This is a genomic window from Xylanibacter muris, assembly GCF_013166605.1.
Lineage (GTDB): Bacteria > Bacteroidota > Bacteroidia > Bacteroidales > Bacteroidaceae > Prevotella > Prevotella muris.
In genome coordinates, this window is the sequence record NZ_JABKKF010000009.1 from 57,672 (window position 1) to 115,342 (window position 57,671).

Sequence of the window (57,671 nt, forward strand, 5' to 3'; positions counted from 1 at the left end):
CTTTCCTCTGCCGCTTGGCGTGCCTTGGCAGGTTTGTTTCCTGCCCCTAATCCTTCGCTTCCGAGTTGCAGGTGTACAGGCACCGGCGAATCGTTGAGCGCCTGGTTGTCGGTATTGCACAGCACGAAAGTAACGTCATGGATGCCTTCGCGGTACATGTGGTTTACTGCGTTTCCGCCTCCTCCGCCTACACCGATCACTTTTATAATGCTATTCTCTTTGTCCGGAGTTCCGAAGTCGACGATGTCCGGTATATTATTGTTTGCCATATCTTATCTTTTTATTATTGTTTTATTCCTCTTCAACGATTTTCTTTCCCATGTTCTTTATCCATCTCAGTCCTTTGTTTATGATGCTGTTTTCTTTGCGTTCCCTTTCTCTCTGGGCTTCGAGTTCAGCTTCTCTTTCACGGGCAATCCTTTCTTCCTCCTCGCGTTTCCTGCGGATTTCTTCCTCAGCCTGTCGTTTCTGTTCCTCTGTGGGGACTGAACCCGGACGCATTCCGGAAACAGAAGATATCGTACGCCCTGAATCTGCCGGATGTTGTGTGGAGAACAAGTCACGCTGTCCGTCGGCTTCGTCACTGGCGCAGTTTATCTCGCCTTTGGCGAGAAGTCCGAGAATAGTGTTCATCATACCGTTCTTTGCGTTTATGTCCTCATTGTTGGAATTTATGGTATGATTGACGAATTTGGCTATTCTTATCTTATCGATATGTGTATGGTTGATGAAAGCCTTGTCTATATTCTTCATGTTTGCCCCGCCACCGGTAAGGATAATACCTCCGAGCAGTTTGTCACAATAGGCCTGCGGTATCTGATGCCACGCGTTTTCTATAATCTCGTCCATGCGTCCTTCCACAATCTCAATGAACTTCCTGCTTTCAACCTGACGCTCTTCGTCTATTGACAGCATAAGGGTATTGTCGATATCGTCATTGTTCGTGTAGGCGCTGCCATACTTTATTTTCATTTTCTCCGCATCCTCTTCTTCCATCTGTAATGATGCGATGTCTTTTGTGATATTGCTGCTTCCCAACGGGATTACTGCAAGTTGCCGCAGTATGTTCTTGCTGTATACGGATACGGTAGTGGTATCGGCTCCTATGTCGATGAGAGCACATCCTGAACGTTTCTCCGTTTCGGTAAGGACACTGTCGGCAAGGGCAAGCGGGGCGAGATACATCTCGGCCACATTTATACCTGCTGTCTCGAAACATTTATTCAGATTCTTATAGAAAGTCTGGCGTTCAAGTATGTTCAGGAAATTGCCCTCCAAACGTGAGCATTGTATGCCGACAGGATCTAACTGCAACTGAGTGTCGACCCGATATTCCTGAGGCGCTACGTCAAGGATTTCCTGATTGGGATATTTCGTACTTCGATTGGAATCCATCAGTTCTATTACCATGTCTTGTGTGACTTTGGTGTCTACCGGTAATTCTTTGGTTATTGTATTCCTGATACTTCTTATTGACTGTCCGCCCACGCCTACATATACTTGTGCTATTTCTGTTTTAAGCTGGGCTGTAAGTTTGTTTATTATCGTAGTCAGACACTGTGCGGTTTTGTCGATATTGTAAACCACACCCTTTCTTATTATTGATGTTGCGGCATTGTCTTTGACCGACTCCTTTACTACAGCCAAGACGTTGATGCTTCCATCAGAATTCTTCTTTCCTGCTATTCCGGTTATTTTTGACGAACCGAGTTCTATCGCTACTATAAAATCCTTTCCTGCCATGTGCTTATTCTATTTATTTTTCTTACATATTATTTGGTTGTCAAACTCTACGCTGATGTATGAATACTTATTCCACCCGACCTTATTCAGTCCATATTTGTAGAATTTTTCCATCCGTGTGAGTTTTTTCTTTAAATCAGTGGGTTGGCCTATATATATGATATGGTTTCCGACCCTCGGTATTATTTCCATAGATCCGTCCGAAAGTATGTTGACCTGTTCTGTCTGGTTTTGCCAAAATTTATCGCTCACAAGATATTTGCCTACCTTTGTGAGTACTTTCTGAGCGTATGCCTTACTGATGTGTCCGGTGGCTACAATCATGTTTGCGGTGTATTTGTCGTTTGCCATTATGCCTCCGTGATTGTCAACATAATAGTTGTCTCCGTTATTGGCGATTACTCTCATTACCGGCATCCTCTGTGTGAGGTTTATGTGTATATGTCCGCTTGAAGTCTTATAGCATACGGCATGGTCTACAAATGGACTCTTTCTTAGAAAAGTTTCAATCTCACGGGTATTTATGGCTGTCATCTTCTTGCCGAGAGGATACATCTTGTTTTGTTTTAATATCTTCTTTATCTCTTCGGCATTGAGAAAACCGTCAACCAGTTCGTCTGTGATGTTTATTCTTACTTGTGAGCATACAGCTTTTTTGTCGTCAGGCTTATTGAAAGCCGTGACGGCAAAGACCAGATACACTGCAATTGCAATGTTTGTGATTGTGAGCAGTATTCTTTTCCAGTTAAATATCAGTCGCATTCCGCTATTATTGAACTTTATGGTTGTATGCTGTATGTCTGTCCGTTAATGTGCTTATGCCTCTTCCGGTGACAGACCGTATTTTTTTAGAAGTATGTCCTTGATCTGCGGAACATAGTTGTCTATATCTCCTGCTCCAAGAACTATGAGCACTTCGAAATCGTTTTCAGTGATGAAGTCCGGTATCTGTTCTTTGCTTATCATCCTTTTTTCCACTCCTTCTCTCAGGTTGTCGAAGATAAGTGCGGATGTTACTCCCGGTATCGGTTTTTCCCGTGCGGGATATATGTCACATAGAACAATCTCGTCCAGAATGCTCAGGCTATTTGCAAAATCCTTGTAGAAGTCTCTTGTACGTGTATATAGATGAGGTTGGAAGATAGCGGTTATCTTTTTGTCCTTATATAACTCACGCATACTTTTGGCGCTTTGATATATCTCTTTGGGATGATGTGCATAGTCGCTTAGTAAGACAATCCTGTCGTTCTTGATTTTGAAATCAAACCGGCGTTCTACACCTTTGTATGTTTTTATTCCGTTCTTAAGCTCATTCGCAGAGCATCCGCTTAGCTGTGCCATTGCCATTGCTGCAATACTGTTTTCAATATTGATTGGTATAGGCTGTCCAAGTTCGATGTCCCTGACATTTTCTATTGGAGAAATGAAATCAAATGTTATTCTCCCGTTATCGATGCGGATGTTTTCCGCATGGAAATCACCGTCATCCCGGCTGTATTCATATTGTCTTACACTGTCATTGATATCTTCCTTCATTTTCAGTCCCTTGTGAATGATGAGGGCACCTCCCGGTTGTATTAATGAAGTATATTTTTTGAAGCTTTCAAGATAGGCCTCTTCTGTTCCATAGATGTCAAGGTGGTCAGGGTCTGTTGATGTTATGACACTCATCCACGGGGACAGCTGGTGGAACGAACGGTCGAATTCGTCTGCCTCAATCACGACATAGTCGCTTTCGCTGAGAATATAGTTTGTGCCATAGTTCTTTGATATTCCTCCAAGAAAGGCATTGCAATCCTGTCTGCTTTGATGCATTATATGTGCGCATATTGTGGATGTTGTGGTCTTACCGTGTGTTCCTGCCACACATAGTCCTTTGTGTGAACGTGTGAGAGTTCCCAAAACCTGTGCACGTTTTTCTACCTCAAAGCCGTTATCGCGGAAATAAGACAACTCCCTGTGGTTGCCTGGAATCGCCGGTGTGTATACCACAAGACATGAGTCTTTCTCTTTGCATTCCTGTGGAATCTTGTCTATATCTTCTTCATAATGAATGAGCATTCCTTCACGTTCCAATTGTAGTGTAAGCTGTGAAGGTGTCTTGTCATATCCTGCAACGAGGAGCTTCTTGTTCATGAAATAACGTGCTATTGCACTCATGCCGATGCCTCCTGCACCGATAAAATATACGGCTTTTATATGTTCGAGTTCCATTATTTTAAGTTTCTGTTAGTGTTTACCTGCAAGTTTTATTACCTCATTTGCAATAATATTGGCAGAGTCAGGCATGCCTAACTTTAATATGTTCGCGCTCAGGCTTTTCAGTTTGGCACCGTCGTTGACGGTATTGACTGCCAGTTCCAGAAGTCTCTTTGGGGCATCAGAGTCTTTTACATATAAAGCTGCTTCTTTGTTGACAAGTGCCATTGCGTTTTTTGTCTGATGATCTTCCGCCACATTGGGAGAAGGAACAAGTATTACAGGCTTGCCGATGAGGCAAAACTCGGAAATGCTGCTTGCCCCGGCGCGGCTTACGACCAGGTCTGCCGCACGGTATGCCGCTCCCATGTCGCTGATAAAGTCTTTGACGACCATGTTCTGCAAGGGATTATGTTTATTCAGCTCATCCATGATAGCTGCATTGTAGTACTTGCCGGTCTGCCAGATGATTTGCACACCGGATGTTTCTACAATGTCAAGATGCTGTAAGATGCTTTCGTTAACGGTGCGTGCACCCAGACTGCCTCCGACAAACAGTATGGTCTTTTTATCAGGATTGAGCCCGAAGCTCTTCACGGCGTCTTCATGAGACAGTTGCGTGTCAAGAAGAGCCTGCCGCACCGGATTGCCTGTCTTTATGATTTTATCGGCAGGAAAAAAGCGTTCCATGCCATCGTATGCCACGCATATTTTTCTGACTTTCCCGGCCAGATGCTTGTTTGTCATTCCTGCGTATGAGTTCTGCTCCTGTATTATACAAGGTATTCCCATTGAGCTTGCCGCATCAAGAGTGGCACCGCTGGCATAGCCGCCTACACCTACAGCTACATCGGGACGGAACTCTTTGATGGTTTTCCTTACCATCCTTTTGCTTTTTATGAAGTCGAGAAGTATTCCGATGTTCTTCGGCGACCATAACGGTCTTATCAGGCCTTTTACCGGAAGGCCTATGATTTCATATCCAGAATCAGGAACGCGCTGCATTTCCATCCGTCCCAAAGCTCCGACAAATAGAATTTTTGCCTCAGGATACAGGGCTTTTATTGCATTTGCGATGGATATGGCCGGAAAGATATGTCCGCCGGTACCTCCGCCACTTATCATTATTCTTAATTCCTTATCCATTTCTTTATATTTTATACCGTAGGTCAAGCTGTTACGCAGTTTTGCAAAATTAATAATTTTATCTTGTTTCAACTAATTTTCATTCACTTTTTTAGGCGTGCTTTTCTTCTATGCTGCATATACGGCAGGATTGTCTGTCTCTGTTTCCGTTTTATTGGCGCGTTTTGCTGACCTGCTTATGCTTAGTATTGCCCCGATATATGCACAATTGATGATCGTTGACGTTCCTCCTTTGCTTATAAGGGGCAGGGGCTGTCCTGTTACCGGTGCCAATCCTACTGCCACAAGCATGTTGAATGTCGCCTGCACAACAAGCAGCAAAGCAAGTCCCATTGCGAGAAATGCCGGGAAGTTGTTTTCGCAACGGTTCGCTATCCGTGCTGTTCTAAAAAGCAGGATTACGTAGAGAAAGACGACAAATGTTGCTCCGAAAATACCCATCTCTTCAATGATTATGGCATAGATGAAGTCAGAAAAAGCCTGTGCGAGGAAATCCCGTTCGACGGAGTTTCCCGGGCCTTTGCCAATCACATTGCTTGATACGATGGCTATATTGGCATGTGCGACCTGTGCGTCCTTGTCGAGGTCATATTCTTTGGGAGGCACCTCCTCCTTGTTCATGTGTTTATAGATGCGTCCTTTCCAGGTGTCGGCACGGTGGAAAACTTTTTCCATGAACCCTTTGTCTTTCTTTGTCTGTGTTTCAATGGTCTCGGTCTTGGAAAGATTCCGGTTTGTATTGTCTTCCGTGTGTCCTAATAGCATGATGAAGCTTATCCCCAGGACGGCGATAATTGTCACGACTCCCATCAGTTTTCCTATTTGTCTCATAGGAACGCGTCCTATAATCATCATAAGAAAAACTACAAAGCTTAGTAATACGGCGGTTGACAGATTCTCAACCATGATAAGAAAAACTATAGGTAAAGATATCCACAATATGTATTTGAAGGCATTCCTGTCTGCCCCATTCTCGCCTTGCAGTGCACTTAGAATCTGTGCCTCAGCGAGTATGAGAGAACCTTTGGCTATTTCTGATGGTTGGAAAGTAAGGCTTCCGACTCCTATTACGCGCTGTGCACCGTTTATATCCTCCCCTGCAAACAGGACCCAAATCAGTGTGGCAAAGGATATTGCAAGAAGGAAAGGTGTCGTTAGCTTGAAATAGCGGCACGGGATGTTCAATATTAATACGGCGACAAAGACTCCGAAGATGATCATTCCGGAGTGCTTTATTATGGGCATGATGAAATTGTTGCTCTTGTACGTCAGTCCGCTTGATGCGCTGAAGACTTCAATTATACTGATTATGCAAAGGAAGAAGAACACCATCCATATTACTTTGTCCCCTTTGAATATATTGCCGAGTTTTTTCTCCATTTATGTCGTCACTGTTTTTATCCTCTGTTTTGTTTAATTTGGTGATAAGGACATCTGCTTTCCCTATTCTCAGGCCATGCTTTTCACGATGGTTTTAAACTGTTCGCCTCTGTCTTCCATATTCTTGAACAGATCAAAACTTGCGCAGCATGGACTCAGAAGTACCGTTTCTCCGGGCTTTGCCATTTCATGGCATGCCATTACACAGTCCTTCATGGAATGGGTGTCGCGTACAGGCAGTCCGAAACTGTCGAAGAAATCATGGAGTTTTGTATTGTCTGCTCCAAGATAAACCAGTCCGGAGCATTTTTCTTTTACAAGCTCCTTTATTTCATTATAGTCATTGCCTTTATCCTTGCCTCCTATTATAAGTATGGCTTTTGTCTTTACGCTTTCAAGTGCGTACCAGCATGCATCTACATTTGTTGCCTTGGAGTCGTTGATGTAAGTCACACCGTTTACTTCCGCCACATGCTCGAGACGGTGTTCTACACCGGGAAAGGTGCTGAGACCCCTTTTTATGTCTTCTTTTCCAATACCCGAAATGTTGGCTGCCATGCCGGCAGCAAGACTGTTGTATATATTGTGTTTGCCTGTCAGGCTGAGGGCATCTTGCCGCATTTCGAAAAGAGCTGGCTCTTTTATCGTATACATACCGTTGTCTGTGTATCCGATGCTGCCTGTTTCCTTCTGTTCTGTGAAAGGATACCTTTTTGCTTTTATGTCATATTTGTCAAGCTCTTTCCTTATTAATGGGTCTCCGCTCCAATATATAAACGCGTCCTCCGGTGTCTGGTTTTGTGTGATGCGCATTTTTGCATCCGCATAGTTTTGCATGCAGTTGTCATATCTGTCCAGGTGGTCGGGAGTGATGTTCAGCAATATTGCGATGTTTGCCCTGAAATCATACATATTGTCAAGTTGGAATGAACTCAATTCAATTATGTAATATTCGTGTGGATTCTTGGCAACTTGGAGGGCAAGGGAATTTCCGATGTTTCCTGCAAGTCCGACATCATATCCTGCATTCTTGAATATATGGTATATCAGTGATGTAGTGGTCGTTTTTCCGTTGCTGCCTGTAATGCATATCATCTTTGAGTCCGTATATCGTCCCGCAAACTCAATTTCACTGATTATACCTATTCCTTTGGCCGTTATTTTCTGTATTATCGGGGCCTCTTTAGGTATTCCGGGGCTTTTGATAATCTCATCTGCGTTGAGGATTTTGTCTTCTGTATGGTGTCCCTCTTCCCATTCTATGTTGTGGCTGTCAAGTATCTTCTTGTATTTGTCTGCAATTTCAGACATGTCAGACACAAATACGCTGAAACCTTCTTTCTGTGCAAGCACGGCTGCGCCTGCTCCGCTTTCGCCTGCTCCAAGGATTGCAATTCTTTTCATATTGTTATACAGTCTTGTTTTTATATAAAGGTCATCTCATTTTTAATGTTATTATGGTCAATGCCGCCAGAATAATTGTTACAATCCAGAATCTTACGGTTATCTTGGACTCGTGGAACGGGTATCTTGGTGTCTTTATCAGATATTTGCAGTCAGGATCAAGCTGGCAGTTCTGAGTCCTGAATGTATCGTGGATCGGAGTCCGTTTGAATATGCGTTGTTTGATACCGCGGCGTTTGCCTGCCTTGTAAAACCATACCTGCATGATCACACTGAGACTTTCAACAAAGAAAATGCCGCATAATATGGGCAGCATGAGTTCTTTATGTATGATAATGGCGCAAACGCCTATTATGCCTCCGATGGTCAGAGAGCCTGTGTCGCCCATAAATATTTGTGCAGGGTAGGCGTTGTACCACAGGAATCCTATCATTGCACCGACAAATGCAAAGATAAATACAACAAGTTCCTGGCTTCCGGGAATATACATTATGTTGAGGTATGAGGCAAACTCAATGTGGCTTGAAACGTATGCGAAAATACCTAATGCCACGCCTATTATTGCCGAATTTCCTGCACACATTCCGTCCATTCCGTCATTTAGGTTGGCTCCGTTTGATACTGCCGTGACAACAATGACGGTCATTATGACAAATAGTATCCATCCTGCCGCATCCTTGTATTTGCCGCAGAACGACATTATACTGCTATAGTCAAGATTGTGGCTTTTAACAAACGGTATTGTTGTCTTAAGGGATTTTACTTGCTCGCTGTTATGCTTTATTACCAGTTCCGATGACTGCTGTTTTTTCATCACGATATTTTCTCTGATCACAGCATCGGGACTGAGATATAGGACGATGCCCACAATAAGTCCGAGACCGACCTGTCCGATGATTTTAAATCTGCCAGGAAGTCCTTCCTTGTTGCGGCGGAATATCTTGATATAGTCATCGAGTCCTCCGATTAGTCCGAGCCAGAGTGTTGTGACGATCATCAGTATAAGATAGATGTTGCGCATCCTTCCAAGAAGAATGACAGGCACAAGTATTGCGACGATGATTATAACGCCTCCCATTGACGGTACTCCTATTTTTTTGACGCCAAACGGGTCAATGCTTTTATCGCGCTGTGTTTCTGTGATTTGCTTGCGTTTGAGGAATTTTATGAATTTCTCGCCGAACCATGCGGATATTACAAGCGACAGAATAAGGGCAAGTAGTGACCTGAAAGAAATATAAGCCCACATGTGAGAGCCCGGAATACCGAACTGGTCGAGCACACGGAACAGATAGTACAACATATTTCTAAATTTTAAATATACTTATAAATGATAATACGGTTCTCTTTTGTCGGATGATATGCCTTGCAGGCATAAGTTTCTATATGCCAAGGATATCTCTTACAATCTCTTTATCGTCAAAATGGTGCTTGACGCCTTTTATCTCCTGATAGTTCTCATGGCCTTTCCCCGCAATCAGAATCACATCGCCTTTTTGGGCAATCATGCAGGCCGTGCGTATTGCCTCTTTACGGTCGATGATGCTTGCCGTTTTTCTCATTTGCTGTGGGGTAAGTCCTGCAATCATGTCATTTATGATGTCCTGTGGCTCTTCGAATCTCGGATTGTCACTTGTTATTATTACTTTGTCGCTCTGTTTCACGGCCTCCTGTGCCATTAGCGGACGTTTACCTTTGTCGCGGTTGCCTCCGGCTCCGCATACTGTGATGACATTCCCTTTGCCGTCAAGAACCTCATGTATTGCATTCAGTACGTTTTCAAGCGCGTCGGGAGTATGGGCATAGTCCACAATAACGGTGAATCCTTCATTTGCGCGTAATGGCTCCAGACGTCCGCTTACACTTTTCAGTGTGCTTAACACCAAAAGCACGTCTTCAGGCTTCTTTCCAAGCATGACGGCTGTACCGTATACTGCCAGCAGATTGCTTACATTGAACTTGCCAATAAACTGGACTCCCACTTCCATGCCGTTTATCTCGATATACATGCCTTCGAAGTGGCATTCGATTATTTTTGCACGGAAGTCTGCCAGTGTACGTGTGGAATAGGTCTTTACAGTGGCCTTTGTGTTCTGTACCATCACGGCTCCGTTCTTGTCGTCGGCGTTTGTTATTACGAATGCCTCCTTTGGCATAGAGTCGAAAAACGCCTTTTTTGCATCGCGATAGTTTTCAAAGGTTTTATGGTAGTCTAAATGATCGCGTGTCAGATTGGTGAAAATTCCGCCGGCAAACTTTAATCCTCCAATGCGTTTCTGGGCTATTGCATGACTTGAACATTCCATGAAGACATATTCGCATCCTTCATCCGCCATGCATTTCAGAAGCCTGTTAAGCTCGATCGGGTCAGGTGTGGTGTGGTCTGCCGGAACAGGCTTGCCCTCGATATAGTTGCATACTGTTGAGAGCAGTCCGCATCTATGTCCGAATTTACGGAACATGTTATATAATAATGTGGCTATTGTTGTCTTGCCGTTTGTGCCTGTGACCCCGATCAGTTTGAGTTTTTCCGATGGGAATCCGTAGAATGCCGTTGCTGCTTTTCCTGCAGCGTCTTCTGTAGATTCAACTTTTATATAAGTGACACCGTTTGCCGTTTTTTCAGGAAGAGTTTCGCAAAGTACGGCGGAGGCACCGAGCTCTATTGCCTTTGATATATATTGGTGTCCGTCGGTTACAGTTCCTTTTATCGCTACAAACAAATGCCCTTTGCAGATTTTTCTGGAATCGATGTTGATTCCTGTTATTTCTATATCTGTATTGCCTTCTATGGCTAAGGCCTTGATATTTACAAGCAGTTCACACAGTTTCATAATGATATTTCAATTTTTTATGTTCTTACCTTAGAAATGATGCTATTCAAGTATTATTGTGCATAGTTGTCCTTTTATTGCCGTTTTGCCGGCCGCACAGCTTTGCTCCTTTACTTTTCCCCGGCCTTTCAGGCACACTTTCAGTCCTCTGCTCTCAAGCATATATACGGCGTCGCGTGCTCCCATGCCCGTTACGTCAGGTATGGTGTTGCCATGGTTTCTTGTGCGTGTGAGAGTCACATTCCCTGTATTCAGTGCGGCTTTTCCCCATATAGGATTTCCGTATGCATAATTGCCCTTCCATTCCGTATCGGTCTTTATTCCGAGGTTTGTGAGGACATAGTCTGCGGACATGATGTTCCCGTTTTTGACATCCGGAATCAATATGGATGATGTGTCGTGTGCTTCCTCTGCGCTTAGCTTCAGGTTTTGGGCCATGACACCTTCTGCTATATTATGGAACACTACACCACTCATTCCTCCTCCGGATGCAGGCAGGCCTGATTTCTGTATACATACTATGCAGCTGTATCTTGGAGCATCGGCAGGGAAGTATCCTGCAAAGCTGAGAAGATAGTTCGTGACACCGCTTTTATATCCTCCGGCCCCTTTGGAAATCTGTGCGGTTCCGGTTTTTCCCGCCACTTTGAATGACTTTGAGCCTGCCTTTGACCCGAGTCCCTGGCTTACAACATGTTCAAGTATTGTCTGAATGTAATCCAATGTCTTTTTTTTGCAGATGCTTTCTTTTATCACCTCCGTAGGAAATTCCATAACAGTCTCTCCGTCCTTGACAATCTTTTTCACGAATCGTGGGCGTACCATTTTCCCGTTGTTTGCTATTGCATTGTAGAATGTCAGTGTCGATATGGGAGGTATCTGTGTTTCGTATCCTATGCTCATCCACGGCAACGCGGTTTTGCTCCAGTTTGTATACTGTCCGTGTTTGTTTTTTTTAGGCATGCGTATGCGTGGTTTTGCAGCACCGACAAAAGGAAGGTTCAAGTCACTGGCAAGACCTGTGCGATATATTCCTTCAATGAATTTCTCAGGATTATTTCCATAGTTTTCATCTATTATCCGGCTTACTCCTATATTTGAGCTTACTTCCAATATTCGCGGCACGGAAATGACTTGGTAGCCGCCGCGCCTCCAGTTGTGGTCTTTCATGTCACGGCCGTGCATCTTCCATATTCCGCAGCCTGTGTCTACCTTGTAGGTGGTGTCTACGATACCGTCGTCCAAAGCGACCATCAGCGATGCTGTCTTGAACACGGAACCCGGTTCCAACAGGTCGCTTACGGCATTGTTTCTTATTTCCCGGTATTCACCGTTGCTGCATCTGGTAATATTTACGATGGCCTTTATGTCTCCTGTATGTACTTCCATCAGAATGGCTACGCCTACATTGCCGTCTATAAGTTTAAGTTCGTCTATGACGGCACGTTCGGCGATATCCTGCATGTTCATGTCTATACTTGTCACTATGTCCGCACCGTCAACGGGCGGTGTGACAGGTATGTCCATATATTTGTTTAGTACTTTGCGCCTGTGCTTTATTCCCGTAGAACCTCTGAGGATGGAGTCATACGACAGTTCCAGGCCGCATCTTGCCGTATCCTTGGAATTGAACATGTCGCCGATGGTGCGTTGTGCCAATGAGCCGAATGGCCTGCGCCTTGCGTTTTTCTTTTCCTCGCAATGGAATCCGCCTTTGTAAGGTGAGAGACAAAAGACAGGCAGTTGCTTTACTTTTGTATAGGTATTGTAGTCTATCAGATATGGCCATACAGGCCAGTTCTGTGACATCTTCTTGCGTCCTTTCTCAAGGTGGCGCTTAAAGTCTCCGGCAGACTTTTCCGGGAAGATCTTATGCAATCCGTCGCAAATCAGGTCGATATTGGCACACCACATAGAATCTTTTTCTTTGCCTCCGACTTTGAAATCCATGAATATTTTAAATTCAGGTATACTGCTTGCCATCAGTTTTCCGTTACAGCTGAGAATATTGCCGCGGTTTGGATATGTGTTCACGCTGTCTCGTTTAAGTCTTGAGGCAACTTCAGTCCAGTAGTCTTTTTTAGCTGTCATGATATACAGAGCCTTGCCTATCACAGCCATACCGATGAAAGTCAGTATTACTGCAATCACCAAAAAACGCGGCATTACTTTATTGTTGTTGAATTTGCTCATTTCTCCGGTATGTTAATAATATAAGGTGGCTGGTCTGATATATGTATCGTGCTGTCTTTGTTTGCTTTTAATTTTTCAAGAATCTTGCTTTCCCTGCACTTTTCTGTCAGTGAGCTTGAACATGACAAGGCCTTGTATTTGGCGTCTTTCAGTTCTTTTTCCATTTTATCCATTATGATTATGTCCTGTTGGCACTGGTATCTGAAAGCCACGTATGTCAGTGTAAAGGCGGCAATCAGCAGTATAAGCCACAGCTGACTTCTTATAAACTTTGCATTTAGGATTTCACCTCCGATAATCTCCTTCAGTGAAAGCGATGTGGACGGTCTTGTATCTTCCTCGCGTGCATTCTCGTTTATACGTTGTATGGCAAGATCTAATTGTTTTTCCTCTTCGGTATATTCTCTCCCTTCATTGCTTTCCCTTGTAACGCCATTTGCCGTATTTGTTTTTGATATACAGCTGTCGTTGTCCGCTGTGTCATTCGGTGCCGTATGGTAAGTTTGCTTTTCTTTAGGCATGTTTCTTCCTCCTGTCCGTTCTTATTTCATATTTTTTCTGCAATCCTTAGTTTCGCGCTTCTGCTTCTTGGGTTTTTCAGCTGTTCGTTTTCGTCAGGTATTATGACTTTATTGTTTATCAGCCTGTATGGTGTTTCCGCCCTTCCGAAAAAGTCTTTTGTCAATACCCCCTCTGTATTCCCCGTTTTCATTATGTTCTTTACAATTCTGTCCTCGATGGAATGGTATGTTATGACAGAAAGTCTTCCTCCAGGAGCAAGCAACTGTGTGGCTCCGTACAGCATCTCTTTCAGAGCGTCCATTTCATGGTTCACTTCCATTCTCAGTGCCTGAAAAAGCTTTGCCATGTCTTTTTTTTGTCTTTCACGTGGAAACAGGCTCTCGACGGCCTTTATGAAATCCCCTGTGGTTGAAATGGTCCTGACATTTCTGGCTTTTATTATCGCGGCTGATATCTTTCTGGAATTTTTCAGTTCACCGAACAGAAAGAACATGTTTGCAAGTCTGTCCTCGTCGTATGTGTTCAGTATTTCAGCGGCGGTTGTCCCGGAACGTGTGTTCATCCTCATGTCTATGGGTGAGTCGAACCTGAAGGAGAATCCTCTTGTCTGATCGTCAAAATGATGGCTCGACACGCCTAAATCGGCCAATAACCCGTCTATATGTTCGACATTATAATACTGCATCCAGTTCTTTATATATCTGAAGTTGCTTCTTACAAAAGTAAAACGGCCGGAATACTCGTCCTTTATGTTTTTCTCCGCATCGGCATCCTGGTCGAAACTATACAGATGGGATGTCTTGTCTGTCCTTCTGAGTATCTCGTAGGTATGTCCGCCGCCTCCGAATGTCACGTCTACGTATATGCCTCCCTGTTTTATATTTAGTCCGTCGATACTTTCATTTAAAAGCACGGGAACGTGGTATGTTTCTGTTGTTGTCATTTTATATCTTCATCTGTGTTCATCAATCTTTCAATGGCTTTCCCGAAGTCCTCCAGGTCCATAAACGGTTCTTCCGTCTTTGCCGCGTCCCATATTTCTATGGTCTCATCCATGCCGATGAACCTTATCTCTTGTGTCATTCCGATCACCTTCATGTATCTTTTGGGTATAAGAAAGCGTCCGTTTCCGTCGATGGACAAAGGTTCTACGTCAGATATGAATTGCCTGAATACCTGTTGATGGGGCTTGTTCCATGGACTGAGTCTTTTACGTAAAGTGTCGAGCTGCATGTTCCATACCGATTCAGGATACAGGACAAGACATGGTTGGAAAACATCTTTTCTCAATACCAGACGTTCTTCACCGTTGCATTGCAGTATCTTCCGGAATTGTGCCGGCAGGAAAGCCCTTCCTTTATTGTCTGTTCTGGCTTCGATGTTTCCCAAAAAACGCATACGTACATATTTAAAAGGATTCAGGCGTCAAAGATACATATTTTCCACCATAATCCTCCACTTTTCCCCACTTTTTTTATGGGCCGGTGTCTTTTTTTGATATTTGTCGTTTGTGTGAGCCGCATATTTTTGTCCTGCGGTCTTCTTTCTATTGGTCATTCTGATTATGCGGTATTGAAGTTTAAGAACAAAAAGCAAAGGATTTAATGCGTTTTTACTCTTTTTGACTATTTTCTTTATAAAACAGAATCATTTTTAAAAGTTTTCCACTACTTTTGCAAGTCGTTAGTATAATGTGGAGTAAATGAACCAGATAACAGAGAAAACCATTGATATAGATAAGATACTTGAGGGCAAAATGGGCAGTAAGGCTTCATTCTTGCCTGGTTTTCTTGTTTCATGGCTTAAGCGCATAATCCATCAGGATGAGGTGAACCGTTTTTTATGGGACAGCCGTGACAAGACAGGAACGGAATGGCTTGAGGAGTGTGTACGTTATCTTGACATGACTTTGGATGTTGAGGGAATGGACAATTTGCCTGATAAAAATGACGGGCGGTTATATACGTTTGTAAGTAATCATCCTTTGGGCGGTGAAGACGGAGTTGCCTTAGGGGCAATCATCGGGCGCCATTATGACAGCCGTTTCAGATATCTTGTGAATGACCTTCTTATGAACCTGCCGGGGTTGGCTCCGCTGTGCATACCTATCAATAAGACCGGAAGCCAGAGCCGTAGCTTTCCTGCAATGGTCGAGGCTGGTTTTCGCAGCGATAATCACATGCTGATGTTTCCTGCTGGGATATGTTCCCGGAGGAATGGAGGTGTCATAAAGGATGTCGCGTGGAAGAAGACATTTATAACTAAAAGTGTGGAATATCAAAGAGATGTGGTTCCGATTCATTTTAGCGGAAGGAATTCGGATTTCTTCTATCGTCTTGCCGGCTTTTCAGACAAGTATGTGAAGAAAGTGAATATAGCCATGCTGTTTCTTGTGGATGAGATGTATAAGAATGCTCATGAGTCTTTTCGTGTGGCGATTGGTAAGCCGATACCTTGGCAGACCTTTGACAAAAGCCGTACTCCTGCACAGTGGGCACAATATGTTCAGGATATTGTGTATAAGCTCTGATAATGATTGTATCTCCGTAATATTTATTAAAAACCAAGCAACAAAAAATATTTAAACAAGAGAAATGGAACAAGAGATAATCCAGCCTGTTGACAAAGAGTTGTTGAAAAGCGAACTTACTCAGGAGCGGCAGTTGCGCATGACAAACAGAAGTCACAATGAGATATATGTTGTTGATGTTCATAATGCACCTAATGTGCTTAGGGAGATTGGACGTCTGCGTGAAATCGTTTTCCGTGAGGCGGGTGGCGGTACAGGTAAGCCGCTGGATCTGGATGAGTTCGACACAATGGACAACTGCTACAAGCAACTTGTGGTGTGGAATCCGGAACAAGAGGAGATAATCGGCGGATACAGGTATATTCTTGGCACAGACGTTGATGTTGATGCCAATGGCCAGCCGGTTTTGGCTACGAGCCACATGTTTCACTTCTCGGAAAAGTTCATGCGTGATTACATGCCCAAGACAATAGAGCTTGGAAGGAGTTTTGTAGCCTTGGAATATCAGAATACGCAGAAAAATCCGTCAAAAAGCTTGTTCGCCCTCGATAATCTGTGGGACGGGTTGGGTGCTCTTACGGTGATACAGCCTGATGTCAAGTATTTCTTTGGGAAAATGACAATGTATCCGTCGTATATCCGTAAGGGGCGTGATATGATTCTGTATTTCCTTAATAAGCATTTTGCGGATAAGGAAAATCTTGTGATTCCGATGAATCCTTTGAAAATCGAGACCGACATGCATGAACTTGAATGCCTTTTCTGCGAGGAATCTTTTAAGGAGGACTATAGAATTCTCAACCGTGAGATACGTGCTCTCGGATATAATATACCTCCGCTTGTGAATGCATATATGGGGTTGAGTCCTACAATGAAACTGTTTGGCACGGCAATAAACGACGGTTTTGGAGATGTTGAGGAGACAGGAATACTTATAGCTGTGGACGAGATTCTTGAGGATAAGCGTATGAGGCATATAGATTCTTTTATAAAAGAGCATCCTGAGGCAATGAATATTACAAGCGGTGCGAATGCCGTTATATATAAAGAGAGGAACTGATTCGAGATATCCCCGAAAGTTAACACCCAAAACTTTCGGGGTTTATTATGCCAAGAAAGAACCATGGTTTCCGGCAGACCGTTTATCTGTCAGGGAAATCTGCCCGTACGAAGCAAACGGTTAATTTGTTTTTAAAATCCCGTTCATCGAAGAATTTTGAAATCTATTTACATTTCTGGCGGATGTAAAATTCTCCTCCGATGAACATGCTATTCATGCTCCATGAATGGCATGTTCATCAACCGTGAATGGCCTATTCATCAAGCATGAACAGGCCATTCATTTTTGGTGTATCTTTTGCTGACTGTTAATATGTTGTGTGTCAACGGGTTACATATTTTATGAAAATTCGGAAAATGAGATAAAAACGCTTTGTGAATTTTTATTACATACAGGGCGCGTACATGCCTTTGTTTGCCATTTGATCACAGTCAATTCTTCCGCATTCATATTATACTATAGGCAGGCTTATTCCGTTTATCTTTTGGTAGATGTCAAGTGCGTATATGTCTGTCATGCCGCTTATATAGTCGAGCACGGCTATGATTCTGGTTTCAAGATTGTCGGAGTCGATGTCGTATTGGCTGCTTACCCGTCCGATGAGTTGACGTGAATAATACCGTTCGGGATATACCGCGGCTTCAATCATCTGTTCCATGAGTGTTTCCATGATTTTATAACCTGAAAGCTCTACATCAAGCACAGGCTTGCTGCGATAGATTTTTGTTTTTGAAATACTTTCGCAGTTTTTATATGCAGTCCTGGGAAGTTCGGATATGCTGTCAATAAGGCATCTGTCGAATTCTCCGTTCAGTATTTCATCTTCGTGTTTTACAAAAGCGTCCGCACATTCTTTCTCAAGCAGTCCTATAACCCGTGCTCTCATATATACCACTTTTTCGTTGTCATCGGTTAACTGTTCTTCGGAAATGCGTTTTTTTATTTTGTTTTGTGCGATTTCATCGAAGAATCCGAGCAGCAATCTCTCTGTTTCTTCGAATGACAGGATTTTCAGTTTGTGGGAATCCTCTATGTCCATAATCTCGTAGCATATATCATCGGCCGCCTCCACAAGGTATACTAACGGATGCCGTGCGTATTTTATTGGCTCTCCATCTTTGGATATACGTTTTATTCCCATTTCATCGGCTATTTTTTCGTAGTTTTTTCTTTCGGATGTGAAAAAACCGAATTTTCCGTGTTTTCCGCATGCTTCCGATGAAAAGGGATATTTTACTATTGATGCAAGTGTGGAATATGTAAGGACGAATCCTCCCTGTCTGCGTCCCTTGAATTTATGTGTCAGTAGCCTGAAGGCATTCGCATTTCCTTCGAAATGGGTTATGTCGCTCCAAAACTCCCTGCTTACTTTTTCTTTCAGGCAAGCTCCGTTGCCTTCGGTGAAAAATGTCTGAATGGCTTTTTCCCCAGAATGTCCGAAGGGGGGGTTGCCCATGTCATGCGCGAGGCAGGCTGTAGAGACGATTTGACCGATTTCCTGAAAGAGAGAATCCTTCAGTTCGGGATGTTTTTTTGTAAGTTCCTTGGCCACGTCGTTGCCTAATGACATTCCTACGCATGCAACTTCCAGACTGTGGGTCATTCTGTTGTGTACGAAGATACTTCCGGGAAGAGGAAATACTTGTGTCTTGTTCTGGAGTCTGCGGAAAGGAGCCGAGAAAATAAGCCGGTCATAATCACGTTTAAACTCTGTGCGGTCGTCATTCCTTTCAGGATGCCTGCTTTCCTGTCCGAGGCGCTTGTTTGTTATAAGTTGCTTCCAGTTCATAATACTTATGTCTTTTGATATTCCTAATCTTTATGATCTTGATGCCTTTTAAGGTTAAAGAGTCGGTTTGTCTGATAAAATGTGGTTATGTTGAAGAGCTGTCCTGTTGATTCAAAATGGAACAGTCTTTACAGTTAAAAATCATAGAATGTGCATTTGGTTCGCAAAAATCGTCAAAATTATTGAAATATGCAAGCAATTCCCTTAAAATATTATCATTGTTGTCAAAACATGGATTCCCAGTATTTCAAACGGTTCATGTCGTACACAGTGTGAATACCTCCTGAATCACGTCTGTTTATAGTTTATATAAAATATCACAATATTATATGTAAATTCATTGAGATTAGAAGATAATTAAGTACTTTTGCATTTATGATATCAATAAAGGTAATAAACAAAGGACATCAGAGGCTTCCTGCTTATGCCACGGAGCAAAGTGCAGGAATGGATCTCCGTGCCAATATAGATGCTCCGGTGACATTGCGTCCGATGGAAAGGAGACTTATAGGTACGGGCCTCCATATCGCACTTCCTCCTGGATACGAGGCTCAGATACGGCCGCGAAGCGGACTTGCGTTGAAACATGGCATAACGGTGCTTAACTCTCCCGGAACCATAGACGCTGACTATCGCGGTGAGATAATGGTGTTGTTGGTAAATCTTTCTTCTGAGGATTTTATAGTCAATGACGGTGAACGTATTGCACAGATGGTGATAGCGGAATATGGTAAGGCCGGTTTTGTTGAGGTGGATGAGCTTGACGACACTGCAAGAGGCGAGGGCGGATACGGTCATACGGGAGTGAAATGATGTCGTTTGGATAAATACAGATATGCTATGTGCAGACTTTTCATGTTATTGGTGTTTTCGCTGTCTGTCCTGATGTTGAAGGCCGGGGAGACCGATGGCGCTTGTCTGCGTCCGGAAACATTGCCAAAGGAAAAGCTTTTCGACTATTTTTTTCTTGAAGCTGTCATACAGCGTGAAAAGGGTAATGCGGATGCGGCGTTTGAACTGTTCCGCTATTGTTCCGAACTAAACCCTCAGGCCGCGGAGACGTATTTTTATCTTGCTCCGTATTATGCCTCGTTAAAGGATAAGGAGCGTTCCCTTGACTGTTACCGTAAGGCGGTGACGCTTAATCCGGACAATACTTTTTATATGGAGACATTGGCCGGAGCATATATAGAAAATGAGAAGTATGACGAGGCTATAGCCGTGTTTGAGGATTTGGCCGGGAAAGATGCAGGGAGGGCGGATATCCTGGAGATGCTTGTCAGGCTTTATTCTACTCAGAAGCAGGACGCCAAGGCCATAAGCGCATTGGAGCGTATTGAGAATCTGGAGGGGAAGAGCGAGCGTATATCATACGCCAAGAGCGAAATGTATGTGAACATGGGTGACAGGCAGTCGGCCGTAGATGAGATGAAACGTCTTTCTGACCAGTATCCGTATGACATGAACTATAAGGGTATGTATGGCGATATGCTGTTGATGAACGGACAGGAGTCTGAAGCTCTTGGCGTGTTTGACAGCATACTTAAGGAAGAACCGGATAACAGCCGTGCACAGATGTCGTTGCGCACATATTATATACAGCAGGAAGATACTGCGGCCGCCGATTCAATGACTATGGCTATATTGCTTAATCCGGGCAGTACGACACAGGTAAAGGCGTATGTGCTTCGTCAGGTTATAAGTGAGGCGGAAGACAGGGGTGACAGTGTATCCGTATTGGACTGTTTTTCAAAAATACTCTCACAACCCCAGCAGACAGATGATATAGCTATGATGTGTGCCTCTTATATGGAATTGAAAAAAATGCCGGAAGACAGCATCAGCAAGATTCTTTTGAAGGTTCTTGCCATTTCTCCTGATAATTCCATGGCGAGGCTGAAGCTGCTTGCCTATGCCTACAACCGCAGGGATTGGGATAAGGTAATTGAGATATGCGGGGCTGCCCGTCAGTACAATCCCGGTGAAATGGTGTTTTATTATTATCAGGGTAATGCATATTACATAAAGGAAGATGAGGCCAAGGCATTGGAGACGTTGAAGGCCGGAACATCCACCATTACCGGGGAATGTGACGTGCAGCTTGCTTCAGACTACTATTTTATGATGGGTGAGATTTATCATCATCTGAATATGTATGCCGATGCTTTTGCAGCATACGACTCCTGTCTTCAATGGAAAGAAGACCATGCCGGATGTCTGAATAATTATGCGTATTTTCTTTGTCTTCAGAAACAGGATCTTGACAAGGCGGAGCGTATGGCGTATAAGGCAATAAAGATAGAGCCGGAAAATGCAAACAGTCTTGATACATACGCATGGATTCTGTTCCAGCAGGAACGTTATGCCGAGGCGAAAGTATATATTCTTCAGGCGTTGCAGAATGACAGCGCTTCGAGTGCGGTGGTCATGGAGCATGCAGGTGATATCTTGTTTAAAAACGGTGATACGGAAGCAGCTTTGGAATATTGGAGGAAGGCGTTGGAGAAAGATTCAGGTAATAAGACTCTGGCAAGAAAAATAAAACGTAAAGCTTATATAAGGAAATGAAATGCTCAAGGATATTTGTCGTTGCGGCAATAGCACTGTTGCTGCTTGGCTCGTGCGGAACAAAAAAAGTTGTAGAGAACGTGAATGTTCCGGATGAATCTGTACAGACAAAGGACATGCGTATGCTGCGCAAAGTTCATGGTAATGCAGTGAATGAAATGTTTGTGACCTCTAAAGTGAAAGTGAATGTCGGTATGGGGTCAAAGGATATATCCCTTACAGGCAGCCTGAAAATGAAGAGAGATGACGTGATAAGGATTCAGCTTGTGGCTTTTGGGCTTGTAGAGGTCGGACAGTTGGAGATAACCAAGGATTATATCCTTGTTGTCGACAGGATGCACAAGCGTTATATGAAGGCGGATTACAGCAAGCTCTCGTTTTTGAAGAACAGCGGACTTGGTTTCTATTCTCTCCAGTCTCTGTTTTGGAACGAACTGTTTCTTCCCGGACACAATAAAGTGACAGACGGAGAGCTTGGAAGTTTTGACACTTCTGGACAAGGAAATGATATTGTCATTTCATATAGGCGCGGTGGAATGGCCTGCAGATGGACGGCCGGACAGACCGACGGCCTTATAAGAAAAACGTCTGTTGAGTATGGCGCACAGGCAGGAAAGAAGTCGGAACTTGTGTGGGGATATTCGGACTTCAAGCCGTTTGGCGGTGGAAAATATCCTACAGGCAACAAGGTGACGCTCGTTATTCCGGGAAAGAAAGAACTGAGGCTTGAGATAAATCTCAGAAATGTGGACAATGACAGGAAATGGGATACCCGTATGAAGATTCCCGCAAAATATAAGGAGGTTAATACAGACGAGATATTGCCGCTTCTAATGAAATTTTAGTATGTCTTAACAATAGGTTTCGGTGTTTATACGTGGATTTTAAAGATGAATAGACTTGCATATATAGTGATGGTTTTGTTGGCTTTTTCTTTGGGGATATCCGCACAGAAACGTAAGACGACCGCAAAGAAGAAAACGACATCGCGTGTCATATCGAAGAAAACATCCCGTAAGGCAGGTGCGAATGTTTCTACTGCATCGATAAAGGGACTGCAGCGGCAGAGGGATGATATAAAACGAAACATAAAGAATCATGAGCAGAAACTACGCAATAATGAACGTGATGTAAAGAAAAGACTTCAAAATCTTCTTGTTATCAATTCCGAAATAGAGGGTAAGAGGAAAACTATTGATACAATACGCCGCGATATATCCGTGCTTGACGGAGATATATCCAGATTAAATGAAGACTTGAAGAAACTCAATGCCGAACTTGATGTAAGGAAAGGGAACTATGTGAAGTCGATGAGATATATGCATAGGAACAGTTCCATACAGAGTCGTCTGATGTTTGTGTTCAGTGCCAGGAACTTTTCACAGATGTACAGACGCATGAGGTTTATGCGTGAGTATGCCTCTTATCAGAAAGCTCAGGGGGAAATGGTGAAGACCAAGCAGGCACAGATAACGGAAAGGCGGAAGGAACTGTCAGAAGCTAAAGTCATGAAAAATACGCTGTTGAGCAAGGGAGAGCAGGAACAGCGTAGTCTTGAGGGAAAGCAGACGGAGCAGAGGAATGTCGTTAAGACTCTGCAGAAACAGCAGAAAACAATACAGAATATCATTGTGCAGCAGCGTAAGAAAGACGCTGAGCTGAATAAACAGATAGACCGCCTTATAGCAATAGAGGTGGAAAAAGCGCGCGCGCGCGCCGCAGCGGAGGCGAAGCGACAGGAAGAGGCACGAAGGAAAGCAGCGGAGGAAGCGGAGCGCAAGCGTAAGGAAGAGATCGCCAGGAAGAAAGCGGAGGCAGAAGCAGCCGCACGTGAGAATGCCCGGCGTGTAGCTGAGGCAAAAACCCGTGAGGAGCAGGCAAAAGCCGCTGCTGCCGCAAGTCGTAATGCGAAGGAAAAGGCTGAAAAGGAAGCTCTTGCCAAAAGGGCAGAGAAGGAACGCCGTGATGCTGAGCGTAATGCCGCGGATGAAGCGCGCGAGCATGCAAAAGAGGTGGAGAAACTTAAGAGCCGGAAGTCTGCAACACTATACACTCTGGATTCTGACGACCGTCGTATAAGCGGCAGCTTTGAGAGCAACAGAGGTCATCTGCCGATGCCGGTGGCAGGTTCGTGCAGGATCGTGAGCCATTACGGACAATACAATGTGGAGGGACTTTCGAATGTCAGACTTGACAATAAGGGAATAAATATATTGGGAAATCCGGGTTCAAAGGTTTGCAGTATATTTGACGGAGAGGTCAGCGCGGTGTTTAATCTTGGCGGAGTGGCAGGTGTGATGGTGCGTCATGGAAGCTATATTTCCGTATATTGCAACCTCGGTTCCATAAGCGTGCATAAGGGGCAGAAGGTGAAATCGCGTCAGGTGCTTGGTACTGTAGGTGCGGATAATATACTTCAGTTTCAGCTGCGCCGTGAGAAAGCAAAATTGAACCCTGAGGCGTGGCTTCGGAGATAGTGTGTCATATCTCAAGTTTGTCGAGAAGCAGCACGTATGTACTTATTGCATCCTCTATTTCTTTCAGAAGTATGTATTCATCGGCAGAGTGGGAACGTGACGACTCTCCCGGTCCTAACTTCAGCGACACCCACGGCATAAGAGCCTGGTCGGAAAGCGTTGGTGAGCCGAATGGTTTCATGCCCATTCTTATACATTGCCTTACAATAGGGTGGGATATGTCTATATGTGAAGAGTTCAGACGGAAAGAACGCGCCTTGACCTCGCTTGTAATATTTTTCTTTATGATTTCAAAAACTTCCTCATTCGTGTAAAGCTCGTTGGTGCGCACGTCTATTGTGAATGTACATCTGTCTGGCACAACGTTGTGCTGGCTTCCGGCACCGATTATAGTGACACTCATCTTTGTCGGTCCGAGCAATGCGCTCGTTTTCTCAAATTGGTAGTCTTTAAGCCATATAATGTCGGCTAAAGCCTTATATATTGCGTTTTCACCTTCGTTCCTTGCGGCATGTCCGGCAATGCCATAAGCAGTCCCGTCTATTACCATCAGGCCTTTTTCGGCAATTGCCGGCTGCATTCCGGTCGGTTCTCCTACTATGGCCGCGTCTATATGTGGGAGGCAGGGTCTTACAAGACTGAAGCCTCCTTGTCCGGATATCTCTTCCTCGCATGAGGCAAGGTATACGAGATTATATTTTCTTGGCTTGCCGTTGCCGTTGCGGTTCTTCCCTTGTTCTGTCATTATTCGGAAAGACTGTAATAAAGCCACAAGTCCTCCGCCGCAGTCGTTGCTTCCAAGACCGTATAGTTTCCCGTCTTCAATACTCGGACAGAAAGGGTCGTGTGTCCATGCGCTTGAAGGTTTCACGGTGTCGATATGGGCATTGAGCAGGACTGTTTTCTGTGATGGGTCGTACTCTGGGTCTGTTATCCATATATTGTTTCCTGTTCTATGGTAATCCAGACCACATTTATCTATAAAATTCCCCATTTCATCGGCTGCGTTCTTTTCGTTGCGGCTTGTTGAGGGGATGGCTATAAGTGTTTTCAGGAGCTCTGTGGCCTCTTCGTTTTTTGATGTATATTTCATGATTGCGGTGTTTTTATTATGGTAATAATGCTTTGGGGAAATTCTTTCTTGTAGGTTTTCGGGTAGAAACACATTCCTATAACAGTTCCTTTTTCTGCAAAATTACTCAAAATATTTTATTAAGATGATGTTTCTTCCATAGTTTTTAAGCAGATGTGATTCTAATGATATATTGTATGTCCAATTCTTTTTCAGAGGATTTCTTTTTGTATTATACAAACAGTTTTTTTTCATTTTATTTTGTACTTTGGTTTGCTTGGTGTATCTTTGCATAAACTATAAAGAAGAAATATTATGCAGACAATCAGCCATCTTTCTGTTTTAGTGCATGATCAGGCGAGGAAATACGGAGACCGTGAAGCTCTTGTTTATAAAGACTTCGGAGGAGAAGAATGGAAGTCTTGTTCATGGAACCTGTTTTCACAGACAGTTAAGACAGTGAGCAATGCGATGCTCAATTTAGGCGTCAGGGTTCAGGAAAACATCGGAATATTCTCACAGAATTCTGTGCAGTATCTGTATTGCGACTTTGGAGCATGGGGCGTACGTGCGGTAACGATACCTTTTTATGCCACATGCAGCGAACAGCAGATAGAGTTTATGGTTAATGATGCCAGGGTGCGTTTTCTGTTTGTCGGTGAACAGGAACAATATGACAAGGCTCACCGTGTGTTCTCGTTATGTGACACATTGGAGCGTATAATCATTTTCGACCGTAACGTACGCAAAAGTCCGCATGATCCCAATTCTCTTTATTTTGACGACTTTCTGAAACTTGGAGAGAATCTGCCGCGTCAGACCGAGGTGGAGGCTCTTTATGGACAGGCAAATCCGGTTGATTTGGCCAATATACTTTATACGAGCGGCACTACGGGCAACAGTAAGGGTGTTATGCTTAGCCACGGGCAGTATAATGCTGCTTTGATTGCCAATGGGAAATCAGTTGATGTATCTGATAGAGACCGTGTGCTTGATTTTCTTCCTTTCGCACATATCTTTGAGAAAGGATGGGCTTTGCTCAGTATTTCTGTAGGGGCGACGCTGATTGTAAATACATATCCCCAGGAGGTTCAGAAATCCATGCGGGAGACACATCCTACAAGTATGAGTGCCGTGCCCCGTTTCTGGGAAAAGGTTTATGCCGGAGTCCAGGAACAGATTGAAAGTTCGCATCCTGTGCAGCGTAAGATATTCAGGAATGCTCTTGCCGTAGGCCGTAAACATAATGTGGAATATGTGATGCGTGGTAAGCGTCCTCCATTGGCCCTGCATCTTGAATATAAGATAATAAACAAAACGATATTCAGTCTTGTAAGAAAAGAGCTCGGACTTGAGAATCCGAATATATTCCCTACGGCAGGTGCTACGGTGTCGTCGCATGTGGAGGAATTTGTCCATTCCATCGGTATTAATATGGTTGTAGGGTATGGTTTGACCGAGAGTCTTGCCACTGTTTCTTGCGACCGTTCCGACGAGCCTGTTACAATAGGTTCGGTTGGCAGGCCTTTGGATGGAGTGGAGGTTAAGATAAGTGAGGATGGTGAGGTCTTGCTTAAAGGTCCCACGATTACGCGTGGGTATTATAACCGTGATGACCTTAATGAACAGGTGTTTGACAGTGAAGGATATTTCCGCACCGGTGATGCGGGATATATGAAAGACGGTGAACTGTTCCTTACAGAGCGAATAAAGGATCTCTTCAAGACGTCAAACGGAAAGTATATTGCTCCGCAGATGATAGAGGCAAAGCTTCTTGTGGACCGGTATATAGATCAGATAGCAATCGTGGCAGACCGGAGAAAGTTTGTTTCTGCGCTTATCATACCGGAGTATAGGCTGCTCGAAGAATATGCACGGGAGCATGGCATATCTTTCAAGTGTCGTGAGGAACTGTGTGCAAGTCCTGAAATATATGAGATGATGAAAGACCGTATAGACACGCTGCAGCAGCAGCTGGCGCATTATGAGCAGATAAAACGCTTTACATTATTGCCGAATCATTTCAATATGGAGCGTGGTGAGCTTACGAATACGTTGAAGATGAAGCGGCGTGTTATAAATGAGAATTATTCTGCCGAGATAGACAAGATGTATGAGGAATGACTTTCATATCAAGGCTTGCCGTTAAAAAAGGATTAACAATAAAACAACAGACTAAATGATAACCGCAGACCAGTTGAAGGATGTTTTGGAGCGTGCCGGTGCGCTCCACCGTTATCTTGAGATAGATAAGAAGAAGATTGAATTTGAGGAGGAAGACCTTCGCACACAGGCTCCCGACTTCTGGGAAGACCCGAAGCGTGCAGAAGAGCAGATGAGAAAGGTGAAGGCGATAAAAAGCTGGATAGACGGCTATGAAGAGGTGCGTACTCTTGCTGATGAACTTCAGCTTGCCTTTGATTTCTATAAAGATGAGATGGTAACAGAGGAAGAGGTTGACGATGATTATGCAAAAGCCGTTGAGGCTATAGAGAGGCTCGAGCTGAAAAACATGCTCAGGCAAAAAGAAGACCCCATGGACTGCGTTCTTAAAATAAACAGCGGTGCCGGAGGAACAGAAAGCCAGGACTGGGCATCTATGCTTATGCGTATGTATCAACGTTGGGCTGAGGCACAGGGGCACAGGGTCACCATAAGCAACCTTCAGGATGGTGATGAGGCTGGTATAAAGAGTGTCACAATGCAGATAGAAGGAGGTGAATATGCCTATGGTTATCTGAAAAGTGAGAATGGCGTACATCGTCTTGTGCGTGTTTCACCGTTTAATGCCCAAGGTAAGCGTATGACAAGTTTTGCCAGTGTATTCGTTTCTCCACTTGTGGATGACACTATAGAGGTTTATGTGGACCCATCGAAAATAAGTTGGGATCTGTTCCGAAGCGGAGGCGCAGGAGGACAGAATGTGAATAAGGTTGAGACTGGTGTACGCCTGCGTTATCAGTATACGGATCCGGATACCGGTGAAGAGGAAGAAATCCTTATTGAGAATACCGAGAGCCGTAAACAGTTGGAAAACCGTAATAATGCCATGCGTTTGTTGAAGTCGCAGCTTTATGACAGGGCCATGAAAAAACGTCTTGAGGCACAGGCAAAGATAGAGGCAGGGAAAAAGAAGATTGAGTGGGGTAGCCAGATACGGAGCTATGTGTTTGACGACCGGCGTGTGAAAGACCATCGGACAGGCTTCCAGACATCCGATGTAGATGGTGTTATGGACGGAAAGATAGACGGATTTATAAAAGCTTACCTGATGGAATTCCCTGTGAATGATGAAGAATAAGCAGTCTTTCAGACAGATACGCATTATACTATATAACTAAAACAATAAACATTATGAAGAACAGGAAAAAAGATGCAAGGCGTGTTGCATACGAGGCCAAGCAGGCCAGAAAGGGAAAGAATGTCGCAGCCACGATATTTGTTGTGTGTTTGATATTGTCGTTGCTTTTGATAATATTCAATACTGCAATGTTATAAGTCTTTCCGGCCGTTATGGAGAAATAGACATTTTTTATGAGTGGATTGGAGATTGAAAGGAAATTTCTGGTGTCGGACGACAGCTATAGGCAAAAGGCTTATAGCTGTAGCCGCATCAGACAAGGGTATATCTGCAGCGGGCATGGACGTACTGTCAGGGTGCGAATCCGTGGCAACCGCGGTTTTCTGACAATCAAAGGTCCTGCAGGCAGCAACGGAATGACACGTTATGAATTTGAGAAAGAGATAACGCTTGATGAGGCGGAGCATTTGTTTGATTTGTGTGAGCCGGGCGCGATAGACAAGGTTCGCTATCTCGTCAGAAGCGGAAAGCATGTATTTGAAGTGGATGAGTTCTTGGGAGATAATGAAGGACTTGTCATTGCAGAGGTTGAGTTGCAGACAGAGCAGGAATTTTATGAAAAACCCGATTTTATCGGTGATGAAGTTACAGGAGACAGACGGTTTTACAATTCATTTCTTGCAAAGATGCCATTCTGTAAGTGGAAATCAGGAATTGTATGAACAGGTCAGCCTGTCGGAATGGATATATTAAAAAAGTATTTGTCTTTTCCTGTATGAGGCACGATTTTTATCGTGCCTTGAATTTCTGGCGACTGTCTTGTTTTTTATACCGGAGAGAAAACGGTATAAAGTTTTTTTATTTTTCAGGGAAATGTTTTGATAAAAGAGGTTTTTTTTATACTTTTGCATGAAATAGTGGTAAAGTATAAAAGTCATGGCATAATGTTGATTGTCTTTTTGTCTGTGACGGAAAAATAGTGTATGTGTGCTTCATTTAAATCACTTGTCTGCATATTTGTCATAATAATATTGTCTGCTTGCGGAGGTCATGAGTATCCTGCGTCCCTGTTGACTGTTGACAGCCTTTCCATGGTCCGTCCTGACAGTGCCATTATGGTATTGCGTGGTTTGGAGGAACGTCAGTCTTCCTTTTCTGTAGCAGACAGCATGTATTTCCGTCTTTTGAAGATAAAAGTTTCCGACAAGCTTTATGTCAAGCAAAAATCAGACCATGAGATTCTTGAGATAGTGAAATACTATGAGAATGGTGGTGATCCTCGTCTTCTTCCTCTTGCATACTGTTATGCCGGGCGTGTTTCTTTTGACATGAATAAGTTTTCCGAGGCTTTTGATTATTACAACTTGTGTCTGGGGACAGCGGAAATGGACAGGGATATAGACCTTGTCTCTCTCGTATGCTCGCAGATGGGGCGGATTCTACAGAGATGCAAATTGCCTATGGCTGGGGTAGAGGCATATCAGTGTGCATATAGATGCGATGTCGTGCGTGGTAATGTTCAAGACTTGATGTTTGATTTACGTGATATTGCAATATGCTATTATAATGCAGATAAGTATGATAGTGCTTATCATTATTTTTCAATGGGAACGCGGCTTGCTGAAATTAATAAAGACACAATGTTGTTGTCATGTATAAGATTGAAGCAGGGATCGATGTGTATAAATTTGGGAAGATATGATGAGGCTGAAAGATATTTTGATTTCGTAAAGAGTGTAGGTGACAGTCTTGACCATAATGCATTGTTAGAACTTTATGCCAAACTTTATAGCCGTACGGGGCGTATTGAAGATGCTTTTGCATGTTATGAAGAATTGCAAGATAAAGGTAGTATCTTTGGTAAGCATGTGGCTCATGAAGGTCTTTATAGATATTATACATATATGGGAGACAAAAGTAAGGCTGATTATCATTTAATGTGCTCAGATAGTCTAAGGCGTGAAATAAGAGAAATTGAATCTACGGAGAATATTGCAGGAAAGGATATGGCCTTTAAGAAGTTATTTGTAAAGGGGCGTAATGATAGTTGTGCTATTCTGATCTCTGCTGTTTTTTTATTAGCTGTGTTATGTATTACTGTGATTTATTTGAGGAAGAGAAAGTTTTCGGAAGATGTGACTTGTAATGAAAATGCTGTTTCAGGCATAATGAAAAAGAAGACTCGTCATGTTGTCGATGAGGATTATCTGTTCGAGTCTTCCATATACCAAAAACTTCATTCTTTGATTCATTGTGGCAATACGTCAGAGGTAAGGATGACGGAAAATGACTGGCAGGCCCTTGATGATGTTATAAACCGTACATACGTTGGCTTTAAGCGAAAGATATTCTTGAAGTATGATATAAGTCAGGTGGAATACCGTATATGTATGCTTATTAAGATCAATGTTTCTGTGAAATATATCGGAATGTTGACAAATATGTCAGTGTCCTCTGTTACGAATGTTAGAACCCGCCTGTATAAAAAGTTTTTCGGAATTGACGGGAAAGCCGGTGATACGGATAAGTTTATCCGTTCATTATGAGCGACTTACGTTATGTTGTGAATTAATTGTGAACACATTGTATGACGTGTTCATAAAGTTGTGAATTAATTGTGAACATATATTTGGTGTGTTTGCTCTTACTTTTTGTATATTTGCGAGAAATAAAAGTAAGGGTTTATTATGAATAGTAGATTATTTATTGTTTTTGTATTTTTACTGATATTTCCGTGCCCGTTTGTCATTGCAGGAATAGTCGTTCTTGATAATGATGAAAACGAATTGTCACGTGACAGACATGTTGAAATACCCGTCGTCTCTTTCAACGACAGTATTTTGACCGTGTCTTCCGACAGTATTATAAATAATGTGGAGGTTGTGATAAAGGACCGCTCCGGCAATGCCGTTTATTCAGTAACAGTAGATGCGGTTCCCGATGGCAGCTCAGTTTCTTTGCCCGGAAGTTTTGAGAACAGAGGATATACTCTGGAGCTGTGTTATGACGGTAATTACCTTTATGGTCATATCGAATGACTCTATACGGATAAATTTTGAGACTTTTTCGGAAATTTTCTTTGACTTAAAAGCTTTTTGTGTATATTTGCAATTGATAAACGTGACAATATGTTAGCGCAAAGGATGGTTTTATGACTTGTTATGCTGTTATAGGCTGATGATGTTGCTTTTTGGTATTTTGGAACAAATGACCGTATAATAAATTATTAACAATTAAAATTAACTTGATTATGAGGAAACTGTTTCTTTTTCTTGGCATACTTGCAGCCTTTTATGCCTTGTCATCCTGTTCTGACGATGAAGTTTCCGACAGTTTTGAATCCCCTCCGTCAGTCCTTGGCGTTTCCCGTGCTATGACCGTTGATGAGCTCACGGATCAGCTCCGCCTCTACGACCGCGACATCGGCCTCGCGTACAGTGACGCTCCTTTCAAGAGCCTGAAACCGGTTACTTTCACCACAAAGGACAAGATAAAGATAGCCTTGGCCGATGTAAAGGGCGGTCTGCGCGGTGCCGGCGGCGGTGTTCCCGGTGTTATTGTTGGTGCGGCGGTGCAGTCTTTGATAAAGGCCGCCGAGATTTATGCCTGGAAGAATTTAAAGGCATTGGTGGGCGATGCCGTCCGCAACAATCTTGTTTTGGGTAACGGCAGCTTTTCTTTTGCCGACAGCGTGGGCTATTATCACAATGCGGTTGAGGCCTGCATGTATGAAATAAACAGCAGCAGCCACCTCATGACGTCATATTCCCTTATAGGGCGTGCCGACCTTCTTATGCGTCATTTTTCTTCCGGATATGCGGAAGAGGGCGGTCTTGGCACTGCGGAAAAGAAAGCCATTGCCGAGAGAATAGAAAATGTACGTAATATAGCTGATGACAATCTTTCTTTCGATGCCTATCTGGGCCGGCTTAAGGCAGAGACCCCCGAGGATGCCGGCTACCTTGACTTTGCCGCGGAATATCTTTATACTGTATTTTATGCCAATGTAGATCTTGAAGAATATACCGGTGAGGTTGTCCTTATGATAAAGAACTCCAACATAGACATTGATGATTCCTCTCTTCTTTATAAATGTATACAGATAGCCCACGCCAGCGTGGTTTATGCCCGTAATACGACCTTAACCGAAAACTAAACAGATTTTCTTATGAGAAAGATAATATATTTTATAATGTTTCTGACAGGTGTGAATGTTAATGCACAATCAGTCATAGGTGGCGGTGGTCCGGTTATAGATGTAAAGGAAATAACTGTGACGGACTCAATGGCAGTCTCCTTTGCAATGGAAAAAACCGATCGTAGGAAATGTGAATATTATATTGGAGACGCGACAATGCCAATAAAGGATGTTGGTAGTGGTGATGCATGTTGGCTTGTTTTTGTTGATGAGTGTCCGTATGCAGGCTGGGAACATCCGTGTAAGTATTTCTATATAAAAAAAAGTATAGAGTCTGGCAGAATAGAAAAATCCGTTTTTATTTTAGATTCTGTCCGTCCTCCAGGCGATGTGGATTTAAGGCGTGTCAAGGTGATGCCACGGTTTAGAACGGATAGAAAGCCTGTTGTTGGTAAGTTGCAGCCTTACACTGATATGAATGCATCGTCCGGCCATACATACGCCGTGATACTCAGCGGCGGAATGAACAGGAACGCTAATTCCGAGAGATATTGGAACGACTGTTCTTTTATATATCAGACCCTCAGGAACACCTATCATGTGCCGAAGGAAAACATCAGCGTCCTGATTTCCGACGGTACCGACCCTGCTGACGACATGACCCTTTACAGCGGAGGCACAGGCTCGTCTCCCCTCGACTTGGACGGTGACGGTGTTCCCGATACTGAATACTCGGCCACCAAGGCAAACCTTTCCGGTGTTATATCCTCATTGTCGGGCCGGCTTACCGACAGCGACCATCTTCTCGTCTTTGTCACCTCTCACGGTGGATATGACAGGAATACGGGGCGTTCATACCTTTACATGTGGAACAATGAGAAGCTTTACGACACAGAGCTTGACGCCTGTCTTGACCGTGTGGATGCGGGCTTTATCACGGTGGTGTTGGGCCAGTGCAACTCCGGTGGTTTTGTCGGTGTGCTTAAGCGTCCGAACCGCATAATCGCCGCTGCCTGCAAGGCTGACGAGCTTTCTTATGAATGTCCCGAGCTTCCTTTCAACGAGTTTATGTATCATTGGACTTGTGCCCTTAACGGCAGTGATGCCTACGGCAACGACATCACCGGTTGGAATTGCCGTAAGGGTCTTCCTATAGTGAAGGCCTGGAACTACGCCTCCTTCAATGACCATTATGCCAACAGCAACTATGTCTTTGCGCATGAGACCCCGATGCAGAACAGCTTTACCCATTCCGTGGCCAACGACCTGTCGCTTGATTCCATCCCTCCCACAGTAGACCTCTGTTTCGACTATTACGGAAAAGACAACGATATGGTGTCTGAGATGAATACAAAGACGTATGTTACTCCATCGCCATTTTTGCCTGTAAAATGGCCAAAATATTATGCAGAGCAGATTGACGAGGAAGATATGGATTTACGTCAATTCAATTTTTGGAAAAGTCCTTATATATGGATAAGGAACCAGGAGGATGGAGTGGAAAATCAGGAGACGGAACGTCCGATAATAGAAAGAAGAAAGCCTATATTTGTTTATGTAAAGGTTCGTAATAGAGGTGTTAAGTCTTATAATGGTAATGGTATGAGTGTATATACCTGTTGGGCAAAAAGTTCTATGGCAATACCTGAAGATCAATGGTTGGGAGTTGCACAAAGTTTAAAGCTTGGGTTGTTTGGTGGAACTTTTGGTCCTGTTGATATATCACAGGAAATACAAGCAGGAAATAATTCTATAATTATGGCAGAATTAACTTTAGCTAATAAGAATCTTACAGAAATGCAGAAACCAGGTGCTAATTTGTGTATATTGGCTTACTTGGATTTTTCAGAAGATTTTGGAACAATCCCCGTTGATTCCAATAATATTGCAGCCGTATGGAATACCAACAAGCTTGCTCAGAGCAATGTTATTCATTCAGAATTGGAAGCATATTATAAGGAAGCTGATACTATGCGTGTTACCGTGCCAAACATAAGAAGTACTCCTAAGAAATATAACATCCGCGTTGTGTCAAGAGACCCGAAAATGAATGCCGTGTTCTCCGAGGCAAAAGTTTCCGTGAACATGTCAAAGAATCTTGCCCTGGCATGGAGACAGGGTGGTTCAGTTTCTCAGGCCGTACAGCCCGACCGCAATATCAGCGAGAAGCTTTATATTCTCAGCGACAGCAGCCGTATAGACCGTATAGAGTTGAATCCCTATCAGGTGGAGAAAATTTCTTTGAACTGCAACTTCCTTGCCGACAAGACCATCACGGAGCGTAAGAGCTATGACATAGACCTCGCCATGTATGACAGCGAGACGGGCCAATGTCTCGGTGGTGAGACCTTCCGCGTAGTTCAGGAACCCCGTCCGGCAATAAATCCCGAAGTGGACATAGTCAATCAGGGCGGCACTGTCGTTCTTACAGCCGGCAATGTCAGCGAGGACGCCACGTACGAGTGGTACGATTCCGAAGGCCGGCTTATAGGCACTGGCGCTTCTCTTACAGTTCCTTCCGGTATGTCAGCGGAGAACTACACCGTGAAGGTGGAGGCTATGAGCGATGGAGCTATAAGTTTCTCAGAGGTAAGCGTTTCCGGCATGTCCGCAATCCGGAGCGTTGATGCCAATAACAATCGCGACGAGGTGGTTGTGACCTTTGACCGTCCGGTAGCGTCCCGGTCATCCTTGCGTCTTGCCTATTCCTCAGGCAACACTCCCGTATCTGAATACACTCTTGACTGTGGCGCTGAAAGCTACGTCATCCCTGCCACGGGGATGCGTCCCGGTGTATATCAGGTGTCTCTGATAGAGAACGGCAAGCTTGCCGGCTCGTATAAATTTGTAAAATAATCAACTATTCAGTTTCCTGGCGGTGGGGGCATAGACCCTTATCGGTCAGGAAACATCTCTCTCTTCAAATCCCTTTGCAAGTATAGGGATGCGCTGTTATAACGATATTTTTAAATTTTAAAAACTGTGACTTATGAAAAAGACAATAATTACCTCGTTGGCATTGCTCACCTCTGTGTTTTCCGTGGGGCAGAATATAAAAGTCATTTCTGAATTGTATTCTTGGGATGGCTATAATTTAGAGAAGGCTCTTGGCAATGAATGGGCGGAAATAGACTCTCTTGTTGTTTTAACTTGCAGTCGGGGAATGATAAATGAAAGTGATTTTCCCTTTATCCGTAAATGTTGTGAGGAGGGCCGTCTCAGCGGAATAGACTTTCGTAGAATTAAGATGGAAAACATTCCCTCTTCTGCATTCTCTCCGTCAGTATCCTCAGACGGTGTCAGACGGGAAAGTAAACTAAAATATATAACTTTACCGGCCGGTCTGAGAGGTATAGGCGAGTCGGCTTTTCTTGGAACAAATTTGATAACTGTAGACATTCCCCGTACTGTTGAGTCTATTGGTTCCCGTGCCTTTGGTGAGTGCCCGAATCTGCGTTCTGTCATCTTGCGCGGGAATACTCCCATGAAAGGTGTGGCTCCCGATGCCTTTTCAGGAATAGCTCCCGATGCCGTCCTGACTGTTGATACGGAATCTGCTGAGCATTACCGTTCTTCCGATACATGGAAAGTGTTTAAATCCATATATGCAGATGATGATATCTTCAGGACGCTTTCCGTTCACTTTGACGGCAGTCTCACAGCGAAGGAAATTCTTGGCAAGGATTCTGCAAATGTCGATTCTCTGATTGTCACAGGTGTTCCTACTGCGTCAGATTTGCTTTATATGATGTGTTTGCCTGTTTTTAGCAACGGGCGGCTTTACGGTTTGAATCTCTATGACTGTGACATTGAAAAAATCTCAGATGATGTAGATTTCTTTGGTTACAAAAACAGAATAAATTATCTGAATCTGCCCAAAAAGTTGAAAAAAATCAATGATAGTTTTTTGGGTAACACATATATCAGATGGTGCTCCATTCCCAATACAATAGAGGAAATAGGTATTGCAGCCTTTAATGAATGTAGAAATCTGAACATGGATTTGATCATCCCTGAAGGCGTAAAGATTGTCGGTTTTACGGCATTCTATAATTGTTATAATTTGAAATCAATATATCTTCCGTCAACCCTGTCGAAGTTGGGAGAATGGTCGTTCTATATGCCAAGTGCCGGGAGATTTCCAGACAAGGTGTTGGATGTATATATGAACAGAATGACTCCACCTGAATATATATACTTGGATGGTTATACTCAGGAGGATATTTTGGGTATGGGTGGGGCATTCAATATATGGTGGGATAATGCTTGTCATAACGTTCGTCTTTTCGTTCCCGTCGGTGCAAAGAAGAACTATGAGAATAATAAAAATTGGGAAGTCTTGAGTGAGATAATCGAGACCCCGGAGCTTACCGGTGGTCCGAACGGAATAGACGGCACGGTTGTATCTTCTGACGCAGACAGCGACATTACCGAGGTATATACCGTTTCGGGGCGTCTGGTATGGCGTGGCACGGGCGAGCCTCAGCTCTCCAAAGGCCTTTATATAATGAAGACAGGCGGAAAGGCAGAGAAGCGCGTTGTCAGGTAACGCCCCTGTAACTGTTTATAATCAACACATAATTTTAATATATAAGAAATCCGCCTATGAAACGTTTATTTATTATTTCATCCATTCTTCTCGCCCCTTTGCTGAGCTTTGGGGCGGAGAAGGTCATCAAGACCGTCACGGGCTTGTCTTCTTCCGGGCTTACCCTTTCCGAGGCTGTCGGCTCGGACTGTTATGAAATGGACTCCCTTGTTGTGTCCGATCCCGAATATCGTCTTACGGCAGCGGACATGATGTTTATGCGCGACTGCAGCGAGCGCTGGCGTCTACGTGGCATAGACCTCTCCGGCATACGTGCCGAGGACGATTGCATTCCCGCATACGCTTTTGCCAATTCAAAGGTGAACTTTCCCGGTCTCCAGTCTGTTGCGTCAGCAGAGCCCGGTTATCCTAAGATTCACTACATGAGGCTTCCCTCGGGGCTTCGCGAGATAGGTGAGCATGCCTTCACCGCGGGTGATATCCGTGCTGTAGACATACCACGTACCGTGTTGAGGCTTGGCAATGGAGCTTTCGCGGGCTGCGTTAACCTCAAGAGCGTTACCTTGCGGGGTAAGGACCCGTTGCGGGTACTTAACGATGATGTGTTTTCATTTGTCCATCCGGAAGCGGTTCTTCGTGTCACCCCCGGTACAGGCCATGTGTATTCCTCCCATCCTGAGTGGGGCACGTTTGCCTCGATAGTCGAGGATGCCGGAGTGTTCGTGACGAGGAGTGTCTCTTTGACTTCCGGTTTGCCGTTGGAAAGTCTTCTTGGAGACTTGGCCGGTGAGACAGACTCTCTGATACTCTCAGGTCTCACGACCTCTTCCGACCTTGCCTGGCTCCGCGACCTTTCAGTCACGGGTCATACCCGTCTCAGCGGTCTGAACCTTACCGCCTGCACGTTGGAGAGCCTCGTATCCGGATCTTTTGAGAACTCCAACCTTCTTTACTGCACCCTTCCCGTTATGCTCCGTGAAATCGGTGACCGCAGTTTCCGCAACACTCTTCTTGAGAGCGTGTCTTTCAATCCTCTTGTGCGTAGCATCGGCTCCTGTGCCTTTGAGGACTGTGTTTTCCTGCGCGGTGACATTGTCGTTCCCGAGGGCTGTGTAAGTATCGGTGATGGCTGTTTCGGTGGCTGTGTGTCTACCGTATCAGTGATGCTTCCTTCCACAGTCGAGACTGTCGGTGACGGTGCGCTCCGTCTTCCTGCAGATGCCGTCGGTGTCCGCGATGTTTATGTGAACAGGCGTGTACCTCCTTCCACTCCCGGTGTGACGGGGCCTGCGGTATCCGGTTCAGGTGACATGCCAGCCTCCGCCCGTCGTCTTTATGTTCCTATGGGGGCAGGTCCTGCTTATCTTGCCGCTCCCTATTGGCGTGACTTCGGTTCTGTGATAGAGACAGCTCTTCTCAGCGGTGGGCCGGACGGTATAGACGGCACGGTGGTATCTTCGTGCACGGACAGCGGCATGGCCGAGGTATACACCGTTTCCGGTCGTCTTGTATGGCGTGGCACCAGCAGTCCCCGGTTGGAGAAAGGCCTTTATATAATAAAGAAAGGTGGAGGGGCCGAGAAGCATATAGTCAGATAGTCTTTCCATTCTAAAAAACGTCCCCCTGTTTTGGATACAAAGATGCGTCTAAGCAGGGGGATGATGTTTTATTATTATTCCGAAGCGGTGTGTTGGTTGAAAACACTGTTTGAAATATAAGATTTATTAACATGGATTTTGTCGATTGATAAATATTGACTAACTTTGCAGCCCTTAAAAAGATTTGACATCATTGTATTTAGTTCAGGACATATAATTATTAATAGGTATAAAAATAGATTTTTTAGTAATGAAAACTTTTGTATTCAGGCCTAAGTTGGTTGATACTTTAAGGGATTATAACCGTAAAACATTTATGGCCGACATGATGGCCGGTATCATTGTCGGTATTGTAGCTCTTCCATTGGCCATTGCCTTTGGTATTGCTTCAGGCGTTACACCGGAGAAGGGAATCATAACGGCTATTGTTGCAGGACTTGTTGTTTCGGTATTTGGCGGGAGCAAGGTTCAGATAGGCGGTCCTACCGGTGCGTTCATTATTATCATTTACGGTATAATACAGCAGTATGGCATAGAAGGTCTGACAATAGCGACCCTTATGGCCGGTGGTTTTCTCGTGCTTTTTGGCGTGTTGCGTCTCGGAACGATAATCAAGTATATTCCTTATCCCATAATAGTAGGGTTCACGAGTGGAATAGCCGTTACGATTTTCACTACGCAGATAAAAGACCTTTTCGGCTTGACGATAGCCGATGTGCCTTCGGATTTTATTGAAAAGTGGGGAGTTTATTTCCGTCATTTCGATACGATCGACCCGTGGAGCTCACTTATAGGAGTGGTGAGTGTTGTTATAATAGCCGTCACCCCGCGTTTCAGTAAGAAGATACCCGGTTCGCTCATAGCTATAATCTTTATGACAGTTGCAGGCTTATTGCTGAAAAACTTTGCAGGTGTATTTACTGTAGAGACAATCGGCGACCGTTTTGCAATAAGCAATGAATTACCTGAGGCGCAGCTTCCCCAAATGACATGGGATACGATAAAGAGCCTTGTTTCTCCGGCTATCACCATTGCCGTTCTTGGTGCCATCGAGTCTCTTCTTTCCGCTACTGTTGCCGATGGTGTCATCGGTGACCACCATGATTCCAACACCGAGCTTATAGCACAGGGACTGGCCAATCTTGCCACTCCGCTTTTCGGAGGTATTCCCGCGACGGGTGCCATAGCACGTACGATGACGAATATAAATAACGGAGGAAAGAGCCCTGTCGCCGGTATTGTGCATGCAGGTGTCCTGTTGCTTATATTTCTTTTTCTGATGCCTTTGGCACAATATATCCCTATGGCCTGTCTTGCCGGTGTGCTTGTGGTGGTGTCATACGGAATGTGCGGATGGCGTTCGTTCAAGGCTCTTATGAGAAATCCAAAGAGTGATGTTACGGTATTGCTTATTACATTTTTCCTGACGATAGTGTTTGACCTTACCGTGGCCATTGAGGTTGGCCTTATTATCGCATGTCTGCTTTTCATGAAGCGTATGTCTGAGACAACGGATGTGAAGGTGGTGCTTGACGAGATCGACCCTAATGAGGAGACAGACATAAAGGTCGGTAATCTTGAGCATCTGACAATTCCGGAGGGTGTTGAGGTCTATGAAATAAACGGCCCGTATTTCTTCGGGGCAGGAAATAAGTTTGAAGAAATGATGGCTGCCTTTGGTGACCGTCCCAAAGTGCGTATTATCCGTATGCGTAAGGTGCCTTTTGTTGATTCCACAGGTATTCATAACCTTACAAACCTTTGTATGATGAGTAAAAAGGAAGGAATACACATTGTTTTGTCCGGAGTTAATCCAAAGGTTCACAATACTCTTGAGAAGGCCGGTTTCGAGGATATGATAGGCAGGGAAAATATATGCAGCCATATCAATACGGCACTTTCAAAGGCAAAGGAAATTGTCGAGGCAGGGAAACGGTGATAAGGACATATTACGAATAAATGGCCATGGGGCGCATCGCAATTGTTGCGGTGCGCCCCATGGCCATTTATTCCAGTCGGTCTACCTGAGAATATAAGATAAACATGTCCTCCTTCCGGATGATTGCTGCATTTAGAACATCGGTGGTCTGAAGCCTCCGCCTCTGTTTCCACTTCTGGTTCTGTTACGCGGTCCGTCACCAGGACCGCCGAAACCGCCCGGCCCTTCACGCATTTCGCGTCGTGCGTCCTTTGAGCCGAACAGGTTTATTTTGTAAATGACGTGCAGCATGGCAAAACTTGTGATTGCGTTGTATTCAACATCGTAACGATTCATTGCGCTTATTGTACGGCTGAAGTTGCTCTGTTGTTTGAGGATATCGTAGAATTGAAGGCTCACTGTGAGGTTCTTCCTCATGAGACTCTGGCTTATCTGTGCGTTCCAGATAAGTTCATTGGTGTTCAGTGAAGCATCGTTGTATCCTCTTCTGCTGCTCATGTTGAGGTCTGTTGCAATGGTTGTCCCCCACGGAAGAGCAATATTTGTGTTGCATCCGTATGAGAATTGCCATGTGTCGAGGTTAGACCTGCTTACCAGTTTGTTTGTGGCATGATTATAACGCAGGTATCCTGTCAGTTCGAATTCAAGCCATGAATTGCGTATTCCGGCTGCGATACGTTCAGACAGACTCATGTCTTTTGTCACGTTTTTCTGCGAGTCGGAATTTCTGTCGAGGCTGAGATATCCTACATTGTTCCTGTAACTCATTTCTGAGAACGTGTTTATGTAGAACAACCCTGTGGTGTCTATGGAGGTGTTGTACATGAAAGCTCCGCGTGCATCCCAATTGCCGTTTATGTTTTCCGGCTGTGTTGTCCTTCCACCTGTCGTCTCATCGTATGTCACTTTGTTTGATATTGAATTTCTTGTGGTATTGAATCCCATATTGAACATGATGGACTGCTGACGTTTTTGTATATAGTTGTTGTAGAACATGTTGAAAGAATTGGTGAACGCAGGTTTCAGTCCGGGGTTTCCTTTGGTGATGTTCAGAGGGTCGCTGTTGTCTGTGATGTCAAGCAGGTCTGTCATGCTTGGCTGGCTTGAGTGGCCGCGGTAATATACCCTGAGCTGGCTTACCTTCGATATTTTCCATCTGAAGTCTGCATTAGGGGTGATGTCGACAACGTTTCGTGTGGTGTCGGCATTGTTTCCCTGGTAGCGTTGTATGAAATGAGTCTGCTGCGGCATTACGGTAACTCCCAAATTCAGGTTGTATGCTTTCCGGATTATACGGAGTGTGAGGTTGATGTCGTGTGTATAGGTGTTGTATTCCGAGTAGCGGCTGAGACTGTCGTCAATGTATGTGTCAAACGGATTTTCAAGACGTGACAGCCAACTGCTGAAGTCGCGGTAAGACGGTGTCAGCCCTTCAAAGAAGTTTTCTCCAAGATTACTGAAATCGTATGTTGACCTGTCGCTCTTTGAGTGCTTGTACTGAAAGTCGTATGATAACTGCAGGAAAGTCCCTTTCATTATAGGCTCACTATAGCTTAGCCTTGCACTATAGTTGTAGTTTCTTTGCGGTGCGAGGTTATACCGGTTTGTCTGGTAAGTGGAGTCCTGTCCCAATATGTTTTGTATCTGGAAGAGATGGACGTTGTTTGTCTGCAGGCTCTTGCTGTTGCTTTCCGTATAGTTTCCTCTTACACGCAGGGTAATGTTTCTGCCGTATGAGTTCAGTTTACGGTTTATCTGTAATGATCCTCCGAATCTTTTAGAGTCGCTGTATGTGATGGATTTGTTCACTCTATGGTTTACCATCAGTGAGTCTTCTGCCAGTTTTGCAATGGCTTCCGCATCAAGCGGATTTGTCACATAGAGATATGGATCATCGTTGTATGTTGCCGACTGATTGTTGCTTACACCGTCGCTTTTAGCATAGCTGAATTCAGGACGGAACATTATGTTTGTCATAGTATCCGGCATCCATTCCAGTCTCATCTGGCCGTTCCATGAATTGCCGCGGCTAAGATTCTTGTTTATGTTGTTTGAGAAAGAACCGGTTGTACTTACGAAGTTTTCCGCTGAGCTTTTGCTGTAGGCATCGCCATCGCTATGATTCCATCTTATGCTTCCGCTTATTTTTAGTTTGTCTTTTTCCTCATAGTTGACATTCACACCAGCCATCTTACTTGCGTTGAGTCCGCTGCGGCCTCTTCCTCCGCCAAACCTTCCTCCGCTTCCGAATCCCATGTCGTTGATGTTGTTGGCATTTCCCATGGCCATGATTTTAAGTGTGCTGTTGAAGCGTGCCGCCATGGCCTTTGCGGCATATCGGTCGTTTGTTCCGGCAGCCAGGTCGATATTGGAAAACAGTCCCTTGTTCATACCCCTTTTCACTCCGAAATCAAGAACAGTCTGTTCATCACCGTCATCTATTCCCGAGACGCGTGCCATATCGCTTTTCTCATCGTATGCCTTTACTTTCTCTATTATTGATGTCGGAAGGTTTTTCATTGCTGTTTTTGTGTCGCCGGTCATAAACTCCTTACCGTCGATAAGTATTTTTTTCACTTCCTTTCCGTTGATGGTTATTTTGCCGTCGTCGTCTACCTGTGCTCCCGGCAGTCTTTTTACGAGTTCTTCCACGGCCGAGCCTTCCGGTGTACGGTATGCTCCTGCATTGTATACGAATGTGTCTTCCTTGAGTGTCACTTTTGCCACGTTTGCCGTGATGGTGGCTCCTTTAAGCATGAAGGCATCGGGAGATACAGATACAGTTCCAAGAGAAATGTTCTTGTTGCTGTTGACCGTTATGTTTTGGGTGTGGCTTTTGTATCCCACATTAGTAATTTTAAGGATATACTTTCCGTTTGACGGAACGTTAATCGAGAAGCTGCCGTTTTGTGATGTCAGCACTCCTTTTACCAATGTGCTATCGGTTTTTAACAGTTTGACGGTGGCCATGGCCAATGCCTCTTTTGTGTCGCTCTCGATGACCTTTCCCGTTATAACTCTTTGTGCTATTGCCGGTAGTGTTGTTGCAATGACTGTGATCAACAGTAGTATAATCTTTTTCATCTTTGAATTATAATATTTTGTTTTTTTGGAGGTTCAACGGTTCTATGACGTAGAATGGAATAAATGGTTTAATAGACAATGTAATAACAGAAATATTTTCCCGCTTTCTTTGAAATGTGTTTATATATTAGGATGTATGTAAAATTCTCTTTCAATGAATGGCCTATTCACGCTCAATGAACAGCCTATTCATCAAGCAAGAATAGGCTGTTCTTGTCACGAGAACAGCCCTTCTATTTTCAGTATATATTCTGGTTGTTGTAACCGTCTGTGCTATAGATGATTACAAAACTAATGGGAACGGGTGAAATCAGAATATAAAAAGACTAAGAATTTTTATTACATATACAAATGGAGCATCTCATATCTTCCACATTGTATGGACATCGCAAAGCGATGTGTCAGGCGTGTATAATGAATCGGGATATTTGGTTGTTCTCCGCCTGAACATGCCAAAGGCATATCCATACTTTGCGGGATGAATGCAATAAAATGTGCATGTGTGCATGAATATTGAATATAAAAAAGCACTGCTGACAGGGGCTGCGGATTTTCTACAGATCCTGTATTGTCCCATATCCGCCAATCCTCATGTTTTTATAGTGGCCTGAATGTGTTTTTTAGCTTAATATTGAACTTTTTTGTTATAAATGCTTTCATATATAAAGGATAAACAAGGAAAACATAAAGAATTAACAAAAAAGTTTTTGTATTTTGCTATAAATACTTTATATTTGTGGCAGATAAGCTTACATCCTCAATTGAGTATGCCCTTATCTGTTAATAATTTATTTATGAGGTTGGTGCGTCCTGCACCAACCTCTTTTATTTTATTTGGATTCTCTGTTGATATCCCAACCGATAGCACTGGCCCCCAATACTGCGGCAGATGCCCCGTCAAGGCCGCTGACAAGGAATTGGGCCTTGCCTTTGAATACGTTCATGACATGGCTTTCGTATGCTTTCCTTATAGGTTCCATTATCAAATCGCCTGCTTTTGTAAGTCCCCCGAAGAAGATGAAAGCCTCCGGACTCAGGAAGGTTGCGAAATCAGCACAGGCTTCTCCGAGCATTTTTCCTGTTGCCTCGAATATTCTTAAAGCCAGTTCGTCTCCTTTTCCGACAGCAACGCTTACATCGAGCGATGTGATGTTTTCCGGATTAAGTTCACGCAGTAATGACGGTTCGTTGCTTGACGACAGGATTTCACGTGCTGTGCGTGCCACGCCTGTTGCAGAGCAATATGCCTCAAGACATCCTGTGCGTCCGCATCCGCATGTCCGGCCGTTTTCACGTACCATTGTTACATGACCGAGTTCCCCGGCAAAACCGTCGGAGCCGTATACAAGCTGGCCGTTGACAACTATTCCTGAACCGACACCTGTACCAAGGGTGATCATTATGAAGTTTTTCATTCCACGTGCCACCCCGTATGCCATTTCCCCGATGGCAGCGGCATTGGCATCGTTGGTGATTGCCACCGGGATATTGTTTAGGCGTTTGCTGAACATGTCCGCTAACGGAACAATGCTTTTGCCCCATTTTATGTTGGGGGCATGTTCTATTGTACCTTTGTAATAATTGGCATTCGGTGCACCGATACCCATGGCCTTTATATTGTCTATTCCGCCAACCTGGTCGATGATAATCTGGAGAGCCTCTACGGCGGCGTTTACATAATCATCGGCATTTTCATATCCCTGTGTCTTTATTGCCGTCGTAGCCTTAATATCGCCACGGCTGTCTACAATTCCGAAAACGGAATTGGTTCCTCCTAAGTCTAAACCTATTACGTATGGCTTTATGGTTGTCTGAGTGTTCATTTTTTAATAAGTTGTTAAATTTCACAGTTGTCGTAACATTGCACAAAGTTAGGAAAAAACCATGGCCGCACAAATATTTAAAGAGAAAAACTTGTATATTTCGCATAAATTTAGCAATTTTGCATCCGTTATGTCGTTTCCATTACATATAGATATATTGAATTTCATCTTCAAGGGGATTCTCATAGGCCTGATAGCGTCTGCTCCGATGGGACCTGTTGGTGTGCTTTGTGTGCAGCGAACTCTGAACAAAGGCCGTTGGTATGGTTTTATTACGGGTATAGGAGCGGCGGTGAGCGATATCATATATGCGGCGATAACCGGTCTCGGAATGAGCCTTGTGATGGATTTTGTAAATAATTCTCAAAATCGTTTCTATCTTCAGATTGTCGGAAGCATTCTCCTGTTGGCTTTTGGACTGTTTACATATCGTACGGATCCTACAAAAAACATGCGTAAATCCGGTAATAATAAGGGCACTTTGTTTCATAATGGAGTGACGGCTTTTCTCGTGACAGTTTCCAATCCGCTTATCATACTGTTGTTTATGGCCCTTTTCGCACAGTTTGCTTTTGTGCTTCCGAATCATCCTTTTGAGATGTGCGTGGGATTTATGAGTATTGTCGGTGGGGCGTTGCTGTGGTGGTTCGGACTGACGTGGCTTGTAGATAAGGTGCGTGGCATATTTGATGCAACAGGCATAAAGCTGATAAACCAGGTTATTGGTTCCATTGTGGTTATCTGTTCGATAATAATGCTTTTCGGCACATTTGCAAATCTCTACAGATTCTTCTAAATTATTACAATAAATTCAAATGTACATAGCTCAGCATTTACGGGAAACGAATATTGCAGAATATCTGCTTTATATGTGGCAGATTGAAGATACGGTCAGGGCTTTCGGATGTTCAATATCACGGATAACACGTGAGTATATCTCACGTTTTGAATATACAGATGAGCAGAAAGACGAAGAAGCCGACTGGTTTGGAAATCTTATCATGATGATGAATAGGGAAGGTTGTCGTGACAAAGGACACCTTCAGATTAACAAGGTTGTCATGATGCAGCTCGAGGAACTTCACACGCAACTGTTGCAGAGTTCGAAGTTTCCTTTTTATAGTTCCGAATATTATAAGGTATTGCCGTTTATCGTAGAGTTACGGAATAAAGGGGCAAATAAAGATGAAAGTGAGATTGAGACATGTTTCAATTCGCTTTACGGAGTGATGATGCTCAGATTGCGTCAGAAGGATATAAGTCCGGATACTGCCCATGCCGTTAAGGAAATTACCACACTCGTCGGAATGCTTAATGATTACTATCTTAAAGACAGGCAGGAGCCGCTGGAGTTTTGATACGATGCTTTTTCTCATTGATATATAAGTTAAGGCAATCAAAATAAGATAATGATAATAACAAATTGATTACAATATAAAGGCAAGGATGAATATTCTTATAACCGGATGCAACGGGCAGTTGGGTAATGAAATCCAACTGTTGGAAAGGGATTGGCCACGGCATAAATTCTTTAATACAGATGCCGCAGATTTAGACATTACAGACAAGCAGGCTGTTGATGACTATATTGTCGGAAACAGAATCGACGGTGTCGTGAACTGTGCCGCATTTACAGCTGTCGACAAAGCGGAAACAGAGAAAGAACTGTGCGCTTCCATCAACACTTTTGCTCCGGCCGGTCTGGCTGAGGCAATGGAAAGATGCGGAGGTTGGATTATTCACATATCTACAGACTATGTGTTTGACGGACATGCTCATGTGCCTTATACAGAAAATGACATTCCGTCGCCGGACAGTGTGTATGGAAGTACAAAATTGGCAGGTGAGATTGAGGTAAGCAGGAAATGCAGCAGAAGTATGATAATAAGGACTGCATGGCTTTATAGTGCATTTGGAAATAATTTTGTTAAGACTATGCTGCGCCTCGGAAAGGAGAGAAATGAAATGGGCGTGGTGTTTGACCAGATAGGCACGCCTACTTATGCCCGTGATCTGGCTGTTGCCATCATGACTGCAATAGATAAAGGAATTGTTCCCGGAATATATCATTTTTCGAATGAAGGAGCAATAAGCTGGTATGATTTTACAAAGGCCATACACCGTATAGCCGGCATTACTTCATGCAACGTGAGACCTATACATACATCGGAATATCCCACATCGGCAAACCGTCCGGCATACAGCGTGCTTGACAAGACAAAGATAAAACGGACATACGGACTGACGATACCGTATTGGGAAGAGGCACTGTGCCATTGTATGGAAAGATTGAAGGACTGAAATAGTGTAATAGTGGTTTATACTGAAAATAATTATGAATAACGAAATAAAAAGAAGACGTACGTTTGCTATTATCTCTCATCCCGATGCCGGTAAGACAACGCTTACCGAAAAGTTTCTGCTCTTCGGAGGACAGATACAGGTGGCGGGAGCAGTGAAGAGCAATAAGATTAAGAAGACAGCCACGTCTGACTGGATGGAAATAGAGAAGCAGCGTGGAATCTCTGTATCCACATCTGTTATGGAGTTTGATTATGAGGGTTATAAGGTGAATATTCTTGATACGCCCGGTCATCAGGATTTTGCCGAGGATACTTTCAGAACCCTTACTGCCGTTGACTCAGCCATCATTGTGGTAGACAGTGCAAAAGGTGTCGAGACACAGACAAGGAAGCTGATGAACGTGTGCCGTATGAGAAACACGCCCGTAATTATATTTATCAACAAGATGGACCGTGAGGGACGTGATCCTTTTGATCTTCTTGATGAATTGGAGCAGGAACTTGAGATAAAGGTTCGGCCGCTCAGCTGGCCCATAAATCAGGGACAGAAGTTTAAGGGCGTATATAATATATATGAGAACAAACTGAACCTTTTCACTCCCGACAAGCAAAGGGTGACAGAGAAGATAGAGGTAGACATAGACAGTGATGAACTTGACGGCAAGGTTGGCGAGTCCGACGCATCTAAATTACGTGAGGATCTTGAACTTGTCGACGGTGTCTATCCCGGATTCAAGGTGGAAGACTATCGTTCGGCGGAGGTTGCACCGGTTTTCTTCGGTTCGGCACTTAATAATTTCGGAGTACAAGAGTTGCTTGACTGTTTTGTGGAGATAGCCCCAAGTCCGAAACCGACAAAGGCAGAAGAGAGAACGGTTGAGCCGGAAGAGGCGAAATTCAGCGGATTTATCTTTAAAATCACTGCCAATATAGATCCAAACCACCGTTCGTGTATTGCATTCTGTAAGGTATGCAGCGGAAAGTTTGTAAGAAATCAGCCATATCTGCATGTGCGTTTGGATAAAACCGTGAGGTTTTCATCTCCGACACAGTTTATGGCGCAGCGTAAGAGTACGATAGACGAGGCTTATCCAGGAGATATTGTCGGATTGCCGGATAACGGAATATTCAAGATTGGCGACACACTTACGGAAGGCGAGAAGATTCATTTCCGAGGATTGCCGAGTTTCTCTCCGGAAATGTTTAAATACATAGAGAATGCCGACCCGATGAAGTCAAAACAGCTGCAGAAGGGTATAGACCAGTTGATGGACGAGGGTGTGGCTCAGTTGTTTGTGAACCAGTTCAACGGACGCAAGATAATAGGAACGGTGGGCCAACTGCAGTTTGAAGTCATTCAGTATCGTCTTGAGAACGAATACAATGCAAAATGCCGCTGGGAACCGGTACATCTTTATAAGGCGTGCTGGATAGAAAGTGACAATCAGGCTGAGCTTGAGAATTTCAAAAAGCGCAAGTATCAGTATATGGCAAAGGATAAGGACGGACGTGATGTGTTCCTTGCCGACAGTGGTTATGTACTGAGCATGGCGCAGGAGGATTTCAAGGATATAAGATTCCATTTTACAAGTGAGTTTTAACAGATAGTCATTATTCGATGAAAAGAGAAGACGATATTAAAAAAGCCGTAGACATCCTGCGTAAGGGCGGTGTGATCCTTTACCCTACTGACACGGTATGGGGAATAGGATGTGACGCAACGAATCCCGAAGCCGTAAAAAGAGTCTATGAAATAAAACAGCGTGATGACTCCAAGGCATTGATATGTCTTGTTGACAGCGAAGCACGTCTGCAGAGATATGTGAGAAATGTGCCCGGTGTAGCATGGCAGCTTTTCGAGTGTGCGGACAAGCCGACAACGGTAATACTTGACGGAGCGGTGAATCTTGCAGAGAATCTTATAGCTGCCGACGGCAGCGTGGCGTTACGCATAACAAAAGAAGAGTTTTCCAAAGAGCTTTGTTACCGTTTTCAGAAAGCGGTGGTCTCAACATCGGTGAATATATCCGGTCAGCCTGCTGCACAGAACTTCTGCGATATTCCGCAGGAGATTCTGGATAAGGTGGATTATGTATGCTGGTCACGCAGGCAGGAGCATAAGCCTCACACTCCATCGAGCATAATAAGGCTTGGTATGGGCGGAGAAGTGGAGATTATAAGAAAATAATAATACAAACGTTGGGGGATATTTATTCTCATTAATGATATGGGCGGCAGAGCAGAAAACAATAAACGACTTGTATGGTTTGAAAACTTCCTATGCTGGAGAGAGGAGCATATCAGCCAAAGGATGTTTATAATAATCCTGGCTTTATTTGTAGGCTTCTTCTGTGCTGTTGCTGCATTCACGCTTCACACTATAATCAATCAGATAGGACTGTTGCTGACGAGTTCCTTTGACAAACAGACGGCAAACTGGCTTTATCTGGTTTATCCGGTTATAGGCATCTATCTTACGTCATTGTTCGTGAGGTATATTGTCAAGGACAATATCAGTCACGGTATTACTCGTATTCTTTATGCCATAAGCAGCAAGCAGAGCAGGCTGCGTGGGCACAATTGTTGGAGTTCGGTCATAGCTTCGGCCATAACAATCGGATTTGGAGGCTCGGTAGGGGCGGAGGCTCCGATAGTGCTTACCGGTTCATCTATAGGCTCGAATCTTGGCAAGTTGTTCCGAATGGATAACAAGACCTTGATGTTGCTTGTAGGGTGTGGAGCGGCCGGGGCGATTGCCGGAATATTCAAGGCTCCTATTGCCGGACTTGTATTTACACTTGAGGTGCTGATGATAGACCTTACAATGGCATCGCTGCTTCCCATTCTTATATCATGTGTCACGGCTACATGCTTTACCTATATATTCAGCGGTTCTACGTCTTTGTTTACTTTTCAGCTTGACAGCGACTGGATAGTACAGCGTGTGCCTGCAAGTGTTCTGCTTGGAGTGTCTTGCGGACTGGTGAGCCTGTATTTTATACGGACGATGTCTTTCTGCGAGAATATTTTCGCAAGGTTTAAGGACAGGCCGTATGTAAAGCTTGTTTTAGGAGGTGCGGTGTTGAGCTTGCTGATATTTCTTTTCCCTTCTTTGTACGGAGAGGGGTATCATTCGATAAATCTTCTGCTAAACGGCGAGACACAGGCGGATTGGAACAAGATATTACAGAACTCTTTATTTGCAGGCAATGGGGATATGCTTATTCTGTATCTCTTGCTTGTCTTGTTGACGAAGGTTGTTGCAACGTCTGCCACAAACGGGGGAGGAGGATGCGGAGGAACGTTTGCTCCAAGTTTGTTTATAGGATGTTTTTGCGGATTCCTGTTCGCGCGTATATGGAATATTTATGGATTGGGAGTTGTTCTTCCTGAAAAGAATTTTGCGTTGTTGGGTATGGCAGGTGTAATGTCCGGTGTGATGCATGCGCCGCTTACCGGTATATTCCTTATTGCAGAGATTACCGGTGGCTATAATTTGTTTCTGCCGCTTATGATAGTGAGTGTGTGCTCTTATCTTACAATTATAATATTTGAGCCCCATAGTATATATGGTATGCGTCTTGCAAAACAGGGCAGGCTGATAACGCATCACACCGATAACGCTATCCTTACACTGATGAGTCTTGACAGTGTCATTGAGCGTAACTATACCCCGGTGGAGCCAGACATGTATTTGGGAGGAATCGTAAGGAAGATAAGCAGGAGCAGAAATAGTTTTCTGCCTGTGCTTGATGCTGCCGGAAACTTATTGGGAGAGATAGATTTGAGAAAGATTCGTCACGTTGTTTTCCGTATAGAGCTGTATCATCATTTTAAGGCGCATCAGCTTATGGTGCCTCCGGCTGCAACATTGCATGATGATTTACCTATGACAGAGGTGATGAAAGCGTTTGACGATACGCATGCGGACTGGTTGCCTGTATTGGACAGCGAGCATCATCTTAAAGGTTATATATCGCGCCAACGTATGTACGGAATGTATCGTAAGATGGTTGCTGACATGAGTCAGGAATAGTATTTATAATATGTATCATGATGAAAAAAGAGGATTTGAGAATTGTATATATGGGGACACCGGAGTTTGCCGTGGAAACGTTGCAGGCTCTTTTGGATAACGGATATAATATTGTGGCTGTTGTCACTCAGCCGGACAAACCTGTGGGACGGCATGGCAGCGTGCTTCAGCCGTCTGCCGTCAAGCAGCTGGCAGTGTCAAAAGGAATACCTGTACTTCAACCGGAAAAAATGAAAGATCCTGAATTTGTTCAGGCTTTGAGGGGATATAATGCAAATCTTCAAATTGTGGTTGCATTCAGAATGCTGCCGGAAGTGGTGTGGGATATGCCTGAATACGGAACTTTCAACGTGCATGCTGCGTTGTTGCCGCAATATCGCGGAGCTGCCCCGATAAACTGGGCTGTGATAAACGGTGAGACAAGAACAGGTGTCACGACGTTCTTTCTTGACAAAGATATCGATACGGGAAAGGTGATTATGCAGTTGCCTTTTGATATTTTAGAGACATATAATGTTGAGGATGTGTATGATGGACTTATGCATCTTGGTGCGGAGATATGTATAAAGACACTTGATAAGATAATTGAGGCTGACGGCCATCCGGAAGCGATTCCTCAATGCCGGCTTATGACTTCAGGTGAGGCGTTGCTTCCTGCCCCGAAGATTTTCAAGGAAACATGCCGTATTGACTGGACGAAATCAGAGAAGCAGATTTATGATTTCATACGTGGTCTCAGTCCGTACCCCGGTGCATGGACAACATTGGTATCTCCGCAGGGGAAGGAAACTGTGTTGAAGATATTCAGGGCAGAGCGAAAGGGAATGGAACACGGGAAATGTTGTTTTGGTAATACCGGCAGATTAATAAAAGGTAAATGCCTGGAAGTGACGATTGCCGATGGAAGTACACTTATCCTGCATGATGTCCAGCTGGCCGGAAAGAAAAGAATGACTGCATCCGACTTCATGAACGGTATACGTGATATTGAAGATTACAGAGTAATATAGGCATAGGCTGATAAAGCGGCCGTTGGTATGTCGGAGCAGGAAGAAATAAAGTTTTCTCCTGAATAATTATTTATTATTTATATAATAAAATCAGGTTCATTGCGTTTCATAGATATATTAAATATAAAATGCAGTAGCCTATGAAACATTTTACTTATGAGAGTTTAAATCCAAGTGAGAAGACACTTGAGATAATAAAGCAAATAGCCCATTCATGTCGTTCTGTGAAACTGAAGGATGGTAGCAGGATTATGTTTTGTGTGAATTAATAGTATAAAAGATGACTTTGGTATCACCTTCTCTGTTGGCGGCAGACTTCATGCATCTTGACAGAGACATAGAAATGATAAATCAAAGTGAAGCCGACTGGCTTCATTTGGATGTTATGGATGGTGTTTTTGTGCCTAATATCTCTTTTGGCTTTCCTGTATTGGAAGCGGTAGGGAAGTGCTGTAAAAAGCCTTTGGACGTACATTTGATGATTGTGCATCCTGAACGTTTCATACGTGAGACAGCCAAGGTCGGTGCAATGATGATGAATGTGCATTATGAGGCATGTACACATCTGAACCGTACTTTGCATGAAATTCATGAAGAGGGAATGAAAGCCGGTGTCACTCTTAATCCTTCGACTCCGGTATCTTTGCTTGAGGATGTCATAGAGGATGTTGATATGGTTTTGCTAATGAGTGTCAATCCCGGTTTCGGTGGGCAGAAGTTTATTGAAAACACCATTTCTAAGATAACCCGGTTGAAACGTATGATTTCGGAGTCAGGCTCAAAGGCTTTGATTCAGGTTGATGGTGGAGTTCAGAATGAAACCGCACCGCGTCTTGTTGAGGCAGGGGCGGATGTGCTTGTGAGCGGCAGCTATATCTTTAACAGTGAAGACCCCAAGCGTATTATTCATGATTTGCGTATGCTGTGATTTCTATAAAGCGTATGTTTTATATGTACAGAACGGCCTTATGGGGATAAAGACTATTATGATTTAACAGTTGAAATGCAAACAACGAAATAAAAGTCCTTGTTTGCATTTCAACTGTTGTTTTATTTGTCTATTCTGAGTGTGATGTCATGTTGCTTTGCCATTCTTCTTAAATTCAGTATTGCATAGCGCATCCTTCCTAATGAGGTGTTTATACTCACACCGGTTATTTCTGCTATTTCCTTGAATGACATATCTTGGTAAAATCTCATATACACCACTTCACGCTGGGATGCAGGAAGGGCGTCCATCATACGTTTCACATCATGCAGAACCTGTTGGTTTATGATTTCTGTTTCTCGGTTTATATCCGCTATTTGGTCGCCTTTTATGTTTGAAAGGTTATTGTCTTCAGGAAGGTCAACCGTATGTTCATTGTTCTGCTGACGATACCAGTCCATGATTATATTATGAGCTATACGTATAGCCCAAAAAGAAAACTTTCCGGAATTGGTGTACTTGCCTTCTTGTAGTTTTGTGATAATTTTCACAAAAGTATCCTGAAACAAATCATTGGCCGTCTCCTCATTCCTTACCACAAACATTATATATGTGAAAAGTTTGGATTGATTGCGTGCTAATAATTCATCAAACGCTCTATTGTTTCCTCCTACGTATAATAAGGCCAACTCTTCATCGGTCATACGTGCGAAATTCTCCATACTTAATCAAGATTTATATTAAGTAAATTTTCGTCTATAGGCAAGCGGTTTTATTAAATTATTACTTTATTATTGCATAACTGTATGCAAAAGTATGAAAAAAAAGTCATATTCCAAAGCTTTTATAAGAATAAAGTTATGAAGTGTACGTAAAAGTTGGACATAACAGTCGTGATATCTGTTTTCCATGAACATAAAAGCCGTTTGTTTTCGCGTAGTGTTATGCAAAACTGTTAATAAGCTTAAATGTAATTCTTTTGTTCTTGTCTTTTTTGCTTTTTACATAAATTATTGATATTTTTGCATCATAAACATCAACTCTCAAAATATGGAGAAACGGAGATGATATACATATCGTTGCCGGAGGGTAAGACGAGAAGACTATCCTTTTATCTGGCTATGGAGGAATATGTAGCCCGTCATGTTGAGGAGCGCGATTGCTTTTTCATGTGGCAGGTGGAACCGACTGTCATATTCGGACGGAATCAGCTTATTGAGAATGAAGTTAACCTTGAATTCTGTAAAACACATAATATACAGACCTATAGGCGGAAGAGCGGGGGAGGTTGTGTGTATGCTGATATGAACAACATAATGTTTTCATACATCACCGATGACGAGTCGGTGAATTTCACGTTCAACAAATACATTAATCTTGTGGTGATGGTGCTCAGGCGTATGGGTATCGATGCACGGGCAAACGGTCGAAATGATGTTATGGTTGGCGACCGTAAGGTGTCCGGCAACGCGTTTTACCGTATGCCCGGTCGGAGTATTGTGCATGGCACAATGCTTTACGACACAGATATGGATAATATGGTAGGCTCGATAACCCCTTCGGATGAGAAACTGCTCAGTAAGGGAATATCGAGCGTGCGGCAGCGTATCGCATTGGTTAAGGATTATACGGATATGACGATAGAGGAGTTTAAGACGTTTGTAAGGAAAAGTCTATGCGATTCAGAATACATGCTCACCGAAAGCGATATTAAAGGTATTGAAGAGATTGAGCGTGAATATCTTTCTCATGAATTCATATATGGAAACAACCCCAAATATACATTGATAAGGAAAGGACATATAGATAATGTGGGAAACATAGAGCTGCGCATGGAATTGAAGAACAACGTCATAAAATCGCTAACAATGCTTGGCGACTATTTTATTGTAGGTGAGGTGGACACACGCATTGTCCGGCCGCTGAAAGGCGTACGTCTTGACAGGAGGCATCTTACAGAGGTCCTTCCAGACAGACTTGATGACGTTGTTCTTAATCTGCGGCGCGATGATCTTATAGACATAATGCTCGGCTATAAGGAATAAGAAACTAAAAATACACAATTAAATAACAATAGCTTATGGAAAACAAACGAACCTGTCTTTATGACAAACACGTGGAACTGAAGGCACTGATAAGTCCTTTTGGAGGATTCGACATGCCGATACAATATTCAACGATAGTAGACGAGCACCGGGCAGTGCGTAATGCCTGTGGAGTGTTTGACGTGTCGCATATGGGTGAGGTGACCGTAAGGGGGAAGGATGCCGAACGGTATGTCAATCATATTTTCACCAATGATGTGCGTGGGATGGAGAATGGAAAGGTGCTGTATGGTATGATGCTGTATGAAGACGGCGGGACCGTTGACGACCTGCTTGTATATAAGATGGGAGAGAATGATTTCTTTCTCGTAATCAATGCTTCAAACATAGAAAAGGACTGGGAATGGATACAGAAGAATGCCGACGGATTTGACGTGGAACTGTGTAACCGTTCAGACTATTATGGCCAGATTGCCGTTCAGGGTCCGGACTCGGAGAACATTGTTGAGCAGGTGCTCGGCTTGCCATGCTCAGAACTTACTTTCTATACGGCAAAAGCACTTGCCTGTGAAGAGGGGATGATAATAAGCCGTACGGGATATACAGGTGAGGATGGTTTTGAGATATATGCAAGTCACGGTATGATACGTGTGCTTTGGGACAAGCTTATGGCTGACGGTCGCTGCAAGCCGTGCGGACTTGGATGTCGTGACACTTTGCGTTTCGAAGTGGGACTTCCGCTTTACGGTGATGAGTTGTCTGAGGATATTTCTCCTGTCATGGCCGGACTCGCAATGTTCTGCAAGCTGGATAAGCCGGAATTTATCGGGCGTGATGCGCTTGCCGCACAAAAGGCAGACGGTGTGAGCCGCAAGCTTGTGGGAATAGAATTGGCAGACAAGGCCATTCCGCGTCACGGATATGAGGTGTTGAAGGATGGTGTGGTAATAGGAGAGGTGACAACAGGTTATCATACGATATCAACGGACAAGAGCGTATGTATGGCTCTGATAGATTCCGCATACGCCAAGCTTGACACAGAGGTGGAAATAAAGATAAGAAAAAAGGTCTTCCCCGGTAAGGTGGTCAGGAAAAGGTTCTATGACAAGCATTATAAAAAATAGAAAGCGTCTGCCAAAGACAGCGTTATATATAAGATAATAATAAAGATTTTAAAACAAATATTATGGCAAAGGTTATTGAAGGACTCTATTATGCAGAGTCACATGAGTTTGTAAGAGTTGAAGGTGATTACGGTTATATAGGTATCACGGACTATGCGCAAAACGCGCTTGGCAATGTTGTGTATGTCGATATGCCCGAGGTTGATGATGATGTTACGGCCGGTGAGGATTTCGGTGCAGTGGAGAGTGTGAAGGCGGCGAGCGACCTTATCTCTCCTGTAAGCGGAACGGTAGTGGAAGTAAATGAAGCTCTTGAGGATACTCCTGAACTTATAAATCAGGATGCATTTGAAAACTGGATAATAAAAGTGGAGCTTTCAGATAAGTCAGAACTTGACTCACTCATGGATGCAAAAGCATACGGTGAAATGTGCGACAACGAACACTAACCGGATACAATTATGTCTTATAAGTATTTTCCACATACTGAAGCCGAGGTAGACGAAATGTTGGGAAGGATTGGCGTAAAGTCGCTTGAGGAACTTTATGCAGAAGTGCCCGACAGTATACGTTTCAGGGGTGAATATGATTTGCCCGAGGCTATGAGTGAGATGGAGGTGCGCCGCCTCTTCAGGGAGCTTGGAAAGGAAAACAAACAGCTGACATGTTTCGCAGGCGCGGGAGTTTATGATCATTATACTCCTGCCGTTGTGCCTGGCATAATAAGCCGTTCTGAATACCTTACGTCATATACACCGTATCAGGCGGAAATCTCACAGGGAACTCTTCATTATATCTTTGAGTATCAGTCGATGATGGCTGAACTGACAGGTATGGATGTGTCGAACGCGTCTATGTATGACGGCACTACGGCCA

Annotated in this window: 47 protein-coding genes (2 of these 47 cut by a window edge); 29 read left to right on the top strand and 18 right to left on the bottom strand. The window is 43.8% G+C overall.

Features of this window, described 5'->3' with window-relative positions:
• The 13 genes from ftsZ to mraZ form a co-directional block, all read right to left on the bottom strand.
• Window positions 1-269: the beginning of a cell division protein FtsZ gene (ftsZ, locus tag HPS56_RS09485; protein ID WP_172275903.1), read on the bottom strand. It extends 1,066 nt beyond the left edge of the window; the window shows 269 of its 1,335 coding nt (coding positions 1-269); it begins with the start codon at window positions 267-269; the stop codon falls past the left edge of the window.
• Between the two features lie 22 nt (window positions 270-291).
• Window positions 292-1,743 (bottom strand): cell division protein FtsA, encoded by a 1,452-nt coding sequence (gene ftsA / locus HPS56_RS09490; RefSeq protein WP_172275904.1) that lies wholly within the window; start codon window positions 1,741-1,743, stop codon window positions 292-294.
• Window positions 1,744-1,752: 9 nt separating this feature from the next.
• Entirely contained in the window at window positions 1,753-2,505 is a 753-nt protein-coding gene (locus HPS56_RS09495; protein WP_253952439.1) for a cell division protein FtsQ/DivIB, read from the bottom strand.
• Window positions 2,506-2,559: 54 nt separating this feature from the next.
• Window positions 2,560-3,957, bottom strand: a complete 1,398-nt coding sequence (gene murC, locus HPS56_RS09500; RefSeq protein ID WP_172275905.1) for a UDP-N-acetylmuramate--L-alanine ligase — start codon at window positions 3,955-3,957, stop codon at window positions 2,560-2,562.
• Between the two features lie 15 nt (window positions 3,958-3,972).
• On the bottom strand, window positions 3,973-5,088 hold the full coding sequence (gene murG / locus HPS56_RS09505; RefSeq protein WP_172275906.1) for an undecaprenyldiphospho-muramoylpentapeptide beta-N-acetylglucosaminyltransferase: 1,116 nt from the start codon (window positions 5,086-5,088) through the stop codon (window positions 3,973-3,975).
• Window positions 5,089-5,196: 108 nt separating this feature from the next.
• On the bottom strand, window positions 5,197-6,468 hold the full coding sequence (locus tag HPS56_RS09510) for an FtsW/RodA/SpoVE family cell cycle protein (protein ID WP_172275907.1): 1,272 nt from the start codon (window positions 6,466-6,468) through the stop codon (window positions 5,197-5,199).
• A 69-nt stretch (window positions 6,469-6,537) separates the two neighbouring features.
• Entirely contained in the window at window positions 6,538-7,872 is a 1,335-nt protein-coding gene (gene murD, locus HPS56_RS09515) for a UDP-N-acetylmuramoyl-L-alanine--D-glutamate ligase (protein ID WP_172275908.1), read from the bottom strand.
• A 31-nt stretch (window positions 7,873-7,903) separates the two neighbouring features.
• Entirely contained in the window at window positions 7,904-9,175 is a 1,272-nt protein-coding gene (locus HPS56_RS09520; RefSeq protein WP_172275909.1) for a phospho-N-acetylmuramoyl-pentapeptide-transferase, read from the bottom strand.
• Between the two features lie 79 nt (window positions 9,176-9,254).
• Complete coding sequence (locus HPS56_RS09525) at window positions 9,255-10,706, bottom strand: UDP-N-acetylmuramoyl-L-alanyl-D-glutamate--2,6-diaminopimelate ligase (protein ID WP_172275910.1); 1,452 nt, start codon at window positions 10,704-10,706, stop codon at window positions 9,255-9,257.
• Between the two features lie 42 nt (window positions 10,707-10,748).
• Window positions 10,749-12,899, bottom strand: a complete 2,151-nt coding sequence (locus HPS56_RS09530) for a PASTA domain-containing penicillin-binding protein (protein WP_172275911.1) — start codon at window positions 12,897-12,899, stop codon at window positions 10,749-10,751.
• Window positions 12,896-13,420 (bottom strand): FtsL-like putative cell division protein, encoded by a 525-nt coding sequence (locus tag HPS56_RS09535; protein ID WP_216655787.1) that lies wholly within the window; start codon window positions 13,418-13,420, stop codon window positions 12,896-12,898. Before HPS56_RS09535 ends, HPS56_RS09530 begins: the two co-directional genes overlap by 4 nt.
• A gap of 26 nt (window positions 13,421-13,446) precedes the next feature.
• A complete protein-coding gene (gene rsmH / locus HPS56_RS09540) occupies window positions 13,447-14,364 on the bottom strand; it encodes a 16S rRNA (cytosine(1402)-N(4))-methyltransferase RsmH (RefSeq protein ID WP_172275912.1) in 918 nt (305 codons plus the stop codon).
• A complete protein-coding gene (gene mraZ / locus HPS56_RS09545; RefSeq protein ID WP_172275913.1) occupies window positions 14,361-14,819 on the bottom strand; it encodes a division/cell wall cluster transcriptional repressor MraZ in 459 nt (152 codons plus the stop codon). The genes rsmH and mraZ overlap by 4 nt, the downstream gene beginning before the upstream one ends.
• Before the next feature lie 304 nt (window positions 14,820-15,123).
• On the opposite strand from mraZ, the gene glsA reads away from it, so the two are divergent.
• Window positions 15,124-15,951 carry a lyso-glycine lipid O-acyltransferase GlsA gene (gene glsA, locus HPS56_RS09550; RefSeq protein ID WP_172275914.1) on the top strand — a complete coding sequence of 276 codons (828 nt, stop codon included), beginning with the start codon at window positions 15,124-15,126 and terminating at the stop codon, window positions 15,949-15,951.
• A 64-nt stretch (window positions 15,952-16,015) separates the two neighbouring features.
• Window positions 16,016-17,011, top strand: a complete 996-nt coding sequence (gene glsB / locus HPS56_RS09555; protein ID WP_172275915.1) for a glycine N(alpha)-acyltransferase GlsB — start codon at window positions 16,016-16,018, stop codon at window positions 17,009-17,011.
• Window positions 17,012-17,462: 451 nt separating this feature from the next.
• Here glsB and dgt read toward each other — a convergent pair whose 3' ends face one another.
• Window positions 17,463-18,800: a dGTP triphosphohydrolase gene (gene dgt / locus HPS56_RS09560; RefSeq protein ID WP_172275916.1), complete on the bottom strand. Its 1,338-nt coding sequence runs from the start codon at window positions 18,798-18,800 to the stop codon at window positions 17,463-17,465.
• A 375-nt stretch (window positions 18,801-19,175) separates the two neighbouring features.
• On the opposite strand from dgt, the gene dut reads away from it, so the two are divergent.
• From dut to HPS56_RS09580, 4 genes are read left to right on the top strand one after another with little or no spacing between them, the layout of a single operon-like run.
• Window positions 19,176-19,613 carry a dUTP diphosphatase gene (gene dut / locus HPS56_RS09565; protein ID WP_172275917.1) on the top strand — a complete coding sequence of 146 codons (438 nt, stop codon included), beginning with the start codon at window positions 19,176-19,178 and terminating at the stop codon, window positions 19,611-19,613.
• A gap of 27 nt (window positions 19,614-19,640) precedes the next feature.
• Complete coding sequence (locus HPS56_RS09570) at window positions 19,641-21,368, top strand: tetratricopeptide repeat protein (RefSeq protein WP_172275918.1); 1,728 nt, start codon at window positions 19,641-19,643, stop codon at window positions 21,366-21,368.
• Window positions 21,365-22,213, top strand: coding sequence for a lipoprotein insertase outer membrane protein LolB1 (gene lolB1 / locus HPS56_RS09575; protein ID WP_172275919.1), 849 nt, complete (start codon window positions 21,365-21,367; stop codon window positions 22,211-22,213). The genes HPS56_RS09570 and lolB1 overlap by 4 nt, the downstream gene beginning before the upstream one ends.
• Window positions 22,214-22,258: 45 nt before the next feature.
• Complete coding sequence (locus HPS56_RS09580) at window positions 22,259-23,845, top strand: murein hydrolase activator EnvC family protein (protein ID WP_172275920.1); 1,587 nt, start codon at window positions 22,259-22,261, stop codon at window positions 23,843-23,845.
• 4 nt (window positions 23,846-23,849) lie between these two features.
• On the opposite strand, the gene HPS56_RS09585 is transcribed toward HPS56_RS09580, so the two are convergent.
• The gene (locus HPS56_RS09585) at window positions 23,850-24,938 is read right to left on the bottom strand and encodes a M20 family metallo-hydrolase (RefSeq protein WP_172275922.1); all 1,089 of its coding nucleotides are present in this window, start codon (window positions 24,936-24,938) and stop codon (window positions 23,850-23,852) included.
• 294 nt (window positions 24,939-25,232) lie between these two features.
• On the opposite strand from HPS56_RS09585, the gene HPS56_RS09590 reads away from it, so the two are divergent.
• From HPS56_RS09590 to HPS56_RS09640, 11 genes are all read left to right on the top strand, one after another.
• Window positions 25,233-27,041: an AMP-dependent synthetase/ligase gene (locus tag HPS56_RS09590; protein ID WP_172275924.1), complete on the top strand. Its 1,809-nt coding sequence runs from the start codon at window positions 25,233-25,235 to the stop codon at window positions 27,039-27,041.
• 55 nt (window positions 27,042-27,096) lie between these two features.
• Window positions 27,097-28,218 (top strand): peptide chain release factor 2, encoded by a 1,122-nt coding sequence (prfB, locus tag HPS56_RS09595; protein ID WP_172275926.1) that lies wholly within the window; start codon window positions 27,097-27,099, stop codon window positions 28,216-28,218.
• A 53-nt stretch (window positions 28,219-28,271) separates the two neighbouring features.
• A complete protein-coding gene (locus tag HPS56_RS09600) occupies window positions 28,272-28,415 on the top strand; it encodes a hypothetical protein (protein ID WP_172275928.1) in 144 nt (47 codons plus the stop codon).
• Window positions 28,416-28,451: 36 nt separating this feature from the next.
• Window positions 28,452-28,940 carry a CYTH domain-containing protein gene (locus HPS56_RS09605; RefSeq protein WP_172275930.1) on the top strand — a complete coding sequence of 163 codons (489 nt, stop codon included), beginning with the start codon at window positions 28,452-28,454 and terminating at the stop codon, window positions 28,938-28,940.
• A gap of 261 nt (window positions 28,941-29,201) precedes the next feature.
• Window positions 29,202-30,764, top strand: coding sequence for a tetratricopeptide repeat protein (locus HPS56_RS09610; protein ID WP_172275932.1), 1,563 nt, complete (start codon window positions 29,202-29,204; stop codon window positions 30,762-30,764).
• A gap of 141 nt (window positions 30,765-30,905) precedes the next feature.
• On the top strand, window positions 30,906-31,256 hold the full coding sequence (locus HPS56_RS09615; protein WP_172275934.1) for a DUF3244 domain-containing protein: 351 nt from the start codon (window positions 30,906-30,908) through the stop codon (window positions 31,254-31,256).
• 212 nt (window positions 31,257-31,468) lie between these two features.
• Window positions 31,469-32,374 (top strand): hypothetical protein, encoded by a 906-nt coding sequence (locus tag HPS56_RS09620; protein ID WP_172275936.1) that lies wholly within the window; start codon window positions 31,469-31,471, stop codon window positions 32,372-32,374.
• 12 nt (window positions 32,375-32,386) lie between these two features.
• Window positions 32,387-35,212: a C13 family peptidase gene (locus tag HPS56_RS09625; RefSeq protein WP_172275938.1), complete on the top strand. Its 2,826-nt coding sequence runs from the start codon at window positions 32,387-32,389 to the stop codon at window positions 35,210-35,212.
• 133 nt (window positions 35,213-35,345) lie between these two features.
• Window positions 35,346-36,905 carry a leucine-rich repeat domain-containing protein gene (locus tag HPS56_RS09630; protein ID WP_172275940.1) on the top strand — a complete coding sequence of 520 codons (1,560 nt, stop codon included), beginning with the start codon at window positions 35,346-35,348 and terminating at the stop codon, window positions 36,903-36,905.
• A 56-nt stretch (window positions 36,906-36,961) separates the two neighbouring features.
• On the top strand, window positions 36,962-38,503 hold the full coding sequence (locus HPS56_RS09635) for a leucine-rich repeat domain-containing protein (protein ID WP_172275942.1): 1,542 nt from the start codon (window positions 36,962-36,964) through the stop codon (window positions 38,501-38,503).
• A gap of 250 nt (window positions 38,504-38,753) precedes the next feature.
• Window positions 38,754-40,442 carry a SulP family inorganic anion transporter gene (locus HPS56_RS09640; RefSeq protein ID WP_172275944.1) on the top strand — a complete coding sequence of 563 codons (1,689 nt, stop codon included), beginning with the start codon at window positions 38,754-38,756 and terminating at the stop codon, window positions 40,440-40,442.
• 132 nt (window positions 40,443-40,574) lie between these two features.
• On the opposite strand, the gene HPS56_RS09645 is transcribed toward HPS56_RS09640, so the two are convergent.
• Together HPS56_RS09645 and HPS56_RS09650 are read right to left on the bottom strand one after the other, a co-directional pair.
• A complete protein-coding gene (locus tag HPS56_RS09645; protein WP_172275946.1) occupies window positions 40,575-43,526 on the bottom strand; it encodes a TonB-dependent receptor in 2,952 nt (983 codons plus the stop codon).
• An 830-nt stretch (window positions 43,527-44,356) separates the two neighbouring features.
• Complete coding sequence (locus tag HPS56_RS09650; RefSeq protein ID WP_172275948.1) at window positions 44,357-45,349, bottom strand: ROK family protein; 993 nt, start codon at window positions 45,347-45,349, stop codon at window positions 44,357-44,359.
• A 130-nt stretch (window positions 45,350-45,479) separates the two neighbouring features.
• Here HPS56_RS09650 and HPS56_RS09655 point away from each other — a divergent pair, with 130 nt between their 5' ends.
• The 8 genes from HPS56_RS09655 to rpe all read left to right on the top strand — a co-directional run bounded on the left by HPS56_RS09655 (window position 45,480) and on the right by rpe (window position 53,626).
• Window positions 45,480-46,145: a LysE family translocator gene (locus HPS56_RS09655; protein WP_172275950.1), complete on the top strand. Its 666-nt coding sequence runs from the start codon at window positions 45,480-45,482 to the stop codon at window positions 46,143-46,145.
• A gap of 19 nt (window positions 46,146-46,164) precedes the next feature.
• Window positions 46,165-46,707, top strand: coding sequence for a DUF4924 family protein (locus HPS56_RS09660; RefSeq protein ID WP_172275952.1), 543 nt, complete (start codon window positions 46,165-46,167; stop codon window positions 46,705-46,707).
• Window positions 46,708-46,795: 88 nt separating this feature from the next.
• Window positions 46,796-47,650, top strand: a complete 855-nt coding sequence (gene rfbD, locus HPS56_RS09665; protein ID WP_172275954.1) for a dTDP-4-dehydrorhamnose reductase — start codon at window positions 46,796-46,798, stop codon at window positions 47,648-47,650.
• Between the two features lie 34 nt (window positions 47,651-47,684).
• Window positions 47,685-49,253 carry a peptide chain release factor 3 gene (locus HPS56_RS09670; protein ID WP_172275956.1) on the top strand — a complete coding sequence of 523 codons (1,569 nt, stop codon included), beginning with the start codon at window positions 47,685-47,687 and terminating at the stop codon, window positions 49,251-49,253.
• A 17-nt stretch (window positions 49,254-49,270) separates the two neighbouring features.
• Window positions 49,271-49,840 carry an L-threonylcarbamoyladenylate synthase gene (locus HPS56_RS09675; RefSeq protein WP_172275958.1) on the top strand — a complete coding sequence of 190 codons (570 nt, stop codon included), beginning with the start codon at window positions 49,271-49,273 and terminating at the stop codon, window positions 49,838-49,840.
• A gap of 39 nt (window positions 49,841-49,879) precedes the next feature.
• Entirely contained in the window at window positions 49,880-51,688 is a 1,809-nt protein-coding gene (locus HPS56_RS09680; RefSeq protein WP_172275960.1) for a chloride channel protein, read from the top strand.
• Between the two features lie 20 nt (window positions 51,689-51,708).
• Window positions 51,709-52,698 (top strand): methionyl-tRNA formyltransferase, encoded by a 990-nt coding sequence (fmt, locus tag HPS56_RS09685; protein ID WP_172276117.1) that lies wholly within the window; start codon window positions 51,709-51,711, stop codon window positions 52,696-52,698.
• Between the two features lie 280 nt (window positions 52,699-52,978).
• Window positions 52,979-53,626, top strand: a complete 648-nt coding sequence (gene rpe, locus HPS56_RS09690) for a ribulose-phosphate 3-epimerase (protein WP_172275962.1) — start codon at window positions 52,979-52,981, stop codon at window positions 53,624-53,626.
• 122 nt (window positions 53,627-53,748) lie between these two features.
• Here the strand turns inward: rpe and HPS56_RS09695 are convergent, their stop codons facing one another.
• Window positions 53,749-54,348: an RNA polymerase sigma factor gene (locus tag HPS56_RS09695; RefSeq protein WP_172275964.1), complete on the bottom strand. Its 600-nt coding sequence runs from the start codon at window positions 54,346-54,348 to the stop codon at window positions 53,749-53,751.
• A gap of 342 nt (window positions 54,349-54,690) precedes the next feature.
• On the opposite strand from HPS56_RS09695, the gene lplA reads away from it, so the two are divergent.
• From lplA to gcvPA, 4 genes are all read left to right on the top strand, one after another.
• Complete coding sequence (gene lplA / locus HPS56_RS09700; protein WP_172275966.1) at window positions 54,691-55,671, top strand: lipoate--protein ligase; 981 nt, start codon at window positions 54,691-54,693, stop codon at window positions 55,669-55,671.
• A gap of 35 nt (window positions 55,672-55,706) precedes the next feature.
• The gene (gene gcvT, locus HPS56_RS09705; RefSeq protein WP_172275968.1) at window positions 55,707-56,795 is read left to right on the top strand and encodes a glycine cleavage system aminomethyltransferase GcvT; all 1,089 of its coding nucleotides are present in this window, start codon (window positions 55,707-55,709) and stop codon (window positions 56,793-56,795) included.
• A 62-nt stretch (window positions 56,796-56,857) separates the two neighbouring features.
• Window positions 56,858-57,244: a glycine cleavage system protein GcvH gene (gene gcvH, locus HPS56_RS09710; protein WP_172275970.1), complete on the top strand. Its 387-nt coding sequence runs from the start codon at window positions 56,858-56,860 to the stop codon at window positions 57,242-57,244.
• 12 nt (window positions 57,245-57,256) lie between these two features.
• Window positions 57,257-57,671, top strand: the 5' portion of a protein-coding gene (gene gcvPA, locus HPS56_RS09715) for an aminomethyl-transferring glycine dehydrogenase subunit GcvPA (protein ID WP_172275972.1). Its footprint extends 899 nt past the window's final position; 415 of the gene's 1,314 nt are visible here — the first part of the coding sequence; the start codon lies at window positions 57,257-57,259; the stop codon falls past the right edge of the window.

Coding starts and splice junctions, on each gene's coding strand:
- ftsA (WP_172275904.1), bottom strand. CDS start 1,743: ATGGCAGGAAAGGATTTTATAGTAGCGATAGAACTCGGTTCGTCAAAA.
- HPS56_RS09495 (WP_253952439.1), bottom strand. CDS start 2,505: ATGCGACTGATATTTAACTGGAAAAGAATACTGCTCACAATCACAAAC.
- murC (WP_172275905.1), bottom strand. CDS start 3,957: ATGGAACTCGAACATATAAAAGCCGTATATTTTATCGGTGCAGGAGGC.
- murG (WP_172275906.1), bottom strand. CDS start 5,088: ATGGATAAGGAATTAAGAATAATGATAAGTGGCGGAGGTACCGGCGGA.
- HPS56_RS09510 (WP_172275907.1), bottom strand. CDS start 6,468: ATGGAGAAAAAACTCGGCAATATATTCAAAGGGGACAAAGTAATATGG.
- murD (WP_172275908.1), bottom strand. CDS start 7,872: ATGAAAAGAATTGCAATCCTTGGAGCAGGCGAAAGCGGAGCAGGCGCA.
- HPS56_RS09520 (WP_172275909.1), bottom strand. CDS start 9,175: ATGTTGTACTATCTGTTCCGTGTGCTCGACCAGTTCGGTATTCCGGGC.
- HPS56_RS09525 (WP_172275910.1), bottom strand. CDS start 10,706: ATGAAACTGTGTGAACTGCTTGTAAATATCAAGGCCTTAGCCATAGAA.
- HPS56_RS09530 (WP_172275911.1), bottom strand. CDS start 12,899: ATGAGCAAATTCAACAACAATAAAGTAATGCCGCGTTTTTTGGTGATT.
- HPS56_RS09535 (WP_216655787.1), bottom strand. CDS start 13,420: ATGCCTAAAGAAAAGCAAACTTACCATACGGCACCGAATGACACAGCG.
- rsmH (WP_172275912.1), bottom strand. CDS start 14,364: ATGACAACAACAGAAACATACCACGTTCCCGTGCTTTTAAATGAAAGT.
- mraZ (WP_172275913.1), bottom strand. CDS start 14,819: ATGCGTTTTTTGGGAAACATCGAAGCCAGAACAGACAATAAAGGAAGG.
- glsA (WP_172275914.1), top strand. CDS start 15,124: ATGAACCAGATAACAGAGAAAACCATTGATATAGATAAGATACTTGAG.
- glsB (WP_172275915.1), top strand. CDS start 16,016: ATGGAACAAGAGATAATCCAGCCTGTTGACAAAGAGTTGTTGAAAAGC.
- dgt (WP_172275916.1), bottom strand. CDS start 18,800: ATGAACTGGAAGCAACTTATAACAAACAAGCGCCTCGGACAGGAAAGC.
- dut (WP_172275917.1), top strand. CDS start 19,176: ATGATATCAATAAAGGTAATAAACAAAGGACATCAGAGGCTTCCTGCT.
- HPS56_RS09570 (WP_172275918.1), top strand. CDS start 19,641: ATGTGCAGACTTTTCATGTTATTGGTGTTTTCGCTGTCTGTCCTGATG.
- lolB1 (WP_172275919.1), top strand. CDS start 21,365: ATGAAATGCTCAAGGATATTTGTCGTTGCGGCAATAGCACTGTTGCTG.
- HPS56_RS09580 (WP_172275920.1), top strand. CDS start 22,259: ATGAATAGACTTGCATATATAGTGATGGTTTTGTTGGCTTTTTCTTTG.
- HPS56_RS09585 (WP_172275922.1), bottom strand. CDS start 24,938: ATGAAATATACATCAAAAAACGAAGAGGCCACAGAGCTCCTGAAAACA.
- HPS56_RS09590 (WP_172275924.1), top strand. CDS start 25,233: ATGCAGACAATCAGCCATCTTTCTGTTTTAGTGCATGATCAGGCGAGG.
- prfB (WP_172275926.1), top strand. CDS start 27,097: ATGATAACCGCAGACCAGTTGAAGGATGTTTTGGAGCGTGCCGGTGCG.
- HPS56_RS09600 (WP_172275928.1), top strand. CDS start 28,272: ATGAAGAACAGGAAAAAAGATGCAAGGCGTGTTGCATACGAGGCCAAG.
- HPS56_RS09605 (WP_172275930.1), top strand. CDS start 28,452: ATGAGTGGATTGGAGATTGAAAGGAAATTTCTGGTGTCGGACGACAGC.
- HPS56_RS09610 (WP_172275932.1), top strand. CDS start 29,202: ATGTGTGCTTCATTTAAATCACTTGTCTGCATATTTGTCATAATAATA.
- HPS56_RS09615 (WP_172275934.1), top strand. CDS start 30,906: ATGAATAGTAGATTATTTATTGTTTTTGTATTTTTACTGATATTTCCG.
- HPS56_RS09620 (WP_172275936.1), top strand. CDS start 31,469: ATGAGGAAACTGTTTCTTTTTCTTGGCATACTTGCAGCCTTTTATGCC.
- HPS56_RS09625 (WP_172275938.1), top strand. CDS start 32,387: ATGAGAAAGATAATATATTTTATAATGTTTCTGACAGGTGTGAATGTT.
- HPS56_RS09630 (WP_172275940.1), top strand. CDS start 35,346: ATGAAAAAGACAATAATTACCTCGTTGGCATTGCTCACCTCTGTGTTT.
- HPS56_RS09635 (WP_172275942.1), top strand. CDS start 36,962: ATGAAACGTTTATTTATTATTTCATCCATTCTTCTCGCCCCTTTGCTG.
- HPS56_RS09640 (WP_172275944.1), top strand. CDS start 38,754: ATGAAAACTTTTGTATTCAGGCCTAAGTTGGTTGATACTTTAAGGGAT.
- HPS56_RS09645 (WP_172275946.1), bottom strand. CDS start 43,526: ATGAAAAAGATTATACTACTGTTGATCACAGTCATTGCAACAACACTA.
- HPS56_RS09650 (WP_172275948.1), bottom strand. CDS start 45,349: ATGAACACTCAGACAACCATAAAGCCATACGTAATAGGTTTAGACTTA.
- HPS56_RS09655 (WP_172275950.1), top strand. CDS start 45,480: ATGTCGTTTCCATTACATATAGATATATTGAATTTCATCTTCAAGGGG.
- HPS56_RS09660 (WP_172275952.1), top strand. CDS start 46,165: ATGTACATAGCTCAGCATTTACGGGAAACGAATATTGCAGAATATCTG.
- rfbD (WP_172275954.1), top strand. CDS start 46,796: ATGAATATTCTTATAACCGGATGCAACGGGCAGTTGGGTAATGAAATC.
- HPS56_RS09670 (WP_172275956.1), top strand. CDS start 47,685: ATGAATAACGAAATAAAAAGAAGACGTACGTTTGCTATTATCTCTCAT.
- HPS56_RS09675 (WP_172275958.1), top strand. CDS start 49,271: ATGAAAAGAGAAGACGATATTAAAAAAGCCGTAGACATCCTGCGTAAG.
- HPS56_RS09680 (WP_172275960.1), top strand. CDS start 49,880: ATGGGCGGCAGAGCAGAAAACAATAAACGACTTGTATGGTTTGAAAAC.
- fmt (WP_172276117.1), top strand. CDS start 51,709: ATGAAAAAAGAGGATTTGAGAATTGTATATATGGGGACACCGGAGTTT.
- rpe (WP_172275962.1), top strand. CDS start 52,979: ATGACTTTGGTATCACCTTCTCTGTTGGCGGCAGACTTCATGCATCTT.
- HPS56_RS09695 (WP_172275964.1), bottom strand. CDS start 54,348: ATGGAGAATTTCGCACGTATGACCGATGAAGAGTTGGCCTTATTATAC.
- lplA (WP_172275966.1), top strand. CDS start 54,691: ATGATATACATATCGTTGCCGGAGGGTAAGACGAGAAGACTATCCTTT.
- gcvT (WP_172275968.1), top strand. CDS start 55,707: ATGGAAAACAAACGAACCTGTCTTTATGACAAACACGTGGAACTGAAG.
- gcvH (WP_172275970.1), top strand. CDS start 56,858: ATGGCAAAGGTTATTGAAGGACTCTATTATGCAGAGTCACATGAGTTT.